Origin of the sequence: Agrobacterium sp. Ap1 (assembly GCF_017313375.1) — a bacterium.
In the GTDB taxonomy this organism is placed as follows: domain Bacteria; phylum Pseudomonadota; class Alphaproteobacteria; order Rhizobiales; family Rhizobiaceae; genus Neorhizobium; species Neorhizobium cellulosilyticum.
The window spans coordinates 112,043-168,423 of record NZ_JAFLMY010000003.1 but is presented as its reverse complement, the minus strand read 5'-3'; the positions used below and the strand labels follow the sequence as shown (position 1 = coordinate 168,423).

Annotated in this window: 56 protein-coding genes (2 of these 56 running past the window's edge); 37 read left to right on the top strand and 19 right to left on the bottom strand. The window is 59.0% G+C overall.

Features of this window, described 5'->3' with window-relative positions; translation table 11 throughout:
* Nucleotides 1-62, bottom strand: the beginning of a protein-coding gene (locus JZX87_RS07020) for a response regulator (RefSeq protein ID WP_246435986.1). The gene continues 340 nt to the left of window position 1, outside the view; the window shows 62 of its 402 coding nt (coding positions 1-62); the start codon lies at nt 60-62; the stop codon falls past the left edge of the window.
* Between the two features lie 271 nt (nt 63-333).
* On the opposite strand from JZX87_RS07020, the gene JZX87_RS07015 reads away from it, so the two are divergent.
* Nucleotides 334-732, top strand: coding sequence for a DUF1236 domain-containing protein (locus JZX87_RS07015; RefSeq protein ID WP_148146151.1), 399 nt, complete (start codon nt 334-336; stop codon nt 730-732).
* Nucleotides 733-796: 64 nt separating this feature from the next.
* On the opposite strand, the gene pncB is transcribed toward JZX87_RS07015, so the two are convergent.
* The 6 genes from pncB to JZX87_RS06985 all read right to left on the bottom strand — a co-directional run bounded on the left by pncB (nt 797) and on the right by JZX87_RS06985 (nt 9,053).
* Nucleotides 797-2,101, bottom strand: a complete 1,305-nt coding sequence (gene pncB, locus JZX87_RS07010; RefSeq protein WP_206824831.1) for a nicotinate phosphoribosyltransferase — start codon at nt 2,099-2,101, stop codon at nt 797-799.
* Between the two features lie 156 nt (nt 2,102-2,257).
* Entirely contained in the window at nt 2,258-3,208 is a 951-nt protein-coding gene (locus JZX87_RS07005) for a 2-hydroxyacid dehydrogenase (protein WP_206824829.1), read from the bottom strand.
* 17 nt (nt 3,209-3,225) lie between these two features.
* Entirely contained in the window at nt 3,226-4,854 is a 1,629-nt protein-coding gene (locus tag JZX87_RS07000) for an ABC transporter ATP-binding protein (RefSeq protein WP_206824826.1), read from the bottom strand.
* A gap of 4 nt (nt 4,855-4,858) precedes the next feature.
* On the bottom strand, nt 4,859-6,007 hold the full coding sequence (locus tag JZX87_RS06995) for an ABC transporter permease (protein ID WP_206824824.1): 1,149 nt from the start codon (nt 6,005-6,007) through the stop codon (nt 4,859-4,861).
* Entirely contained in the window at nt 6,007-7,089 is a 1,083-nt protein-coding gene (locus tag JZX87_RS06990; protein WP_206824822.1) for a microcin C ABC transporter permease YejB, read from the bottom strand. Before JZX87_RS06990 ends, JZX87_RS06995 begins: the two co-directional genes overlap by 1 nt.
* Before the next feature lie 128 nt (nt 7,090-7,217).
* Nucleotides 7,218-9,053: an extracellular solute-binding protein gene (locus JZX87_RS06985; RefSeq protein WP_206824820.1), complete on the bottom strand. Its 1,836-nt coding sequence runs from the start codon at nt 9,051-9,053 to the stop codon at nt 7,218-7,220.
* 177 nt (nt 9,054-9,230) lie between these two features.
* Here JZX87_RS06985 and mepA point away from each other — a divergent pair, with 177 nt between their 5' ends.
* From mepA to JZX87_RS06955, 6 genes are all read left to right on the top strand, one after another.
* Nucleotides 9,231-10,289: a penicillin-insensitive murein endopeptidase gene (gene mepA / locus JZX87_RS06980; RefSeq protein WP_206824818.1), complete on the top strand. Its 1,059-nt coding sequence runs from the start codon at nt 9,231-9,233 to the stop codon at nt 10,287-10,289.
* 117 nt (nt 10,290-10,406) lie between these two features.
* On the top strand, nt 10,407-10,784 hold the full coding sequence (locus JZX87_RS06975) for a methylglyoxal synthase (RefSeq protein ID WP_148146159.1): 378 nt from the start codon (nt 10,407-10,409) through the stop codon (nt 10,782-10,784).
* 19 nt (nt 10,785-10,803) lie between these two features.
* Nucleotides 10,804-11,826, top strand: coding sequence for a glucokinase (locus tag JZX87_RS06970; RefSeq protein WP_206824811.1), 1,023 nt, complete (start codon nt 10,804-10,806; stop codon nt 11,824-11,826).
* A 119-nt stretch (nt 11,827-11,945) separates the two neighbouring features.
* Nucleotides 11,946-13,727, top strand: a complete 1,782-nt coding sequence (locus JZX87_RS06965) for an ABC transporter ATP-binding protein (RefSeq protein ID WP_206824809.1) — start codon at nt 11,946-11,948, stop codon at nt 13,725-13,727.
* A 17-nt stretch (nt 13,728-13,744) separates the two neighbouring features.
* Nucleotides 13,745-14,569 carry a 4-hydroxy-tetrahydrodipicolinate reductase gene (gene dapB / locus JZX87_RS06960; RefSeq protein WP_206824807.1) on the top strand — a complete coding sequence of 275 codons (825 nt, stop codon included), beginning with the start codon at nt 13,745-13,747 and terminating at the stop codon, nt 14,567-14,569.
* An 18-nt stretch (nt 14,570-14,587) separates the two neighbouring features.
* Nucleotides 14,588-15,223, top strand: a complete 636-nt coding sequence (locus tag JZX87_RS06955; protein ID WP_206824805.1) for a 2,3-bisphosphoglycerate-dependent phosphoglycerate mutase — start codon at nt 14,588-14,590, stop codon at nt 15,221-15,223.
* A 73-nt stretch (nt 15,224-15,296) separates the two neighbouring features.
* Here JZX87_RS06955 and phnF read toward each other — a convergent pair whose 3' ends face one another.
* A complete protein-coding gene (gene phnF, locus JZX87_RS06950; RefSeq protein ID WP_206825112.1) occupies nt 15,297-16,031 on the bottom strand; it encodes a phosphonate metabolism transcriptional regulator PhnF in 735 nt (244 codons plus the stop codon).
* A gap of 89 nt (nt 16,032-16,120) precedes the next feature.
* Here phnF and phnG point away from each other — a divergent pair, with 89 nt between their 5' ends.
* The 15 genes from phnG to JZX87_RS06875 all read left to right on the top strand — a co-directional run bounded on the left by phnG (nt 16,121) and on the right by JZX87_RS06875 (nt 28,638).
* A complete protein-coding gene (phnG, locus tag JZX87_RS06945) occupies nt 16,121-16,591 on the top strand; it encodes a phosphonate C-P lyase system protein PhnG (RefSeq protein ID WP_206824803.1) in 471 nt (156 codons plus the stop codon).
* Nucleotides 16,591-17,190 carry a phosphonate C-P lyase system protein PhnH gene (gene phnH / locus JZX87_RS06940; protein WP_206824801.1) on the top strand — a complete coding sequence of 200 codons (600 nt, stop codon included), beginning with the start codon at nt 16,591-16,593 and terminating at the stop codon, nt 17,188-17,190. Before phnG ends, phnH begins: the two co-directional genes overlap by 1 nt.
* A 19-nt stretch (nt 17,191-17,209) precedes the next feature.
* Nucleotides 17,210-18,325, top strand: a complete 1,116-nt coding sequence (locus JZX87_RS06935; RefSeq protein ID WP_206824799.1) for a carbon-phosphorus lyase complex subunit — start codon at nt 17,210-17,212, stop codon at nt 18,323-18,325.
* The gene (locus JZX87_RS06930; protein ID WP_206824797.1) at nt 18,322-19,206 is read left to right on the top strand and encodes an alpha-D-ribose 1-methylphosphonate 5-phosphate C-P-lyase PhnJ; all 885 of its coding nucleotides are present in this window, start codon (nt 18,322-18,324) and stop codon (nt 19,204-19,206) included. Before JZX87_RS06935 ends, JZX87_RS06930 begins: the two co-directional genes overlap by 4 nt.
* Entirely contained in the window at nt 19,203-19,979 is a 777-nt protein-coding gene (gene phnK, locus JZX87_RS06925) for a phosphonate C-P lyase system protein PhnK (RefSeq protein WP_148146169.1), read from the top strand. Before JZX87_RS06930 ends, phnK begins: the two co-directional genes overlap by 4 nt.
* Nucleotides 19,980-19,988: 9 nt before the next feature.
* On the top strand, nt 19,989-20,699 hold the full coding sequence (gene phnL, locus JZX87_RS06920) for a phosphonate C-P lyase system protein PhnL (protein ID WP_148146170.1): 711 nt from the start codon (nt 19,989-19,991) through the stop codon (nt 20,697-20,699).
* Nucleotides 20,696-21,313: a DapH/DapD/GlmU-related protein gene (locus JZX87_RS06915; RefSeq protein WP_206824795.1), complete on the top strand. Its 618-nt coding sequence runs from the start codon at nt 20,696-20,698 to the stop codon at nt 21,311-21,313. Before phnL ends, JZX87_RS06915 begins: the two co-directional genes overlap by 4 nt.
* Nucleotides 21,314-21,428: 115 nt before the next feature.
* Nucleotides 21,429-22,283, top strand: a complete 855-nt coding sequence (gene phnC / locus JZX87_RS06910; protein ID WP_206824793.1) for a phosphonate ABC transporter ATP-binding protein — start codon at nt 21,429-21,431, stop codon at nt 22,281-22,283.
* Between the two features lie 87 nt (nt 22,284-22,370).
* Entirely contained in the window at nt 22,371-23,276 is a 906-nt protein-coding gene (gene phnD, locus JZX87_RS06905; RefSeq protein ID WP_148146173.1) for a phosphonate ABC transporter substrate-binding protein, read from the top strand.
* 119 nt (nt 23,277-23,395) lie between these two features.
* Nucleotides 23,396-24,322, top strand: a complete 927-nt coding sequence (phnE, locus tag JZX87_RS06900; protein ID WP_502711306.1) for a phosphonate ABC transporter, permease protein PhnE — start codon at nt 23,396-23,398, stop codon at nt 24,320-24,322.
* Nucleotides 24,322-25,677 carry a phosphonate ABC transporter, permease protein PhnE gene (gene phnE / locus JZX87_RS06895; protein ID WP_206824791.1) on the top strand — a complete coding sequence of 452 codons (1,356 nt, stop codon included), beginning with the start codon at nt 24,322-24,324 and terminating at the stop codon, nt 25,675-25,677. The genes phnE (JZX87_RS06900) and phnE (JZX87_RS06895) overlap by 1 nt, the downstream gene beginning before the upstream one ends.
* A gap of 115 nt (nt 25,678-25,792) precedes the next feature.
* The gene (locus tag JZX87_RS06890) at nt 25,793-26,506 is read left to right on the top strand and encodes a DUF1045 domain-containing protein (protein WP_206824789.1); all 714 of its coding nucleotides are present in this window, start codon (nt 25,793-25,795) and stop codon (nt 26,504-26,506) included.
* Entirely contained in the window at nt 26,503-27,639 is a 1,137-nt protein-coding gene (locus JZX87_RS06885; protein ID WP_206824787.1) for an alpha-D-ribose 1-methylphosphonate 5-triphosphate diphosphatase, read from the top strand. Before JZX87_RS06890 ends, JZX87_RS06885 begins: the two co-directional genes overlap by 4 nt.
* Nucleotides 27,639-28,247 (top strand): phosphonate metabolism protein/1,5-bisphosphokinase (PRPP-forming) PhnN, encoded by a 609-nt coding sequence (gene phnN / locus JZX87_RS06880; protein WP_246435988.1) that lies wholly within the window; start codon nt 27,639-27,641, stop codon nt 28,245-28,247. The genes JZX87_RS06885 and phnN overlap by 1 nt, the downstream gene beginning before the upstream one ends.
* A 130-nt stretch (nt 28,248-28,377) precedes the next feature.
* Nucleotides 28,378-28,638 carry a hypothetical protein gene (locus tag JZX87_RS06875; RefSeq protein ID WP_148146178.1) on the top strand — a complete coding sequence of 87 codons (261 nt, stop codon included), beginning with the start codon at nt 28,378-28,380 and terminating at the stop codon, nt 28,636-28,638.
* Between the two features lie 41 nt (nt 28,639-28,679).
* Here the strand turns inward: JZX87_RS06875 and polA are convergent, their stop codons facing one another.
* Nucleotides 28,680-31,664, bottom strand: a complete 2,985-nt coding sequence (gene polA / locus JZX87_RS06870; protein WP_183824158.1) for a DNA polymerase I — start codon at nt 31,662-31,664, stop codon at nt 28,680-28,682.
* Nucleotides 31,665-32,093: 429 nt separating this feature from the next.
* Here polA and JZX87_RS06865 point away from each other — a divergent pair, with 429 nt between their 5' ends.
* The gene (locus tag JZX87_RS06865; protein WP_206824786.1) at nt 32,094-32,525 is read left to right on the top strand and encodes a MarR family winged helix-turn-helix transcriptional regulator; all 432 of its coding nucleotides are present in this window, start codon (nt 32,094-32,096) and stop codon (nt 32,523-32,525) included.
* Between the two features lie 37 nt (nt 32,526-32,562).
* Here the strand turns inward: JZX87_RS06865 and JZX87_RS06860 are convergent, their stop codons facing one another.
* A complete protein-coding gene (locus JZX87_RS06860) occupies nt 32,563-34,230 on the bottom strand; it encodes an L-lactate permease (RefSeq protein WP_206824785.1) in 1,668 nt (555 codons plus the stop codon).
* 224 nt (nt 34,231-34,454) lie between these two features.
* Between JZX87_RS06860 and JZX87_RS06855 the strand changes: the two genes are divergently transcribed.
* The gene (locus JZX87_RS06855) at nt 34,455-35,846 is read left to right on the top strand and encodes a M20/M25/M40 family metallo-hydrolase (RefSeq protein ID WP_183823857.1); all 1,392 of its coding nucleotides are present in this window, start codon (nt 34,455-34,457) and stop codon (nt 35,844-35,846) included.
* A 182-nt stretch (nt 35,847-36,028) separates the two neighbouring features.
* Here JZX87_RS06855 and dnaJ read toward each other — a convergent pair whose 3' ends face one another.
* From dnaJ to JZX87_RS06840, 3 genes are all read right to left on the bottom strand, one after another.
* Complete coding sequence (gene dnaJ / locus JZX87_RS06850) at nt 36,029-37,156, bottom strand: molecular chaperone DnaJ (RefSeq protein WP_148146182.1); 1,128 nt, start codon at nt 37,154-37,156, stop codon at nt 36,029-36,031.
* 89 nt (nt 37,157-37,245) lie between these two features.
* On the bottom strand, nt 37,246-39,144 hold the full coding sequence (gene dnaK / locus JZX87_RS06845; RefSeq protein ID WP_183823859.1) for a molecular chaperone DnaK: 1,899 nt from the start codon (nt 39,142-39,144) through the stop codon (nt 37,246-37,248).
* A gap of 218 nt (nt 39,145-39,362) precedes the next feature.
* Nucleotides 39,363-41,933 carry a transglycosylase domain-containing protein gene (locus JZX87_RS06840; RefSeq protein ID WP_206824784.1) on the bottom strand — a complete coding sequence of 857 codons (2,571 nt, stop codon included), beginning with the start codon at nt 41,931-41,933 and terminating at the stop codon, nt 39,363-39,365.
* Nucleotides 41,934-42,224: 291 nt separating this feature from the next.
* Between JZX87_RS06840 and JZX87_RS06835 the strand changes: the two genes are divergently transcribed.
* The 5 genes from JZX87_RS06835 to JZX87_RS06815 all read left to right on the top strand — a co-directional run bounded on the left by JZX87_RS06835 (nt 42,225) and on the right by JZX87_RS06815 (nt 44,006).
* Entirely contained in the window at nt 42,225-42,407 is a 183-nt protein-coding gene (locus JZX87_RS06835; protein WP_148146185.1) for a hypothetical protein, read from the top strand.
* Nucleotides 42,408-42,521: 114 nt separating this feature from the next.
* Nucleotides 42,522-42,731, top strand: coding sequence for a hypothetical protein (locus JZX87_RS06830; protein WP_206824783.1), 210 nt, complete (start codon nt 42,522-42,524; stop codon nt 42,729-42,731).
* Between the two features lie 108 nt (nt 42,732-42,839).
* Nucleotides 42,840-43,037, top strand: a complete 198-nt coding sequence (locus tag JZX87_RS06825; RefSeq protein ID WP_206824782.1) for a hypothetical protein — start codon at nt 42,840-42,842, stop codon at nt 43,035-43,037.
* Nucleotides 43,038-43,320: 283 nt separating this feature from the next.
* Nucleotides 43,321-43,533 carry a hypothetical protein gene (locus tag JZX87_RS06820; RefSeq protein WP_148146188.1) on the top strand — a complete coding sequence of 71 codons (213 nt, stop codon included), beginning with the start codon at nt 43,321-43,323 and terminating at the stop codon, nt 43,531-43,533.
* Between the two features lie 104 nt (nt 43,534-43,637).
* A complete protein-coding gene (locus JZX87_RS06815) occupies nt 43,638-44,006 on the top strand; it encodes a hypothetical protein (RefSeq protein WP_183823868.1) in 369 nt (122 codons plus the stop codon).
* A gap of 6 nt (nt 44,007-44,012) precedes the next feature.
* Here the strand turns inward: JZX87_RS06815 and JZX87_RS06810 are convergent, their stop codons facing one another.
* Nucleotides 44,013-44,504: a YbaK/EbsC family protein gene (locus JZX87_RS06810; protein ID WP_206825110.1), complete on the bottom strand. Its 492-nt coding sequence runs from the start codon at nt 44,502-44,504 to the stop codon at nt 44,013-44,015.
* Nucleotides 44,505-45,061: 557 nt separating this feature from the next.
* On the opposite strand from JZX87_RS06810, the gene JZX87_RS06805 reads away from it, so the two are divergent.
* The gene (locus JZX87_RS06805) at nt 45,062-45,271 is read left to right on the top strand and encodes a cold-shock protein (RefSeq protein ID WP_112459391.1); all 210 of its coding nucleotides are present in this window, start codon (nt 45,062-45,064) and stop codon (nt 45,269-45,271) included.
* Nucleotides 45,272-45,727: 456 nt separating this feature from the next.
* Entirely contained in the window at nt 45,728-46,909 is a 1,182-nt protein-coding gene (locus JZX87_RS06800; protein WP_206824781.1) for a low temperature requirement protein A, read from the top strand.
* 99 nt (nt 46,910-47,008) lie between these two features.
* Here the strand turns inward: JZX87_RS06800 and JZX87_RS06795 are convergent, their stop codons facing one another.
* Together JZX87_RS06795 and JZX87_RS06790 are read right to left on the bottom strand one after the other, a co-directional pair.
* On the bottom strand, nt 47,009-47,215 hold the full coding sequence (locus tag JZX87_RS06795) for a SlyX family protein (RefSeq protein WP_183823872.1): 207 nt from the start codon (nt 47,213-47,215) through the stop codon (nt 47,009-47,011).
* 75 nt (nt 47,216-47,290) lie between these two features.
* A complete protein-coding gene (locus JZX87_RS06790; protein ID WP_206824780.1) occupies nt 47,291-48,790 on the bottom strand; it encodes a globin-coupled sensor protein in 1,500 nt (499 codons plus the stop codon).
* 261 nt (nt 48,791-49,051) lie between these two features.
* On the opposite strand from JZX87_RS06790, the gene recF reads away from it, so the two are divergent.
* The 3 genes from recF to JZX87_RS06775 are packed head-to-tail and all read left to right on the top strand — an operon-like array spanning nt 49,052 to nt 51,508.
* Nucleotides 49,052-50,185 carry a DNA replication/repair protein RecF gene (gene recF, locus JZX87_RS06785; RefSeq protein ID WP_206824778.1) on the top strand — a complete coding sequence of 378 codons (1,134 nt, stop codon included), beginning with the start codon at nt 49,052-49,054 and terminating at the stop codon, nt 50,183-50,185.
* A gap of 34 nt (nt 50,186-50,219) precedes the next feature.
* The gene (locus tag JZX87_RS06780) at nt 50,220-51,017 is read left to right on the top strand and encodes a molybdopterin-synthase adenylyltransferase MoeB (RefSeq protein WP_286194211.1); all 798 of its coding nucleotides are present in this window, start codon (nt 50,220-50,222) and stop codon (nt 51,015-51,017) included.
* A gap of 8 nt (nt 51,018-51,025) precedes the next feature.
* Entirely contained in the window at nt 51,026-51,508 is a 483-nt protein-coding gene (locus JZX87_RS06775) for a GNAT family N-acetyltransferase (RefSeq protein ID WP_206825108.1), read from the top strand.
* Nucleotides 51,509-51,510: 2 nt separating this feature from the next.
* Here JZX87_RS06775 and JZX87_RS06770 read toward each other — a convergent pair whose 3' ends face one another.
* Nucleotides 51,511-52,515, bottom strand: coding sequence for a 2-hydroxyacid dehydrogenase (locus tag JZX87_RS06770; protein WP_148146195.1), 1,005 nt, complete (start codon nt 52,513-52,515; stop codon nt 51,511-51,513).
* A 155-nt stretch (nt 52,516-52,670) separates the two neighbouring features.
* On the opposite strand from JZX87_RS06770, the gene JZX87_RS06765 reads away from it, so the two are divergent.
* Entirely contained in the window at nt 52,671-53,210 is a 540-nt protein-coding gene (locus tag JZX87_RS06765) for an SH3 domain-containing protein (RefSeq protein ID WP_148146196.1), read from the top strand.
* On the opposite strand, the gene JZX87_RS06760 is transcribed toward JZX87_RS06765, so the two are convergent.
* A complete protein-coding gene (locus JZX87_RS06760) occupies nt 53,203-54,195 on the bottom strand; it encodes an adenosine kinase (protein ID WP_206824777.1) in 993 nt (330 codons plus the stop codon). The two genes, JZX87_RS06765 and JZX87_RS06760, sit on opposite strands and share 8 nt — an antisense overlap.
* Nucleotides 54,196-54,512: 317 nt before the next feature.
* Between JZX87_RS06760 and JZX87_RS06755 the strand changes: the two genes are divergently transcribed.
* Nucleotides 54,513-55,457 carry an AEC family transporter gene (locus JZX87_RS06755; protein ID WP_206824775.1) on the top strand — a complete coding sequence of 315 codons (945 nt, stop codon included), beginning with the start codon at nt 54,513-54,515 and terminating at the stop codon, nt 55,455-55,457.
* A 66-nt stretch (nt 55,458-55,523) separates the two neighbouring features.
* Here JZX87_RS06755 and JZX87_RS06750 read toward each other — a convergent pair whose 3' ends face one another.
* Nucleotides 55,524-56,105, bottom strand: coding sequence for a c-type cytochrome (locus JZX87_RS06750; RefSeq protein WP_206824773.1), 582 nt, complete (start codon nt 56,103-56,105; stop codon nt 55,524-55,526).
* Nucleotides 56,106-56,274: 169 nt separating this feature from the next.
* Between JZX87_RS06750 and JZX87_RS06745 the strand changes: the two genes are divergently transcribed.
* On the top strand, nt 56,275-56,381 hold the start of the coding sequence (locus JZX87_RS06745) for a 3-deoxy-manno-octulosonate cytidylyltransferase (RefSeq protein ID WP_183823878.1). It continues 652 nt past the right edge of the window; 107 of the gene's 759 nt are visible here — the first part of the coding sequence; its start codon is at nt 56,275-56,277; its stop codon lies beyond the right edge, outside the window.

The following is a 56,381-nucleotide window of genomic DNA, read 5'->3' as shown; positions in this document are numbered from 1 at the left end:
TCTATGTCCATGGCGACTAGCAGGCTGTCTTCGACAATCAGAAAGCGATATTCCACGCGCATTCTCCTATCACTCAAGCGGCAAATAGTCGGCGCTTGCCGCTTGGCAATAGGTATCTTAGAGATCGCGGTCATTTTTAGGGGCGTGGTTAAGCCTTTGAACCTCGGCGTTTTTGCGCGTCAGGCCCATATGCGACGATCCCGCAAGGAGCCAGAAGACGGCAACTGAGTGATCGCCAAATATTTCAGAGTCGGGCGAAAGGTGAGGAAGCATCCGGAACCGTTTTATCGACAAGCGGGTTCTCTTGCCGGAAGTCAAAAGAGGAGAAGAACCATGAAAAATATCATTCTTGCTTCCTGCGCAATCTTCGCAGCAACCTTTGCAGGCCAGGCCTATGCACAACAGAGCACGGTGACCGGCGCAGCCGGTGGTGCCGTGACCGGAGCTGTGGTCGGTGGTCCCGTCGGTGCAGCCGTGGGCGGTGTTGTCGGTGCCATCGCCGGCACGGCAATCGATCCGCCGCCACGCGAAGTGGTTACCTATGTTGAACAGCAGCCCGCGCCAACCACGGCCGTGACCGTGGAACAGCCGATCGCCGTCGGCAAGCCGGTTCCCGAGACGGTTGTGCTAACCCCAGTTCCTAGCAACACCCGATATGCCTATACGGTGGTCAACAATCAGCGCGTGATCGTCGATCCGCAGACCCATACCGTGGTGCAGATTATCAAGTAACGCCCACAATGCGAAAGCCCCGCTTCATATGCGGGGCTTTTCAGTTAAACTGCCAAACGAGATCTCAGACCACCAGCGTCTGGCTAATCCTATCCTCTTCGCCGAACAGGCGGAGGTAGCGCTGCACTTCCTTCGCGTCGCCGGTCGCCTTCTGCGGATTGTCCGAAAGCTTAACGGCGGGGCGACCATTGGCTTCGCTGACCTTGCAGACGACCGAGATCGGTTTCAATCCGTTGATCTCGGTTGGCGCGCACCCGGCAAAGTCGTTGGTAAGGTTGGTGCCCCAGCCGAAGCTCATTCTCACCCGGCCCTCGAAATGCTTGTAGGTTTGAATGATTGCATCGACATCGAGGCCGTCTGAAAAGATAAGCAGCTTTTCCTTCGGATCTCGGCCTACCTTCTTCCACCAGTCGATGATCTTCTCGCCGCCTTCGATCGGCGGGGCACTGTCGGGGCGGAAGCCCGTCCAGTCGGCGACCCAGTCCGGCGCATCCCTCAGAAACGCGGCAGTACCGAAAGCATCCGGCAAAACGATCAGCAGATTGCCGTGATAAAGCCGGTTCCAGTCCTTCAGCACCTGATAGGGGGAGTTGCGCAGCTCTTCATCCGTCTGCGCCAAGGCGGCTGCGACCATCGGCAGCTCGTGTGCATTGGTGCCGACAGCTTCCAGATCGCTGTCCATAGCAAGCAATACGTTGCTGGTACCGGTAAATCCGCTGCCGATGCCTTCCTTCAAGGCCTCGACGCACCAGCGCTGCCACAGGAAGCTGTGGCGACGGCGGGTGCCGAAATCGGAAATCCGCAGGCCGGGCAATTCACGCAGGCGCTGCACCTTTTCCCACATCCTGGCCTTGGCACGAGCATAGATCACATCGAGCGTGAAGTAACCGAGCGAGCGCATGGCCGTGCGGGAACGCATCTCGTTGATGATTGCCAGCGCCGGAATTTCCCACATCGTGGTATCCATCCACTTGCCATGGAAATTCAGCTCGTATTGCCCATTGCGCTTGGACAATTCGTATTCCGGCAGCTTGTAGTTGGAAAGCCAGGTCAGGAATTCGGGTTCGAAGATCTGGTTGCGGCCATAGAATGTGTTACCTGCCAGCCAGATCATCTCCTTCTTGGAGAGACTGACCGTGCGGGCGTGATCGAGTTGCTCCCGCAGAGCACCTTCGTCGATCTCGTCCGCCAGCTTGACACTGGTGGTGCGGTTGATCACGGAGAATGTCGCATCGACGTCCGGATAAAGCTTCCAGATCATCTGCAACATCAGAAGTTTGTAAAAGTCGGTGTCGATCAGACTGCGGATGATCGGATCGAGCTTCCAGCTGTGATTATACACCCTGGTTGCGATATCGGTCTTGGTCATGCCTGCCCCTGTCCCGGTCGCCTGTGACCGGTCGGCCTCACTCGCTATAGAGGCAAGCTAACGATCCTACCTCCCGGCAGCTTTATCGGGAAAAAAATCGATTAAGTCCAGACGCAGTTCAACTGTCGCGGTACTGCCGAAAACAAACCGGAAGCTTCAGTAACCCGTCGTCCTGTCGACGACGTGCTGTAGCGGCTCTCCTCTTTCGAAACGCTCCATCTGAACTTCCGCATTGCGGAGCAAGGCCCGGATATCGGAGGCGGAGGCAGCATGCGGCGTGACGATGACATTATCCATGGACCAGAAAGGGCTGTCCGGCGACAGCGGTTCCTGCTCGAACACGTCGAGAGATGCGCCGCCCAGGATCTTGGCGTCAAGAGCCGCGATGACATCCTTCTCCACCTGGCTGCCACCACGCCCGGCATTGATGAAGACGGGCGCACCGAGCGCGCCGTTTTGGCGAAGTCTGGAAAAGAGCGAGGCGTTGAAGATGCCGCGCGTCTCGCCCGTCAGCGGCAAGAGCCCGACGAGGATGTCCGTGCGGGCCAGAAAGGCATCGAGTTGCGACGCATCGTAGGTGTCGATGCCCTCGATCGTCTTCTTCGTCCGCGACCAGCCGATGACGTTGAAACCCATGATCTTCAGCTTACGGACACTATCTTGGCCGAGCACACCTAACCCCATGACACCGACGGTCAGGTCCTTCGCTTCAGGCTGATGCAATTCCTTCCAGATGCGGGCGCGCTGCTGGACGAGATAGGCCGGGGCCTGACGCAGATGGCTGAGGCATTGAAGCACGACCCACTCGCTCATGCGGGTGGTGAGACTTTCATCGACGAAACGGACGATAGGGATATCCGGCAGGCCGGGTGTTGCGAGGATGGAATCGACGCCGGCACCGCCGGAAAACAGCACTTTCAGAGTGGGGGCGCGATGGAAAAGATCCAGATCCGGTTTCCAGAGAAAAGCATAGCTTGCATTGGAAAGATCCGCCGATTTGTCCGATGCGTGCAGGACTTGGCGTCCGGCGAGAGCGCCGACCAGAGCCTGATCCACATCACGGCGTTCGAATTTCAGGTCGATGACGACAGAACCTTTTTCAGACAAAGCTATTCCCACTTTTGTTACTGGCCAACGGCCCCGTTTTCGACCGCCTCGATATTGAACGCCGCGGCCATCAGCGCCTTGGTGTAATCTTCCTTCGGCGCGCGGAAGATCTGTTCGGACGGACCTTCCTCAACCACCTTTCCGGTGCGCATGACGATAACGTGGTTGGCGAGTGCCTTCACCACTTTCAGGTCATGGCTGATGAAGAGATAGGCGAGATCATGCTTGGCCTGCAGATCGCGCAGAAGGTCGACGACCTGCGCCTGGACCGTCATGTCGAGCGCCGAGGTCGGCTCGTCCAGCATGACGAAGCGGGGCTTCAGCACCATGGCACGGGCAATGGCGATACGCTGCCGCTGGCCGCCTGAGAACTCGTGCGGGTAACGCCAGCGGGTCTCGGGGTCGAGGCCGACTTCCTGCAGCGCCCAGGCAACACGCTGATCGCGCTCGTCTGCTGACAGCTGCCGCTCGTGGACCTTCAGGCCTTCGGCGATGATCTCTCCCACCGGCATACGGGGACTGAGCGAACCGAAGGGATCCTGAAACACCACCTGCAAGCGATTGCGATAGGGCAGCATCTGTTTGAAGGAATGGCCGTTGATCGCATCGCCGATGAAGACGATCCGCCCTTCCGAGGCGATCAGCCTTGCCAGCGCCAGACCGAGCGTCGTCTTGCCGGAGCCGGATTCGCCGACAATGCCGAGCGTTTCGCCGGCACGCAGCGTCAGATCCACGCCATCGACCGCCTTCACGTGATCCACCACTCTACGCATGAATCCGGCCTTGATCGGAAACCAGACACGCAGATCCTTGGCTTCCATGACGACCGGATGGCTCGGATCGGCTGCCGGTGGTTCGCCTCTCGGTTCAGAACTGAGAAGATGTTGGGTATAGGGGTGCTGCGGGCGCTCGAAGACATCGGCAACCGAGCCTTCCTCGACGATCTTGCCCTTGGTCATGACACAGACGCGATCGGCGAATTTGCGGACGATGCCGAGATCGTGGGTGATGAACAGCATGGACATGCCATGCTCGCCCTTCAGCTTGCGCAAAAGCTCTAGAATCTGTGCCTGAACCGTCACATCCAGAGCGGTTGTCGGCTCGTCGGCGATCAAAAGCTTCGGCCGGTTGGCGAGGGCCATGGCGATCATGACACGCTGGCGCTGGCCGCCGGAGAGTTCGTGCGGATAGGCGGTCAGGCGCTTTTCCGGCTCGCGGATGCCGACCTGGTTGAGCAGCTCCAGGATTCGGCTGCGGGCAGCGGTGCCTACCATCGCCTGGTGCATTTCCAGGATCTCACCGATCTGCTTCTCGATCGAGTGAAGCGGATTGAGCGAGGTCATCGGCTCCTGGAAAATCATCGTGATGTCGTTGCCGCGCACATGGCGCAGTTCCGCTTCGGATGCCTTCAGGAGATCCTTGCCCTGAAACAGGATTTCGCCCGAGGGGTGGCTTGCGGCCGGATAGGGCAGAAGTTTCAGGATGGAATTGGCCGAGACCGATTTGCCGGAGCCGGATTCTCCGACCAGCGCCAGAACCTCACCCGGCTTTATATCGAACGACACGTGATCGACGGCGAGCGTTTGCGTCTCACCCTGATGAAAGGCAACGGACAGATCACGAACGGAAAGGAGTGCGTCTGTCATCATATCACCGGAACGTCTTGCGGGGGTCGAAGGCATCACGCACGGCCTCGCCGATGAAGATCAGCAGCGACAACATGATCGACATGGTGAAGAAGGCCGTCAGGCCGAGCCATGGCGCCTGGAGGTTGTTCTTGCCCTGAGCGATCATTTCACCCAGCGACGGCGAGCCGGGCGGCATGCCGAAGCCGAGGAAGTCCAGCGACGTCAGCGTGGCGATCGAGCCAGACAAGATGAAGGGCAGGAAGGTAAGCGTCGCCACCATCGCGTTGGGCAGAAGGTGGCGATACATGATCGTCCAGTTGCCGACGCCGAGCGCACGGGCCGCTCTGACATATTCGAAGTTACGGGCGCGCAGGAACTCGGCCCTGACCACGCCGACAAGGCTGACCCAGGAGAAGAGCAGCAATATGCCGAGCAGGATGAAGAAGCCGGGCGGCAATATCGAGGCGATGATCAGCAGGATATAAAGGACCGGCATTGCCGACCAGATCTCGATGAAACGCTGCATCAGAAGATCGGTCCAGCCGCCGAAATAACCCTGCACGGCACCGGCTCCGACGCCGATGATGGCCGAGCAGATGGTGAGTGCCAGACCGAACAGGACGGAGATGCGGAAACCGTAGATCATCCGGGCCATGACATCACGCGCCTGATCGTCGGTGCCGAGCCAGTTCATGTTGCCGAGAATGCAGTTGGGGTCCTGATCGCCTTGCGGATAGGCCTTGCAGCGATCGGCCTTGGCCATCAGCCAGAAGGGTTCGGTCGGGGCGGAATGGGGGATCTGCGAATTGACCGTCTGATAGGAATAGCGGATCGGCGGCCAGATCATCCAGCCATTGGCATTGATCTCTTCCTGGATGAAGTCCGATCGATAGTCCGTCGTTGCAAGGAAGCCGCCGAACTTTTCCTCCGGGTAATCGACCAGAACCGGATAGAGGATCTCGCCCTTGTAAGAGGCGACGATCGGCCTGTCATTGGCGATAAATTCGGCAAACAGGCTGAGCGTGAAGAGGACCAGAAAAATCCAAAAGGACCAGAAGCCGCGCTTGTTTGCCTTGAAATTGGCGAGCCGGCGCTTGCTGGTCGGCGACAGGAAGGGGCGCTTGGCGGGCGCTGCAGCCGCGATCGGCGTGGTGGCGGAAGGTGCGTTCATCAGACGTCCCTCCGCTCGAAATCGATGCGTGGGTCGATCCAGGTATAGATCAGGTCGGAGATCAGGTTCACGACGAGGCCCATCAGCGAGAAGATGAAGAGCGTGCCGAAGACGATCGGATAATCACGATTGACGATCGAGAGATAACCGAGCCTTCCCAGTCCATCGAGCGAGAAAATGTTCTCGATCAAGAGAGAGCCGGTGAAGAATGCCGAGATGAAGGCGCCGGGAAAACCGGCAATGACGATCAGCATGGCGTTGCGGAAGACGTGGCCATAGAGCACCTGCCGCTCGTTCAGCCCCTTGGCCCGCGCCGTCGTGACATACTGTTTCTTGATCTCGTCGATGAAGGAATTCTTCGTCAGCAAGGTCGTTGTGGCAAAGGCCGAAAGCGACATGGCGATCAGCGGCAGGGTGAGGTGCCAGAAATAATCGCCGATCTTCTGATACCAGATGAGATCGTCGAAATTGTCGGAGACGAGACCGCGCAGCGGGAACCAGTCTAAGAAGGAACCGCCGGCGAAAAGGACGATCAGCAGGATGCCGAAGAGGAAGCTCGGCACCGCATAACCGACGATGATGACGCCGGAGGTCCAGATGTCGAAGCTCGACCCGTCCTTGACCGCCTTGCGGATGCCGAGCGGGATGGAAATCAGGTAGGAGACGATCAGGATCCAGAAGCCGAGCGAGATCGATACCGGCAGCTTGTCGATGATGAGATCGATCACCGGCGTATTGCGGAAGAAGCTCTCGCCGAAATCGAAACGGATATAGTTCCACATCATGTCGAGGAAACGCGTCAGCGGCGGCTTGTCGAAACCGAACTGCTGCTCGAGCTTCTTGATGAATTCCGGATCGAGCCCTTGGGCGCCGCGGTAATTCGATTCAGAGCTTATGCCCTGAGCCGACAGATCGTTGCTGGCTCCTGACAGGCGGTCACCTGAATCCTGCCCCTGGACCTGAGCGATGATCTGCTCGACCGGCCCGCCCGGCGCAAACTGCACGACAAGGAAGGAAATCGCCATGATGCCGACAATGGTCGGGATCATCAGCAGCAGGCGGCGTAGAATATAGGCGCCCATCAGAGCACCATGCCGAACGTTTCGGGCATATCACCGCGGGTCTGCGCAACGATCAAGCGGGCTTCCTTCATCTCTAGGCGAATCAATCCGGCCATTTGGAACAGTTGCCCCTTCAAGGTGCAAGCATCTTACTTACCGGGCTGTTTGGCAAACCATGCTTCGGGGAAAGCGGTGCCGTATTCCGGCAGCTTTTCCGGATGCGCGATCCGGTTCCAATAGGCGATCTTTTCCTCGCCGGAATAGAACATCGGCACGACATAGTGGTTGGCGAGCAGCACGCGGTCCATGGCCTTGATCGCCGCCACCTGTTCCTCGCGGCTTGGAGGGAAGACGATCTTGCGAATCAGGATGTCGACGGCAGGATCGGCGATCCCGGCATAGTTGCGCGATCCCTGACGATCGACTGATGCCGAGCCCCAATAGTCGTTCTGTTCGTTGCCGGGGTTCATCGTCTGCGCCCAGACACCGAAAATGATGTCGTAGTCGAAGCTGCGGACACGGTTGATATATTGTGAGGCGTCCACTGTGCGGATGCGTGCATCGATACCTATTCTCTTGAGACTGTTGATATAGGGAGTGACAGTACGCTCCTGACCGGCATTGCTCAGCAGGATTTCAAACCCCAGGGGCTGGCCGGTCTTGCTGTTGACCATGCGGTTGCCCTTCAACTCGTAGCCAGCCTGCTTAAGCAGACCAACTGCGGTGCGAAGGTTGTCGCGCACCTTGTTCGGATCGCCATTGACCGGGTTTGCGTAGGGTTTGGTGAAGACTTCCGGCGGGACCTTGTCCTTCAGTTCATTGAGGATTTCGAGCTCCTTGCCCTCAGGCAGGCCGGAGGACGCAAGCTCCGTGCCCCAGAAGAAACTGTCGACTCGTTTCAGGCCACCAAAGGCGAGGTTCTTGTTGAGGTCCTCGAAATCATAGGCGTAATTCAAGGCCTCACGGACCCGCGCATCCTTGAAGATGTCGCGGCGCATGTTCGGCACGAATGCCTGCATCACGCCGACAGCCCTGAATGGGTTCGTCAGCGCCTCCTTCGTCACCCGGCCGTCCTTGACTGCGTCGAAATCGTAGCGGGTCGCCCAGCGGCTGGAGCTGTTTTCCTGCCGGTAGTCGACATTGCCGGCCCGGAACGCCTCGAACTGCACGTCGGTGTCGGAGAAATAGGTGTAGCTGATGGTACGGAAATTATACTGGCCGCGGTTGATTGGCAGGTCCTTGCCCCAATAGTCGTCGCGCAGCTCATAGCGAATGGCCGATCCGGGCTGAACCGAAGCAACCTTGTAGGGGCCGGACGCCATCGGCACTTCCAGCGACGTGCGGGAGATATCGCGCTTCTTGCCCTGACCGTCCGTCCCTTCCCACCAATGTTTCGGCAGGATCGGGAAATCGCCTACGATCGAGGGTAGTTCCTTGTTGTTCTTCTCGTCGAAGCGGAAGGTCACTTCGCGATCACCGGTCTTTTCCGCTCCGGTCACATGCTGGTAATAACCGGAATAAAGGGCGCTGTGCTGTTTGAGCATATTCAGGCTGAAGACGACGTCTTCCGGGGTCACCGGCTGACCGTCAGCCCATTTGGCTTCCGGCCGCAGTCGGAAGGTCACGGACGACATGTCGTCAGGGTAGGCAACGGCTTCAGCCAATAAGCCGTAGGTGCCGAAGACCTCGTCTTCCGAACGCTTCATCAGCGTTTCATAGATCATCGTCACGCTGGAAGCGATGGCGCCCCTGTCAATTACCAGATTGAGGTTGTCGAACGTGCCCTCTTGGGCAAGCTTGAGTTCGCCTTGCTTGGGGGCGTTTACATCGACATAGGGAAGCGCCTGGAAATCTGCTGGCAATTGCGGCTCGCCGACCACGGCCATGCCGTAACGCCATTTCGGCGCATCGGCCATCGCCCATGGCGCCATGAACGAAGCTGCCAATGCGACAACAAGACCTTTGCGGAGCCGGGCCAAATCCATGCTTTTCCCTTTGTGGTTTTGATTTGTTGCAGCGAAGCATAGGGCAAAAGAGGGCGAAAAACAGGAGGCGCCGCTCACAAGCAATTTATCGCCCGCAGCCGCCGGGCGAGATCTCCATTTCACCAAAGTCTCATTCCAGACTAAACTGGCGATAAAAGTGATTTGCGGCGGAAGTTCATGAAATCGATTTCGAAGATGGTCCTCGGACTGGCGACAATGGCTCTGTTATGCGGTTCCATCGCGGATCCATCGATGGCGCAGGACGGTACGCCGGCCAAGCAGCTCTTCGGCGCGGTGAAATTGCCGAACGCTGCGTCGCCGGCACCTCTCGGCTTCTACGCCAAGGGCTGCATGTCCGGTGCAGTCGCACTACCGACGGACGGCCCGACATGGCAGGCCATGCGCCTTTCGCGCAATCGGCGCTGGGGCAACCCGGCAATGATCGATCTGCTCGAACAGTTTTCCCGCGATGCCGCAAGCCTCGGCTGGGGGACCGGCATTCTGGTCGGTGATATTTCCCAGCCTCGCGGCGGCCCGATGATCAATGGCCATGCCTCGCACCAGATCGGGCTCGATGCGGATGTCTGGTTCACACCGAAACCGGCCCAGCCGATGAGCGTGCAGCAGCGGGAAGACCTTCCGTTCACCTCGATGCTGGACAAAAGCAAGTTCCTTACGGTCGATTCGCGCAAGTGGACTAGCACGCATGCTCGCCTCGTGATGCAGGCCGCCAGCTATCCCCAAGTGCAGCGGGTGTTCGTCAACCCGGCGATCAAGAAGAAGCTTTGCCAGACCTGGACCGGCGATCGAAGCCTGCTCGGCAAGGTGCGGCCCGTCTACGGACATGACGAGCATTTTCATATCCGCATGAACTGCCCGCCGGGTGCAACAGGCTGCGAACGGCAGGCGGCAACGCCTGTCACCGACGATTGCGACAGCAAGGCGCTCGCATGGTGGTTCACCAAGGAACCATGGGCGCCGCCGAAGCCTGCCGACCCCGACAAGAAGCCGGTCAAGCCGCGCCAGGTCATGCTGTCGGACCTGCCAAAAGCCTGTTCTGCGGTGCTTGCCGGCCCGTCTCGCTCCGAAGCCGACGCGACCTTCGGGGGCCAGCCTGTCGCCTATTCGAGCCAGCCTTCCGTGCCTCAAGCCGTCGATCAGATGGATGCGATCAGCTCCAATCCGGCCAATGTTCCGGCAGACATACCGTTGCCACGCGAGCGGCCTTTCCGTTAAGCCCGTTTGGTATCCGTAAGCTGCAGCGACAACGCCGAGCCTTCCCTTATCGGCAACGGCACGATAGAAAGCCAAGGCAAATTAAGGTGGCCTGCAAAGGCCCGATGGAGGAATGCCTTGGAATCGGCCAAGCCGTGCATCGCGCTCATCGCGCATGATCTGAAAAAAGACGACATGGCGGATTTTGCCCGTCAACGCCAGACGGCATTATCGAAGTTTCGCATCGTCGCAACGGGAACGACCGGCGGCCGTGTGCAGGAAGCTGCTCCAGGTCTCGATGTTACGCGACTGAAAAGCGGGCCGCTGGGCGGCGATCAGCAGATCGGTGCGATGATCGCAACCGGCGAGGTCAGCATGCTGGTCTTTTTCATCGATCCGCTCTCTGCACTTCCGCACGATGTCGACGTCAAGGCGCTTACGCGGCTTGCAACCGTCTATGACATCCCGATGGCGCTCAATCGCGCCACTGCAGAACATCTCATCGACTTTCAGTAATCCGCGAGATCCGCTCCCCATGGCCAATGTTCATTCCGAGGCACTGCCCTTTCCTATCCTGATCGGAGATATCGGCGGCACCAATGCCCGCTTCTCCATTCTTGTCGATGCCGAAAGCAAGGCAACGGACTTCGTCCATGTGCAGACGGCGGATTACGAGACGATCGACGATGCGATCGTCGACAAGGTCTTCAACAATCCCGAGCTTGCCAAGCCGCGTTCGGCAATCCTTGCCATTGCCGGTCCGGTCGACGGCGACGAAATCGATCTGACCAATTGCGACTGGATCGTTCGGCCGAAGAAAATGATCGGCGAACTCGGCTTTGACGCGGTGCTCGTCCTCAACGACTTCGAGGCTCAGGCGCTCGCAGTTGCCAGCTTGACCGATAGCGACCGCGAGCAGATCGGCCCGAATGCGCCTGCCGTCGATGCAACACGGGTCGTACTTGGCCCCGGCACTGGTCTTGGCGTTGCTGGCCTGCTTCACGCCCAAGACACTTGGTTTCCCGTGCCGGGTGAAGGCGGCCATGTCGATATCGGCCCGCGCACGCCGCGCGATCTCGAGATCTTTCCGCATCTTGTCACCATCGAGGGGCGTGTCTCGGCCGAGGAAATCATTTCCGGACGCGGCCTCCTGCATATCTACAATGCGGTCTGCGCGGCTGACAGCGTTACACCGAGCGTCAGCCAGCCCAAGTATGTGACCGAAGAGGGTCTGAACGGGAAGAACGCCCAGGCTGCGGAGGCACTCGAACTGTTCGTGACCTATCTCGGCCGTCTCGCCGGTGATCTGGCCCTCATCTTCATGGCGCGCGGCGGCGTTTTCCTTGGTGGCGGGATTTCGCCAAAAATCCTGCCTGAGCTGAAGAAACCCGCCTTCCGGGCGGCTTTCGAGGACAAGGCACCGCATAAGGAACTGATGGAGACAATCCCGACTTTTGTCGTGACGCATCCGCAGGCAGCGCTCGCCGGCCTTGCCAGCTATGCCCGCACGCCGGCCTCTTATGGTATTGCTACCGAGGGGCGCTGCTGGCGTCGGTGAATGCCGGAAAGTCACACCATTAACGAATCCGGCAAGGTCGGCTGGCAAAACCAAGCCTAAGGGGTTAACAAGCCCCTTCTTGAGACTGCGCAGTGATACTGCCGAATTGGGACTTTCCATTGAAGGCTGAAAAAGAAAAAAAACGTCACGTTGATTCCAGCACCGTCGTCAGCGTGCTGAAGCGTATCATTTCGGAAAACGGCCGCGACCATATCCGTGGATATGTATTTGCGATCAGCTGTCTGATTGTCGTGGCGCTTTCAACCGCATTTACCGCCTGGATCATGGAGAAGGTTGTCAACGAGGCATTTGCCAATCGTCGCGCAGATATCGTCTGGCTGATATGCGGCTCTATCCTTGCTGCTTTCGTGCTGCGCGGTTTCGCCACCTATGGCCAAGCGGTTGCACTGTCGAAGATTAGCAACAATATCGTGGCGCGTTATCAGCGCCGGCTATACAGCCACATGATGTCGCTCTCGGTCGGCTTCTTCTCGGAAGCCCGTTCCGCGCATCTGGCGGCACAGATCAGCCAGAACATTTCGGGCATCCGCGATGTGATGAACCTGACGGTCACCTCGACAGCACGCGATCTCCTGACGCTCGTCTCGCTTGTCGGCGTTATGATTTCCAAGGACTGGGTTCTATCGCTGATCGTCTTTGCCGTCGCGCCGCCGCTCCTTTATGCGCTCCGTTATGTGTCTCGCCGACTTCGACTGGCGACCAGGGAGTCGATCGAGATCAACAGCCGCGTTCTTGGCGCCATGCAGGAAACGGTGCAGGGCATTGCGGTGGTGAAGGCCTTCACTATGGAGCAGGAGCTCGAGAAGAAGGTCAACAAGATCATCCAGACGGCTGAGGCCCGCTCCAACCGCATCGCGCGGCTTTCCGAGCGCACCTCGCCGCTGACGGAAACCTTTGCCGGTTTTTCCATCGCGAGCGTGCTGGCCTATGCCGCATTCCGTTCGATCTACGACAACGTGCCGCCAGGGGCTTTCTTCGCCTTCGTCACCGCCTTGCTGTTGGCCTATGATCCGGCACGCCGGCTTGCCAAGCTGCAGGTGCAGATGGACCGCGCCGTGGTCAACGCGCAGATGATCTATGCCCTTCTCGATCTGCAGCCCGCGCAACGCGAAAAGCCCGGCGCACCTGCCCTTGCGATCACCGAGGCCAAGGTCGAACTCAAGGATGTCGTTTTTTCCTATGCGACAGGTTCACCGATCCTTCGCGGAGTGAGCCTTGTCGCCGAAGGCGGCAAAACGACTGCGCTTGTCGGACCTTCAGGTGCCGGCAAATCGACCATTATCAACCTCATTCCGCGCTTCTACGATCCGGCGGAAGGCGAGATCCTGATCGACGGACAAAATATCGCCGACGTTACGAAATCCTCGCTTCGCCACCAGCTCGCTTATGTCTCGCAACAGCCCTACATGTTCGAAGGCTCGATCCGCGACAACATCCGATACGGACGTCCGGACGCAACCGACGAAGAGGTCGAGGAGGCAGCGAAGCTCGCGCACGCGCATGAATTCATCATTGCCCAGTCCGAAGGCTATGACACATCGGTCGGCGAAAACGGTGTGACGCTTTCCGGCGGCCAGCGGCAGAGGCTTTCGATCGCCCGCGCACTGGTACGCAACGCGCCGATCCTACTGCTCGACGAGGCGACATCGGCGCTCGACAACGAGTCGGAGGCCGCCGTGCAGAAGGCGCTCGACACGGCCATGCGCGGCCGCACCGTGATCGTCATTGCGCACCGACTGTCGACCGTCGTCAACGCCGACAAGATCGTGGTGATGCAGGAAGGCCGCGTCGTCGAGGAAGGCACGCATGAGGACCTTGCCCAGCGCAAGAACGGCCTCTACGCTCGGCTCAACAATCTGCAATCGCCGGAACATCATTAAGCAGGAACAGGCAGGACATGAGTGAAAACGAGATGAAGCTGGTCGTCGTGGGTGCCGGCGGTCGAATGGGCCAGACCCTGATCCGCGTGATCCACGAAACGCCCGGCGTCACTCTTCATGCAGCCATCGAGCGCGAAGGCTCTCCGTTCCTCGGCAAGGATGCAGGTGAATTGTCGGGTGTTGGACCGATCGGCGTTGCGGTAACCAGCGATCCGCTTCAGGCCTTTCTCAATGCCGAGGGCGTGGTCGATTTCACCGCGCCTGCTGCCAGCGTCACCTTTGCCGGGCTCGCTGCGCAGGCGCGTATCGTGCATGTGATCGGCACGACCGGCTGCTCCATCGACGACGAAGAGAAGTTCACCGCAGCAAGCCGTCATGCGCGGGTGGTGAAGTCGGGCAATATGAGCCTCGGCGTCAATCTTTTGAGTGTCCTTACCAAGCAGGCCGCGCATGCCTTGCCGGCAGAGGGCTGGGATATCGAAATCATCGAGATGCACCACAAGCACAAGGTCGATGCGCCGTCGGGCACCGCGCTGCTGCTCGGCGAAGCGGCTGCCGCAGGGCGCGGCATCGACCTTGCTTCCCAGTCCGTGCGCGTTCGTGATGGTCATACCGGCCCGCGCCCGGGCGGCACGATCGGCTTTGCAACGCTGCGCGGCGGCTCCGTCGTCGGCGATCATTCCGTCATTCTCGCCGGTGAAGGCGAGCTGGTTACATTGTCGCACAGTGCCCGGGACCGCTCTATTTTCGCACGCGGGGCAGTTGCAGCCGCACTCTGGGCGCGTAATAAGAAGCCCGGTCAATATTCGATGCTCGACGTGCTCGGGCTCTCAAATCAATAATATACGGAGGTCTTTCTCATGAGCGGTACCCTTGTCCTCGTTCGTCACGGCCAGAGCGACTGGAATCTCAAAAATCTGTTCACCGGCTGGAAGGACCCTGACCTGACCCCGCTCGGGATCCAGGAAGCCGAGACCGGCGGTCAGGCACTGGCCGAGACCGGCATCAAGTTCGACATCGCATTTACCTCCGACCTGCAGCGCGCGCAGAAGACGCTGAAGATCGTGCTCGACAAGGTCGGCCAGCCGGACCTTGAAACGATCAAGGACCAGGCGCTCAACGAACGCGACTACGGCGATCTCTCCGGCCTCAACAAGGATGATGCCCGCGCCAAGTGGGGCGAGGAGCAGGTTCACATCTGGCGCCGTTCCTATGACGTCCCGCCTCCGGGCGGCGAAAGCCTGCGTGATACCGGCGCCCGCGTCTGGCCCTATTACCTGACCGAAATCCTGCCCCGCGTCCTTCGCGGCGAAAAGGTTCTGGTTGCAGCACACGGCAATTCGCTGCGCTCGCTGGTCATGGTGCTCGACAAACTGACCAAGGAGCAGATCCTCGGCGTCAACCTCGCAACCGGCGTTCCGATGGTCTACAAGCTCAACGCCGACTCCACCGTCGCTTCCAAGGAAGTGCTCGGCGACATGTCCGGCGCGCATTAAGCGTTACTTCGGTCCAGACATTCAGACGCCAGCCGACAGGAAACTGCGGCTGGCGTTTTCTATTCCGGTCCGATCAATTCTCGATGGTGAACTGAACCGCGTCAGCCGGAAAGCGGCTGACGGCATATTGGACCGGTACGCCATCGGGATCGACATTCAGCGCTCGAGTGACAAGCACGATCGCTCCGGGCGACAGTTCCAGGGAGGCGAGATCATCATTTTCCGCGTGGACGGCGGTGATTTCCGTCGAGGCGCGGATATAGTCCGGCAAGCCGACAGCCGCAAAGGCTGCGGTGATGGAGCCGCTTTCGCGATAGGCATCGGCCATACCGACAAAGCGTTTTGCGGGAAACCAGGCCGTTGCGCGCGAGACGGGCCGGCGGTCGGCCTTTCTCAGTGTTTCGAGACGGATGAGCCTTGAGCCTAAAGGCAATTGCAGCCGAGCGGCGAGATCCACACTTGCTGCCTCTTCGGATGAGGCGAGCAAGATGCCCTCCTTCTCCCGCGCCTGATCGCCAATGCCCTGATTGAATCGCGTGCGCCGCGAGATCGGAAAGTTCAGCCTCTCCTTGCGAAGGATAAGTGTTCCCCGCCCCTGCACTGCCTGGACGATGCCTTCCTGTGCAAGTGCTGCGAGAGCGCTGCGCACGGTGTGGCGATTGACGCCGAACTGGGCTGCCAGCACCACTTCCGGCGGCACCTTGCCGGTGTCGTCATAGTCACCGCCGGCGATGGCCGTGCGTATCCTGTCGGCAATCTGCCGCCAGAGCGCTACCCCGTTTTGCCGGCGAACCGCCGCTTCCTGCATATCCATGTCACACGCTTGTTATATCGAAAAGTTATGGCTAAGTTACCTTGTATAGTTGTCTATATCAATAGACATTTTGGAGAGTCGCCATGAGTGTTGCAGAGCAGACCCTGCCGCCCGAACAGGCAGGCCGCAGGCGGTGCGCTTCCCTTCTCGCCAAAGCGACGGCGGATGAACTTCGCGCCGCGTGGGATGCATTAAAAGACAAGCCCGACACGAAACCCGTTCGTGGCCCGGAAACCGGACTGGTGATGGTCCGCGGCCGTATCGGCGGCGGCGGCAGTCCGTTTAATCTCGGCGAAGCAACCGTGACACGCGCAACTGTCGCACTCGCATCCGGCACTGTCGGCCACGCGCAAGCTCTCGGCACGGATAAGCAGAAGGCAAAGCTCGCGGCGATATTCGATGCGCTCTGGCAGGAGGATGCCACGAGAGACCACGTCGAAAACGTCTTGCTTGCCCCGATTGAACATCGGGTTACGGCGCAAAACCGGGCAAAGGCGGAAGAGACTGCCGCGACCCGCGTCGACTTCTTCACAATGGTTCGGGGAGAAGACTGATGTCTGCCAATACACAGGCCTTTACCGGTGGCTTTTCCGATCCGGTCTTCCAGTCCCAGAGCGTATTTCGCATGCTGATGGACGGCATGGCGCGGCCGGGATCCATCCGCACGATCGAGCATGATGTAGGTCAGCCCGATCCGCTTGGAGCAGCAGCCGGCGCAATCGCGTTGACGCTTTGCGACCATGACACGCCGGTATGGCTCAGCGCAGGTTTTGCCAAATCCGCAGTCGGCGAATGGATCGGCTTCCATTCCGGTGCCACGATAACCCGCGAAAAGGCAGAGGCCCGTTTTGCATTCGTGGAGCCGGGCGTGACGCCTTCTTCCTTTGGTCTCTTTTCGCTCGGCAGCCAGGAATATCCGGATCGTTCGACGACGCTCGTCATCGAAGTGGCGGGACTTGGTGAAGGCCAATCCTTCACGCTGTCGGGACCGGGCATCCTTCAGTCCAAGACCGTCGAGATCGCCGGATTGCCCGAGGCGTTCCTGCGTTTATGGGCCGACAACCGACCGCTGTTTCCACGCGGTGTCGATGTCATCCTGACGGCAGGACGCAGTTTTCTGTGCCTGCCCCGCACGACGAAGATCGTGGCTTAGCCCTCAAGGAGAGTAGACCATGTATGTTGCCGTCAAAGGTGGCGAGGCCGCCATCAGCAACGCTCACCGGCTTCTCGCCGACCGACGCCGGGGCAATCGTTCACTGCCCTCCGTCACGATCGACCAGATTGCCGAACAGCTCGGCCTTGCCGTCGACCGGGTGATGGCCGAGGCTTCGCTTTACGACCGTTCGCTTGCAGCGCTTGCCGTGCGCCAGTCTCGCGGCGACCTGATCGAGGCGATCTTCCTGCTGCGCGCCTATCGCACCACCCTGCCCCGCTTCGGCAATTCAGTGCCGCTCGACACTGCCGAGATGCAGGTCGAACGCCGCGTTTCGGCGACCTACAAGGATCTGCCGGGTGGACAGCTGCTCGGCCCGACCTTCGACTACACCCATCGCCTTCTCGACCCCTCGCTACTGTCGGACGAAGCAGTCGAAGAGCCTGCCCGCAGGGAGGCTGGTGGCGAGGAGATCATGCGCGTCTCCGACATTCTCGCGCATGAGGGCCTGATCGAGGCCGATGGGGAACTACCGCAGGATCATCAAGCGGGCGATCTGACGCGTGAGCCGATGGAGTTTCCGATGGGGCGTGACCTGCGCCTGCAGGCTCTGGCACGCGGCGATGAAGGTTTTCTTCTGGCACTCGGTTATTCGACCCAGCGCGGCTATGGCCGCAACCATCCGTTCGTCGGTGAAATCCGCATCGGCGAAGTCGAGGTAGAGATGGAGATACCGGAACTCGGCTTTGCCGTTTCGCTTGGCCATATCCGCGTGACCGAATGCCAGATGGTCAATCAGTTCAAGGGCTCATCCAAGGCGCCGCCGCAGTTTACCCGCGGTTACGGCCTCGTCTTCGGTCAGAGCGAGCGCAAGGCGATGTCGATGTCGCTGGTCGACCGCGCGCTTCGTGCAGAAGAACTCGGTGAGGACGTTACCGCACCGGCGCAGGACGAGGAATTCGTCATTTCTCATTCCGACAACGTGCAGGCGACCGGTTTCGTCGAGCACCTGAAACTGCCGCATTACGTGGACTTCCAGGCGGAGCTAGCCATGGTCCGCAAGATGCGCGCCGATATCGAAGCCGCACGCACTGCCGACCGGGGTGAAACCGAGATGAAGGATGCTGCCGAATGAGTGCCGATCTCGCCACCTACAATTTCGCCTATCTGGACGAACAGACGAAGCGGATGATCCGCCGCGCGATCCTGAAAGCCATATCGATACCCGGCTATCAAGTTCCCTTCGCGTCGCGCGAAATGCCGATGCCTTATGGCTGGGGCACCGGCGGCGTTCAGGTGGCCGCCTCGATCATCGGGCCGGAAGATGTGCTGAAAGTGATCGACCAGGGCGCCGACGACACGACCAACGCCGTCTCCATCCGCGCCTTCTTCCAGAAGGTCGCGAACGTGGCGGTTACGACGCATACAAAGGATGCAACGATCATCCAGACACGTCACCGCATTCCGGAACAGAAGCTCGGCGAAAATCAGGTTCTCGTCTATCAGGTGCCGATCCCCGAGCCGTTGCGCTTCCTCGAGCCGCGGGAGACCGAAACGCGAAAAATGCATGCGCTCGAAGAATACGGCCTCATGCATGTGAAGCTTTACGAAGACATCGCCATCAACGGCCGCATCTCGAAGACCTATGCCTATCCGGTGAAGGTCGATGGCCGTTATGTGATGGACCCGTCGCCGACGCCGAAATTCGACAATCCGAAAATGCACATGTCCGACGCGCTGCAGCTTTTCGGCGCCGGCCGCGAGAAGCGCATCTATGCGGTGCCGCCCTATACGGAGGTCGTCAGCCTCGATTTCGAGGACTATCCATTCGAGATCCAGACATTTGAGCAGGACTGCGCGCTTTGCGGTGCGCATGGCGTCTATCTCGACGAAGTCGTGCTCGACGACAAGGGCGGGCGAATGTTCGTCTGCTCCGACACCGACCATTGCGAGGACCGCCGCGAGCACGGACATGTTGGAGTGATGCTGGCAACTGCAAAGGAGGCTGCGGAATGACCGATACCCCTCTTCTCAAAGTCAGCGGCGTGTCGAAATTCTATGGCAGCCGGATCGGCTGCAAGGATGTCAATTTCGAGCTTTGGCCCGGTGAGGTTCTGGCGATCGTCGGTGAATCCGGCTCGGGCAAGACGACGCTTCTGAACTGCATCTCCACTCGTCTTCTGCCCACCGCCGGCAGCGTCGAATATCGAATGCGCGACGGCAATTTCCGCGATCTCTATCACATGAGCGAGGCCGATCGCCGGTTCCTGATGCGCACCGACTGGGGTTTCGTTCACCAGAACCCGGCGGACGGATTGCGCATGGCGGTTTCTGCCGGTGCCAATGTCGGCGAGCGGCTAATGGCAGTCGGCGATCGGCATTACGGCAAAATCCGCGAGACGGCGACGGACTGGCTCGGTCGGGTGGAAATTTCCGCCGACCGCATCGACGACCAGCCGCGCGCCTTTTCCGGCGGGATGCGACAGCGTCTACAGATTGCCCGCAATCTCGTCACCGGCCCGCGGCTCGTCTTCATGGATGAGCCGACCGGCGGTCTCGATGTGTCGGTTCAGGCACGCCTGCTCGATCTCGTCCGCGGCCTCGTCAACGATCTTGGTCTCGCGGCGATCGTCGTCACCCATGACCTTGCCGTCGCCCGACTACTGTCGCACCGGATGATGGTGATGAAGGATGGTCACGTGATCGAACACGGACTGACAGACCGCGTGCTCGACGATCCACGCGAGCCCTACACTCAGCTTCTCGTTTCCTCGATCCTGCAAGTATAGGAGATCCAGATGGCCACTCCCCTCGTCGTCTCGGAAGTCTTCAAGAGCTTCACCATGCATCTGCGCGACGGTATCAAGCTGCCGGTCGTCAACGACGTGAACTTTTCCGTCGCCGCCGGCGAATGCGTCGTGCTCGGCGGCCCGTCCGGCATCGGCAAAAGTTCGATCCTGAAAATGCTCTACGGCAATTATGCGGTAGATGCGGGCCAGATCCTCGTCGATCACAAAGACAAGATCGTCGATATCGCCAATGCCGACCCGCGCACGATCATCGACGTGCGCCGTCACACGATGGGTTATGTCAGCCAGTTCCTGCGCACCGTGCCGCGCGTCGCAGCAATAGATGTCGTTGCCGAACCACTCGTCATACGCGGCGTCGAGGCATCGGTTGCCAAAGAGAATGCGGCCGAGCTGCTTTCCCGGCTCAACCTGCCGCGCGAATTGTGGTCGCTGCCGCCATCTACCTTCTCCGGCGGCGAGCAGCAGCGCGTCAATATCGCTCGCGGTTTCATCACCAGCCATCGCATCCTGCTTCTCGACGAGCCGACCGCCTCGCTAGATGCCACCAACCGGCGCGTCGTGGTCGAGATGATCGCAGCGAAGAAGGAAGAGGGCGTCGCCATGCTTGGTATCTTCCATGACGAGGAAGTACGCGAGGCAGTCGCAGACCGTATTCTCGACGTCAGTGCCTTTTCTCCACGGAAGGCCATTGCGGCATGAGCAGGAAACTGACCGAGGCGCCGAATATCCACGAAACGGCAAGCGTGACGAACGCGACGCTCGGACGCTACACGGAAGTGGCCGAGCGCTGCCGCCTGGATGAAGTGGAATTCGGTGACTATTCCTATATCGAGCGCGATGGCTCGATCTGGTGCGCCACTATCGGCAAGTTCGTCAACATTGCCGCCGCAGTGCGTATCAACGCCACCAACCATCCCATGCAGCGCGCAACGCTTCATCACTTCACCTATCGCGCCGCCTATTATTGGGATGATGCGGATATGGAAAAGGAGTTCTTCGACTGGCGTCGGGAACACCGGATCACGATCGGTCATGACGTCTGGATCGGCCACGGCGCCACCCTCCTGCCGGGTGTGAATGTCGGAAATGGCGCGGTGATCGGCGCCGGCGCCGTCGTCTCCAAGAATGTCGCGCCTTACACCATCGTCGGCGGTGTGCCGGCCAAACTGATCCGCGAGCGCTTTACCAAGAAAATCGGAGAAGAAATGGACCGGCTCGCCTGGTGGGATTGGGATCATAAGAAGTTGCGCAGCGCACTCGAAGATTTCAGGACACTTTCAGCAGAGGATTTTCTTGCGCGCCATGCGTTGTAACGAAAGCGTTACAGAAGCGTCACGCTTGTAATCAAACTGACATCGAATCGACATTCAGACTTCATCAACCAAGTCTAATCCGATCCCCACCAGGGGATTGGACAGGCATTAGAACATGAACTTTGAACTGAGGAATATCGCTCGACGTTTTGGCGATCGTATCGCGGTCAATGCCGTCAATGTAGAGATTCCCCAGGGACAGATGGTCGGCATTATCGGCCGGTCCGGTGCTGGCAAGTCCACCCTTCTGCGGATGATCAACCGCCTGCAGGAGCCGAGCTCCGGCTCTATCCATTTCGGCAGCGTCGAAGTGTCCTCGCTGAAAGGCGCCGGATTGCGCAACTGGCAGCGTGACTGCGCGATGATCTTCCAGCAGTTCAATCTCGTGCCGCGCCTCGACGTGCTGACCAATGTCATGCTCGGCCGCCTGAACCATCGCTCGACGGTCTTGAGCCTGCTCAACATCTTTTCCGACGACGAGCGGCTGGCGGCTATCGCCGCGCTCGAGCGGCTCGGCATCGAGCAGACCGCGATGCAGCGCGCGGGCACGCTTTCGGGCGGCCAGCAACAGCGTGTGGCGATTGCCCGTGCGCTGATGCAGGCGCCGAAGATGCTGCTTGCCGACGAGCCGATCGCTTCGCTCGATCCGCTCAACGCCAAGATCGTGATGGATGCGCTACGCGACATCAACGAACGCGAAGGCATTACCGTCATTACCAACCTGCACACGCTCGATACCGCCCGCAGCTATTGCGAGCGGATCATCGGCATGGCTCATGGCAGCGTTGTCTTCGACGGCACTCCAGCTGAACTCACGGCGGCTGCCGTGCAGGAAATCTACGGCTCCGACAAGGATGGCGCCGGCATCGACGAAACGATGACCTCGACCAGCATCAACATTCCCGCAGCCCAGGCTGGCCGGGAACAGCAATCGGGCGGGATCGGTTCGCTGGCGAGCGCCAGCGCCTGATACCCGCACCCAGATCGACAGCCCGCGTAAAGGGCAAACCATTCATTCATGACCCAACTCCGGATGATCCGGAAACAGGAGATCACCATGCTGAAGAAAACTCTTCTCGCTGCCGTTGCACTCAGCGTGCTCGCCGGCTCCGCAATGGCACAGGACGTCAAGGTTCTGCGCATCGGTCTCGACGGCTCGGAAAACGAAGCCGACCAGATCCGCAACACCCAGTGTGTTGCCGATGGCCTCAAGGCTGCGACCGGCGTTCCGGAAGTCCAGATCTTCCCGTCGCCGGACTATAACGGCGTCATCCAGGGCCTGCTCGGCGGCACGATCGACATCGCTTCGATGGGCGCCTCCTCCTATGCCGCCATCGCCATCAAGGATCCGAAGGCTGTCGACCCGATCCTGACCTACACCCAGTCGGACGGTTCCAGCGGTTACTACTCGATCATGGTCGCCCGCAAGGATTCGGGCATCAAGACGCTCGCCGACCTGAAGGGAAAGAAGCTCGGCTTCGCCGACCCGGACTCGACCTCCGGCTATCTCGTCCCGAACGTCGCCCTGCCGAAGGAAATCGGCGCACCGGTGAAGGAATACTTCTCTGAAACCGGCTTCGGCGGCGGTCACGAGAACCTCGTTCTTGCCGTTCTCGACAAGAAGTTCGATGCCGGCACGACCTTCGGTTCGGGCGTTGGCAAGTGGGAAGACGGTTACACCGGCGGCAACCTGCACCAGATGGTCAACAAGGGTAACCTGGACATGGACGATATCGTCGAAGTCTGGAAGTCGCCGCTGATCCCGAACGGCCCGCTGATGGTCAATAACAAACTGCCGGAAGCCATGCGCGCCAAGGTCGAAGCCTATTTCATGGACCTTCCGAAGAAAGACCACGATTGCTTCAAGTCCTACACCCAGGGCGACAACAAGGAATACATCAAGGTCGATCCGTCCTTCTACCAGACGATCGTCGACGCTCGTAAGTCCGTCATCGGCGGCTGATCCTTCTTCCCATCCTCTGACGGCGGCACTCCATGAGTGCCGCCGTTCGTCAAACGAGAGCGCGGATCATGGCGACCATCAGCGAAAATACCTCTGGCGGGCTCGGCCCTGCCGCATCCATGGTGATGCAGCATTACCGGCAGCAGCTTCGGACACGCCGGATCTACACCGCGATCTCGATCGGCGTTTTTCTCATCGCCCTCTTCTACTCGCTGCAATTCGCCAATAACGCGAATGCCGGCAAGTTCTTCGAACGCTTGCCCTATTTCTTCGATTTCATCCGCAGCTTCGTGCCGGACAGCCCGATGGAAATTTTCCGGGCGATGTTCGACCTGCCGTCGCCCTATGCCGACGGATCGCTGAAATACGACTATACGGCCGACCGGGTCTACATTACCGACACGCTCTACATCCCGAACTTCTTCTATCAGCTGATCATCACGATCAACATCGCGCTTGTCTCGACAATCATCGGTGCGGCAATTGCCTTCCTGCTCTGCTTCTTCGCCTCGACCAATCTGGTCGGCGCCGGTGCGACACGCTTTGTCGTGCGCCGTATCATGGAAGTGATGCGCGCCTTTCCGGAAATCGTCATTGCCGGCCTTTTGACCGCCATCCTGTCGATCGGGCCGATTGCGGCAATCATCGCGATCACCGTCCATACGATCGGTGCGCTTGGAAAGCTGTTCTTCGAAGTTGTCGAAAATTCCGACATGAGGCCGGATGAAGGCCTGCGTGCCGCCGGTGCTTCATGGGTCGAGCGCGTGCGCTTCGCCATCGTTCCCCAGGTGCTGCCGAATTTCGTTTCCTACACGCTGCTGCGCGCCGAGATCAACGTGCGCGCCTCGACAATCATCGGGGCTGTCGGGGGCGGCGGCATCGGCGAAGTGTTTCGTCTGGCGATCGGCCGCGACCATGCCGCCAAGACCTATGCGATCATCATCCTGCTGCTTGTCAGCGTGATCGCGATCGATCAGTTCTCGAGCTGGCTTCGCCGCCGGCTGATCGGCCAACAATCCTTCGAATTCGGCAGAGGAGCAGCCTGATGACATCTTCGGTCCCCAGCATCAACGCTTCCGATCGCGAACGGCTGCGCTCGGCCCATCCGGAGGTCTTTCACCGCTCGGTCATGAAGCGCTACGGGCTGGTCATCGGTTCAGGCATCGTATTCGCCTATCTCGTGATCTGCTTCTTCGCCTTCAATGTTGGCCCCGCCTTCAATAACGGCCAGTGGGACCGTGCGTCTTCCTATATCCAGGACTGGTATTCGTGGCGCGCACAGCCGCGCCTGCGTTTCCAGGATGATGGCACTGTGCGGGCTCAATGGTCGAGCCGCGGGCAATATGCCGAGGGCGCCGACATATTCTGGCTGCAGCCGACCCAGGGTGGCGGCTATACGGTCACCTACGGCAGCGACAACGACAGGCTGGAAGTTTCGTCAAGCCGCGTCGATGTCTATGTCAACGGTACTGCTTACCCCCTCACGATCACCGAGGATGCAGCAACAGCACCGGCAGGCGCGCCGGCTGCGATCATCCAGGACGGAGCCAAGGTCATCGTTGACTACGGCTTCGAGGGACAGGCTGAAATCCGGACCTCCCAGGTCTATATCCAGCGCCGTTTCCTCGGCTGGGCAAACTTCCTGTTCGACACCAAGTCGGATTTCTGGGGCAAGAGCTGGGGCGAACTGGTCAGCCTTGCAACGGTCGGCGAGCGCCTCGATCCGGCGCGCTCCAACGTTTCGCACATGGTCGCCGACTTTCTCGGCAACAATGTCTGGCAGCATGCCGACATCCTTTCGAAGCTGATGCAGACATTGGTGATGGCCTTCGTTGGCACGCTGCTCGGCACGCTCTTTGCCTTCCCGCTCGCGTTCATCGCTGCGCGCAACATCACGCGAAGCCGCGTCGCCAACTGGGGCATGAAGCGTCTGTTCGACTTCCTGCGCTCGGTCGACATGCTGATCTGGGCGCTGTTCTTCACCCGCTCCTTCGGCCCCGGGCCGATCCCCGGCATTGCGGCGATCTTCTTTACCGATGCCGGCGCGCTTGGAAAGGTTTATGCGGAAGCGGTCGAGAACGTGGACGACAAGCAGCGCGAGGGCGTGAAATCGGTCGGGGCCTCGCCAATCATCGTCAACCGCTTCGGCGTAGTGCCGCAGGTCCTGCCGGTGTTTATCTCCCAGTCGCTGTACTTCTGGGAATCGAATACCCGCTCGGCCACCGTCATCGGTGCCGTCGGCGCAGGCGGTATTGGCCTCAAGCTCCTCGAAGCGATGGGCACCAATGCCGACTGGGACAAGGTCGCCTATATGGTTCTCCTCATCCTCTTCGTGGTCTTCCTGTTCGACAACGTGTCTAATGCGATCCGCTCGCGACTGATCGGCGGCCCGACGCATTAAAGCGCGCCCGCATCATCATTCTGTCATGGAAATCTTTTAGGCGCTGGGCCTGTCTTCGGATACGACGGATGTCTAGACTTCCGTCTCTGCCCCTTCCTGATTCCGGAATGATGCCTTGCGTTACGCCCTCTACTTTTCCCCCGCTGCGGACCATCCGCTGACGACGACCGCATCCCGTTGGCTCGGCCGTGATGCCTATACCGGCGAGGCCTTTCCCACGTCCGAGGTCAACGGCCTTTCCGTGGACGAGGTTCATGCGCTTACCGCCGATCCTCGCCGCTACGCCTTTCACGCAACACTGAAGGCTCCGTTCGAACTCGCAAACGGCAAGACGGAAGCGGAACTGATCGAAGCTTTCAAAGAGTTTGCCGCGACGACTGAGGCATTCGATATACCCAACCTGATTGTCGGTCAGCTCGGACGGTTCTTCGCGCTGGTGCCGGATCGGGTCTATCCCGAGCTGCAGGACTATGCTGCCCGCATCGTTGAGGATTTCGAGCCATTCCGGGCGCCGCTGTCGGATGCCGATATTGCCCGTCGCAAGCCGGAAACGCTGTCGCCGCAGCATCGCGACAACCTGATGCGCTGGGGTTATCCCCATGTGATGGGAGAATTTCGCTTTCACATGACGCTGTCCGGCCAGGTTCCGCCCGAACAGGCGCCTGCCATGCGCGCCGCTCTCGAGCTCCGTTTTGCGGAATTCATCAACAGGCCGCTCTCCATTAACGGCATAGCGCTCTTCGTCGAGCCTGCCCGCGGCGCAGATTTTATTGCCCATCGCTGGCTGCCCCTGAAGCCCGCTTCCGAGATCAGAAAGACCGCCTCATGACCGAGACCGTATTCAAGAATGCCCGCATCGTGCTGGAAGACAGCGTTATTTCCGGCTCCGTACAGATCCGTGACGGCAAGATCGCTGACTTTTCCGAAGGCAGCGTTCACACGGGCGAGGATTTCGAGGGCGACTATCTGATCCCGGGTCTGGTGGAGCTGCATACCGACCATCTGGAACAGCATTATTCTCCGCGTCCCGGCGTGCGCTGGAATGCGACGGCGGCGATCCAGGCACATGACGCCCAGATCGCCTCTTCCGGCATCACGACCGTCTTCGATTGCCTGAGAATGGGATCGGACGAGGACGGTGGCTTCGAGCATGGCGAGATGCGGGCCATGGCCGATGCGATCCAGGCGGCCGAACGCGAAGGGCGGCTGCGCTCGGAGCACCTGATCCACCTCCGCTGCGAGGTTTCGGCCGATAACGTGCTGGAGCATTTTGCCGATTTCGAGAATGACAGCCATGTGCGGCTCGTCTCGCTGATGGACCACGCTCCCGGTCAGCGTCAGTTCCAGACAATGGATCAGTATATCTTCTACTATCAGAAGAAGCGCGGCCTGACCGACGAAGCCTTTAAGATCTTTGTCGACAAGCGCGTGGCGGAATCGCAGCGCAATTCGACGCCGCATCGTATCGCGATTGCCAAGCATTGCGCCGAGCACGGTATCACCGTTGCAAGCCATGACGATGCGACGCTTGCCCATGTCGACGAGGCGATCGAAAACGGCGTCAAGCTTGCCGAATTCCCAACCAGTTTCGAAGCCGCCGCCGCCTCGCATAGGGCTGGCATGAGCGTGCTGATGGGCGCGCCGAACGTCGTGCGCGGCAAGTCGCATTCCGGCAATATTGCCGCCCGCGATCTTGCTGCCGGAGACGTTCTCGATGTCCTCTCCTCGGACTACGTGCCTCTCAGCCTGCTTTACGCGCCATTCATTCTTGCAGACGATGTCGAGGGGATCTCTTTGCCAAAGGCGATCTCCATGGTGACGTCCACCCCAGCCCGAACAGCTGGCCTAGCCGATCGCGGCCGGATCGCGACCGGCCTGCGTGCTGACCTCGTCCGGGTTCACCGCGAGGCAGGCGTGCCGGTATCGCGCGCCGTCTGGCGGCAAGGACGCCGGGTGGCCTAATGCACGGATCATCCGAACCCCGCAGAAAAGCCGGTGAAGGCTGCATGGTCGCGGTCGTCGGCCCCAGTGGGGCCGGCAAGGACACATTGATGGCCTACGCCGCCCGCGCCCTCTCGGGCAACCCCGATGTGGTGTTTGCCCGTCGCGTGATAACCCGCGATGCTGCTGCCGGCGGCGAGAATCATGATGGCGTCTGCGAAGCTGAGTTCGAAAAGCTCAAAGCCGATGGCCGCTTTGCCGTTTCATGGGAAGCTCACGGATTGCATTACGGCATACCCGTCGAGACGAAGAATGCCGTGGCGAGCGGCGCGGTCGTTGTCGCAAACGGATCGCGCTCGGCGCTCGGCCTGTTCGGGCAAGCCTATCCGAACCTCGTCGTCATCAACGTAACAGCACGCCCGGAAGTGCTGGCACTGCGGCTTGAAGCGCGCGGACGAGAGAGCAGAGAAGACATTCTGCGCCGGCTGAAACGGAGTTCTCTTGGCGTGATCGGCGACTATAAGGTCATCACGATCGATAATAGCGATGAAATAGAAATTTCGGGCAAAGCGATTGTCGACGCCGTTTCGACTTTATTATCCCAGTCTTTCATTCCGAGAGAAAAATAAAACCTGGCACGCTTTAAAGTTCCAATAGGTCCCCTACCTGCTTTATTCGGCATGCCTAATGGAGGCTAGGCCAATTGGAGCTGGGGCGGTGATAGAAACACGAGCAAGGGATGGAGCGGACCCTGACAGTGTGGCAAGCAATGATCTGGAAGCGCGAATAGTCGTGCTGGAGATTGTCGCCATGACCGCATTGGCGTTGACGCTCGACACCTCCGAGAACGGCAATGCTGATCAGGCCCGCGGTATAGCAGCCCTGATCCAAGACACGGTGCGACAACGATCGCGCGAGGTCGGTCTAACCAAAGGTGCGCAGGAAACGGCAGATACCTATGCCGAGGAACTGCTTTCCACGGCACTGGCTTCGCTTTATCCGGAAACCGGGTCAGCCTGATCTGCGCATTGATCGCCAGATCAGAAAACATCAGCGGCCTTTCAGTGCGCCTCGTCCCAGTTGGAAGCGGCGCGCGCATCAACCTTGAGCGGCACTTTCATCGAAATCGCCGGCATTGCCGCCTGTTCCATGGTCGAGACGATGATCGGCATGGCCTTTTCGACGTCCGCATCCTCGACTTCGAAAATTAGTTCATCGTGGACCTGAAGCAGCATGCGCACACGTTCGCCAAGCCCGGCTTCAGCCAGTACCGGCTCCATCTTCACCATGGCACGACGAATGATATCTGCCGCAGATCCCTGGATCGGTGCGTTGATCGCCGCACGCTCGTTAAACGCGCGCATCGAAGGGTTGGACGACTTGATTTCCGGGTAATGGGCGCGGCGACCGAAGATCGTTTCCACATAGCCGTGCTCGCGGGCAAAGGCCTTGGTTGAATCCATATAGTCGCGGATACCTGGGAAACGCTCGAAATACTTCTTGATGTAATCGCTCGCTTCAGAGCGCTCGATCGACAGCTGGTTGGCAAGACCGAAGGCGGAGATGCCGTAAATGATGCCGAAATTGATCGCCTTGGCACGGCGGCGGATTTCGCTCGGCATGCCTTCCACCGGGACACCGAACATTTCGGATGCGGTCATGGCGTGGATATCTATCCCGTCGGCAAAGGCCTGGCGCAGCTGCGGAATGTCGGCCACATGGGCGAGTACGCGCAGTTCGATCTGGCTGTAATCCGCAGACAGAAGCTTGTGGCCCGGCGACGCAATGAAAGCGGTGCGGATCTTGCGGCCTTCCGCCGTCCTTACCGGAATATTCTGCAGGTTCGGTTCGGACGATGACAGGCGCCCCGTCGTGGTGGAAGCCAGCGAATAGGAGGTGTGGACTCGCTTCGTTTCAGGGTGCACATAACCGGGAAGCGCATCCGTGTAGGTAGATTTCAGCTTGGTCAGCTGACGCCAGTCAACGATCTTGCGTGGCAGCTCCGCGCCTTCGGCTGCGAGATCTTCCAGAACCTGCGCTGAGGTCGACCACTGGCCGGTTTTGGTCTTGGAACCGCCCGGAAGCCCCATTTTACCGAACAGGATATCACCGAGCTGTTTGGGCGAGCCGATGGTGAACTTTTCGCCGGCGAGTTCGTAGATCTCGTGCTCGAAGGCAGCTGCCTTCTGGGCCAATTCGCCAGAAAGGCGCGACAGGATCTGCCGGTCGATGGAAATACCACGCTCTTCCATGCGCGCCAGAACTTCGACGAGAGGACGTTCCAGCCGCTCATAGATGCGGGTAAGGCCCATCGCCGCCAGTTGCGGCTTCAGCACCATCCAGAGCCTCAGCGTCACATCGGCATCTTCTGCAGCGTAAGTCGTCGCGCGGTCGATATCGACGAAATCGAAGGTGACGCCGCTCTTGCCCGAACCGGCAACATCCTTGAACGCGATCGGCTTATGGTTCAGCCAGCGTTCGGACAATGTGTCCATGCCGTGCGTGGTCTTGCCGGCGTCCAGCACATAGGACATCAACATCGTATCGTCATAACCCTGCACGGTGATGCCGTGGCGCTTCATGACGAGGTAGTCGAATTTCAGGTTCTGGGCGACCTTCAGGACCGACGGGTCTTCCAGCAGCGGCTTGAGGCGATCCAGCGCATCGCGGGTGGAAAGCTGGTTTTCGGCCATTCCGCCGCCAAGGAGATCGCCGACACCGGTCTTGTGGGTCAGTGGCACATAGGCGGCACGGACATCGAGCCCCGATGGATTATCGGTATTGTCGGCAATGGCGAGCGAAAAACCGACCAGCTCCGTCTGCATCGGATCGAGCGAATTGGTCTCGGTATCGAAACCGACAAGACCGGTCTCGCGCGCGGCCTTGATCCAGTCGTCGAGAACGGCAGCGTCTCGGATCGTGACATATTTCGTCGTGTCGATTTTCGCAGTGGAAAAAGCGGCGATACGCGTATCCGCAAGCTCGCTCGGCGTTGCTCCATCGGCGCCCTTGGCAACAGCCGCCTTGGCGGGATTTGCAGGTGCCTGGGCTGCGGCATCGCCGGTATTGATGGAAGTTCCGGCATCAAGATCCGGCCCTCTTGCCTCGGCGCCCCATTCCACCTCGATCGTGGCCGGCTCTATGGTATTGGCATCGCAATCGCAGGTCGTGGCCACTCGGCGGGTCAGCGTGCCGAATTCCATCGCCTTCAGGAATGCGACCAGCTTTGGCCCATCTTGTGGCTCGAGGAACAGCGCGTCGAGATCAAGATCCAAAGGCACATCGGTACGCAACTCCACCAACTGGCGGGACAGGCGGGCCATATCCGCATTGGCAATGATGTTTTCGCGACGTTTGACCTGCTTGATTTCGCCCGCGCGTGTCAGCAGCGTATCGAGATCGCCGAACTCTTCCAGAAGCTGGGCCGCCGTCTTCGGTCCGATACCGGGAATACCCGGAACGTTGTCGACCGAGTCACCCACCAGCGCCTGAAGATCGATCATCTTTTCCGGCGGCACACCCCATTTTTCGACGACTTCCGGAATGCCGATCTGCTTGTCCTTCATGCTGTCATACATGTGGACCATCGGCGTCACGAGCTGCATCAGGTCCTTGTCGGAAGACACGATGGTAACGTCTGCACCGGTGGCTTCTGCCTGACGGGCATAAGTCGCGATGATGTCGTCCGCCTCGAAACCTTCGGTCTCAATGCAGGGCAGGTTGAAGGCACGGGTCGCCTGGCGGATCAGGCCGAACTGCGGGACCAGTTCTTCCGGCGGGGCCGAGCGGTTCGCCTTGTAGGCGTCGTAGAGATCCTTGCGGAACGTTTTCGACGAATAATCGAAGATGACGGCGAAATGGGTGGGCGTCACGCCGACCGACGTATCACGCGCATCGGTCAGCAGTTTCCAGAGCATGTTGCAGAAGCCTGAGACCGCGCCGACCGGCAAGCCATCGGTTTTTCGGGTCAGCGGTGGCAGCGCGTGAAACGCGCGAAAGATGAAGCCGGAACCGTCGACTAGGAAGAGGTGATCGCCTTTTTTCATGGGCATGGCATAGCGTGGCACAGGATCGGCGTCCACGAAAACTTCTTCGGAACCACACCGGCAAGCTTTGCTCTACCTTACCGAATTGTAATCCAGCTTTCCCTTGAAAAGCCGCAATCCGCCTATCGTCTCAGGGTTACCGGCGATCGTAACGCCGCAGTCTGGCAGAAGGCCCGTCCCCCGCCTCACCAGACCGGACAAAGGCCTATTCCCATCTCCGGGTCTTTGTCCTTCTATAAGAAACGCCACGGCTGCCCCCTCCCAGCCGTGGCGTTTTTGTTTGCGTTACCTCCGACATCGGCAGCCGAATTATCAGTGCCCATCTTGCCAACACCGCACCTGTGCCCCAATCTCCATAAAAGCATTGCCTGATATCGATTATCGTCTGCCAGCCAAGCTGGCTCCCCCGGGAAAGTAGTGGCGGAGGCCATGGGATTCGATCGCTCGCAGTCGGCTACCTATCTGGCCGGTCAGCTCGCCAGGGTTTTTTCACGATCGCTGCAGAAGCGCGCGTCAACACTCGGCTTTTCGCCCGGGCAGTTTCCGGTTCTGCTCGAACTTTGGCAGGAAGACGGGCTGACGCAAAAACAGCTTCTGGACAAGCTTGAAGTGGAGCAGGCAACGCTCGCCAATACGCTTGCCAGAATGGAGCGCGACGGGCTGATTGTGCGCACACCACATCCAACCGACAAACGCGCCCAGATTATCACCCTGACGGAACTCGGACGATCGCTTGAAACGAGTGCTGTCGATGCCGCCGCCGAGGCGGACAGCGCGCTGTTTTCCGGTTTCCGCTCATTCGAGCGGGAGCTGATGATGGAATATATGCGCCTTATCATCGGTAACAGCCGAAAAGCCTGAGGCACCGCCCAAAACGAGCGATGCCTCTTCAAATCCATCAGGGTTGAACGACGACCATAGCCGTGAATGGCCAGACATAGGCCTGCAACGTCACCAGCACACCGACAAGGCAGGCAAGCACGATCGAGTGCCAGAAGACGAAGCGCAGAATACTGCCTTCGTGCCCGAACCAGCCGGTCGCGGTGGATGCGACGACGATTGACTGTGCGTCGATCATCTTTCCCATCACGCCACCGGACGAGTTTGCCGCTCCCATCAGGATCGGCGACAGGCCGAGTTGTTCGGACGTCACCTTCTGCAGGTTGCCGAAGAGAATGTTCGACGCCGTGTCGGAGCCGGTCAATGCCACGCCGAGCCAGCCGAGCAGCGTGCCGAAGAACGGATAGAAGACGCCGGTCGCGGCAAAGGCAAGGCCGAGCGTGGAGTCGATGCCCGACAGTCTCGTCAGCGTACCGAGCGCCAGCATCGCGGCGATCGTAATCAGCGAATAGGCGCAGAGTTTTATTGTCCTGGCGTAGGTTTTCAGCATCGCCAACGGAGTGAAGCCCATGGCAAAGCCGGAAAGTACGGCTGCGATAAACATGCCGGTGCCCGTGTATGACAGCCAGGTGAAGGAGAAGGTCGCGGCTTCCGGCGTTGGCCCGGGCGCTACGGGCGGCATCTTGGCGATCATCTTGTCGAGGCCCGGGACGGGATAGTTCCACACCGCCCATGAATTGACCGCCGACTTGAAGAAACCGGTGCCCCAGATCAAAAGGATCACGCAGACGATTACCCAGGGTGTCAGTGCTGCACGGATCTCGGCCCGCGACGGGCGCACGATCGGTTTTGCTTCCTTCAATGTGCCGTCATCGGAAATATCGTGGCCGCGCAGCTTGGGTGAAGTCCAGACCTCCTTGGGCTGCCAGACCTGCAGGAAGCCAATGAGGCATGCCATGGAGATCAGTGAGGCGCCGATATCGACGATCCATGGATTTATGTAGTTGGAGATGGCGAACTGCGAAATGGCAAAGGACGCGCCGGTCACCAGGATAGCCGGCCAGATCTGCATCATGCCCTTGCGTCCGGCAAAAACCCAGATCAGCCAGAAGGGCACAAGCACCGAGAAGAATGGCAGCTGCCTGCCGACCATGGCACCAAGCAGGTAGGGATCGATGCCTGTGACCTGAGACAGGCCCTGGATCGGCGTGCCGAGCGCGCCATAGGCGACCGGCGCGGTATTGGCGATAAGAGACAGGCCGGAAGCGGCGAGCGGCGAAAAGCCAAGGCCAATCAGGATCGCGCCAGTAACCGCTACCGGCGTACCGAAGCCGGATGCGCCCTCGAAAAAAGCCCCAAAGGCAAAGGCGATGAGCAGTAATTGTATGCGGCGGTCGTCCGTCACGCTGCCGATCGTCTGTTGAAGCTTCTCGAACTGCCCTTTCTCCACCGTCAGCCGGTAGAGGAAGATGACATTGAGGACGATCCAGCCGATCGGGAAAAAGCCGGTGATCGATCCCAGAATAGTGGCACGGATCGACATCGCTGCCGGCATGGTGAAGATGAAGATTGCGATCAGATTGGCAATGATGAGCGCGATGATGGCTGCGATATGTGCCTTCACCACATTGGTTGCGATAAGGCCGAGAAGAATGAGAACGGGAATTGCGGCGAGTATGGTGGACAGAACAGCGCTGCCCGTGGGGTCATAAACTTGATTCCACATTGAAGCACCTCCCAAGGCCGGACGAAACGATGTCCGAATTTGAGCATATATCTCCACTTTGCCGACAGTCCAGAGTTGTACTCCTTCGACCAAAGTTGCATTGCCCGTGCATTCGGCAAACCGGCAGCGGCTTTTGCCATTGTGCCGCCCTGCCCTTGCTTGCTAACAGTTCAGGGCAAGCTGGCCGCCCGCGTGTGCGACCGCTCCAAGACAAGGTGATTTCAATGACCGATATTTCCGCCGTTCTCGATCGCGCCGACCAGAACCTTCAAGACAGCATCGACCGCCTCTTTTCGCTCGTCCGCATCCAGTCCATCTCCACGGACCCGGCCTACAAGGCCGAGTGCCGCAAGGCAGCCGAATGGCTGGTTGTCGAACTGAAGGGTATCGGCTTTGACGCCTCCGTGCGCGACACGGCCGGGCACCCGATGGTTGTCGCCCATCACGAGGGCGCGACGGCCGATGCCCCACATGTGCTTTTCTACGGCCATTACGACGTACAACCGGTCGATCCGATCGAGCTCTGGGAGGACAGTCCGTTTGAGCCGAAGATCAAGGAAATCTCGCCCGGCCGTAAAGTGTTGACCGGCCGCGGCACCGCTGATGACAAGGGCCAGTTGATGACCTTCGTCGAAGCCTGCCGCGCCTACAAGGAAATCAACGGTTCGCTGCCGATCCGCGTCACCATCCTGTTTGAAGGCGAAGAAGAGTCCGGTTCGCCGTCGCTGAAGCCCTTCCTCGACGCCAATGCCGCAGAACTCAAGGCCGAGTTTGCGCTGGTTTGCGATACCGGCATGTGGGACGGCGATACGCCGGCAATCGCAGCTGCATTGCGTGGCCTAGTCGGCGAAGAGATCGTCATCAAGGCTGCCGATCGCGACCTGCATTCCGGCCTGTTCGGCGGAGCTGCCGCCAACCCGATCCACATCCTCACCGGCATTCTCGCCGGCCTGCATGACGAGACCGGTCGCGTGACACTGGACGGCTTTTACGAGGGCGTCGAAGAGACGCCGACCAATATCAAGGAAGGCTGGGAAACGCTCGGTCGCAGCTCCGAGAGCTTTCTTGGCGGCGTCGGTCTTTCGATCCCGTCCGGCGAAAAAGGCCGCTCCGTGCTGGAACTGACCTGGGCACGCCCAACTGCAGAAGTGAACGGCATTACCGGCGGCTATACCGGCGAAGGTTTCAAGACGGTAATCGCGGCCCAGGCCTCGGCCAAGGTTTCCTTCCGCCTCGTCGGAGATCAGAACCCGGCAAAGGTTCGCGAAGCCTTCCGCGCCTATGTGCGCTCGAAAATCCCAGGCGATTGCTCGGTGGAATTCCATGAACATGGCGCATCACCTGCCATCCAGCTTTCCTATGATTCGCCGGAGTTGACCAAGGCAAAAGCTGCCCTTTCGGAAGAGTGGAAGAACCCGGCCGTCATCATTGGTATGGGCGGCTCGATCCCAATCGTCGGCGATTTCCAGAAGCAGCTCGGCATGGATTCGCTGCTGGTCGGCTTCGGTCTCGTGGATGACCGTATCCATTCGCCGAACGAAAAATATGATCTCAAGTCCTACCACAAGGGCATCCGCTCCTGGGCACGGATCATGACGGCGTTGGCTCAGAAGTAATTTTTCTCGACGTCATCCTCGGGCTTGTCCCGAGGGTCCATTCACGTTGAGGTTGGGTTGAACGACAATAGATGCTCGGGACGAGCCCGAGCATGGCGACCGGAACGAAGCCCTGCAACTTTACCACAAACGCAAAACGCCGGCTCTTCAGCCGGCGTTTTCAATTTCTGGATCGTCTTCGATCAGTTGTCGAAGAATTCTTTCATCCGGGCGAAGAAGCCGGTCGATTCCGGATTGTTCTCCTTGGACGAGATTTCCTCGAATTCCTGCAGCAGTTCGCGCTGACGCTTGGTCAGCTTCTGCGGCGTCTCGATGCCGATCTGAATATAGAGGTCGCCCGTCTGCGACGAGCGCAGAACCGGCATGCCCTTGCCCTTCAAACGAAACTGCTTGCCGGCTTGGGTGCCTTCCGGCACCGACACACGCGACTTCGAGCCGTCCAGCGTGCCGACATCGAACGTGCCGCCCAGCGCTGCCGTGGTCATCGAGATCGGAACGGCGCAATAAAGGTCGGCGCCATCGCGCTGGAAGAATTCATGCGGCGTAACCGACAGGAAGATATAGAGATCGCCCGCCGGGCCGCCACGGGCACCGGCTTCGCCCTCGCCCTGAAGGCGGATACGGGTACCGTCCTCGATGCCGGCCGGGATGTTGACCGAGAGCGAACGCTCTTCGGTCACACGGCCCTGGCCGTGGCACTTGGTGCAGGGATCAGTGATCGTCTGGCCACGGCCATGACAGGTCGGGCAGGTGCGCTCAACAGAGAAGAAGCCCTGGGAAGCGCGAACGCGACCCGAACCCTGACAGGTGCCGCAGGTCTTGGGCTGCGTGCCGGGCTTGGCGCCAGAACCGGTGCAGACGTCGCAGGTGATCGAGGTCGGAACCCGGATCTGCGCCGTCTTACCGGAAAACGCTTCTTCCAGCGAAATTTCCATGTTGTAGCGAAGATCGGCGCCGCGTTCGCGGCCACCGGAAGAACGGCGCGCACGACCGCCGCCCATCATCTCGCCAAAGATGTCTTCGAAAATATCAGAGAAGCCACCGGCACCACCGCCGAAACCGCCGCCACCGCCCATGCCGCCCTGTTCGAAGGCTGCATGACCGTAACGATCATAGGCTGCGCGCTTCTGCGGGTCCTTTAGGGTTTCGTAGGCCTCATTCAGTTCCTTGAACTTCTTTTCGGCCTCCGCGTCACCTGGATTCTTGTCCGGGTGGTATTTCATGGCCATCTTGCGGAAGGCGCTCTTCAGCTCCTTCTCGTCCGCCGATTTGGCGACGCCCAGGATTTCGTAAAAGTCTGCTTTGGCCATTCAGGTATCCGGCTCCGGAAACGTAGTCCGGCTGCACAAGGCAGCCGGAACTTTTAGTCGACTATATTGAGGCTTCCGTCAACGGAGCCTTAGGCCGACTTCTTGTCGTCCTTGATTTCCTCGTAGTCGGCATCAACGACACCGTCGTCCTTGCCGCCTTCAGCTCCACCTTCAGCCTGCTGGGCCTCGTAGATGGCCTGGCCGAGCTTCATGGAAGCTTCCATGAGGGTCTGCGTCTTTGCCTGGATGTCATCGGCATCCGGCTCGGAAGCTTCGACCGAGGTCTTCAGCGCAGCAATCGCATCTTCGATCGCCTTGCGGTCGGCTTCGGTGACCTTGTCGCCATATTCAGCCAGCGACTTCTCGCTGGAGTGAATGAGGCTTTCGGCCTGGTTCCTGGCTTCAACGCCTGCACGACGCTTCTTGTCGGCTTCGGCATTGGCTTCAGCATCCTTGACCATCTTTTCGATGTCGGCGTCAGAGAGACCGCCGGAAGCCTGGATGCGGATCTGCTGTTCCTTGCCGGTACCCTTGTCCTTGGCCGAAACCTGGACGATGCCGTTGGCGTCGATGTCGAAGGTGACTTCGATCTGCGGCATGCCGCGCGGTGCCGGCGGCAGGCCGACGAGGTCGAATTGGCCGAGCAGTTTGTTGTCTGCCGCCATTTCGCGCTCACCCTGGGAAACGCGGATCGTCACGGCCTGCTGGTTGTCGTCAGCGGTCGAGAAGGTTTGGCTCTTCTTGGTCGGGATCGTGGTGTTACGGTCGATCAGACGGGTGAAGACGCCACCGAGCGTTTCGATGCCGAGCGACAGCGGGGTCACGTCGAGAAGCAGAACGTCCTTGACGTCGCCCTGGAGAACGCCGCCCTGGATGGCAGCACCGAGGGCTACGACTTCATCCGGGTTGACGCCCTTGTGCGGCTCCTTGCCGAACAGCTGCTTGACGATTTCCTGCACCTTCGGCATGCGGCTCATGCCGCCGACAAGAACGACTTCATCGATCTCGGCTGCAGTAACGCCGGCATCCTTCAGCGCTGCCTTGCACGGTGCGACAGTGCGCTGAACCAGATCATCGACCAGGCTTTCGAACTTGGCGCGGGTCAGCTTCAGCGTCAGGTGCTTCGGACCGGACGCGTCCGCCGTGATGAACGGCAGGTTGATTTCGGTCTGCTGCGAGGACGACAGTTCGATCTTGGCCTTTTCGGCAGCTTCCTTGAGGCGCTGCAGGGCAAGCTTGTCGTTCTTCAGGTCAATGCCCTGATCCTTCTTAAACTCGGCTGCAAGATATTCGACCAGACGCATGTCGAAGTCTTCACCGCCGAGGAAGGTGTCGCCGTTGGTCGACTTCACTTCGAAGACGCCGTCGCCGATTTCCAGAACCGAGATATCGAAGGTACCGCCACCCAAGTCGTAAACGGCGATCGTCTTGCCGTCCTTCTTGTCCATGCCGTAGGCAAGGGCCGCAGCAGTCGGCTCGTTGATGATGCGGAGGACTTCGAGACCCGCGATGCGGCCGGCATCCTTGGTTGCCTGGCGCTGCGCGTCGTTGAAGTATGCCGGAACGGTGATGACGGCCTTTTCGACCTTTTCACCGAGGTAGGATTCAGCGGTTTCCTTCATCTTCTGAAGGATCATCGCGGAAACCTGAGCCGGGGAATAGTTCTTGTCGTGTGCCTTGACCCATGCGTCGCCGTTATCGCCCTTGACGATATCGAACGGAACAAGGCCCTTGTCCTTCTCGACCGTCGGGTCTTCGAAGCGGCGGCCGATCAGGCGCTTGACTGCAAACAGGGTGTTGGTCGGGTTAGTCACCGCCTGGCGCTTGGCCGGCTGGCCGACGAGACGTTCGCCGTCTTCGGTGAATGCGACCATGGAGGGCGTGGTGCGCGCGCCTTCGGCGTTCTCGATGACCTTCGCATCCTTGCCATCCATGATGGCAACGCAGGAGTTGGTGGTACCGAGGTCGATGCCAATTACTTTAGCCATATCTTCTCTCTCCTTTAAGCGAACCGTCGGGACCCCGAAAGGCATTCCACTGACAGTTCCTCGACTGGGATGGTCTTTTGAATTCCTTGGCAGCCAGTGCTGCCGTCATGCGGCGTATATAAGGACGGGTTTTTCCGACTGCAAGGCAGGAAATCGCCAGCCTTCCGGCAAAAAGCGCGATTCGTCTGCTGACGCATGCAAGCATGCCGCCGGAGACATTACTGGCCCATGATTACGTCAAGCAATGTGGTCCTGCGAGCTTGCTGCGGCTGGTAGACATGGCCGCCGTCAGCGCCGACATCTCCGGGAGGCACAGGGCCGCCGCCAACGCTTCCGGGCGGTAAGGGAGCCTGCGAATCATACGGGCCTTTATACTGGCGATAATCGCGGTAGCCGCCGGCCTGTTCGGCGTCGGTATTGCCGCGATATTGGCGCTGCTGCCGATTGTCGTAAACCGTGCCACCATTGCCGTTGTTGCAAATGGCGTTATCGCCATAAGCGCAGGGAATAGCGCCCGGAGGCTGCGGTGAAGCCGACCGATCGAAGTTTCGGGCCGGTGGCAAGGCAGCCTCTGCCTGCGGCTGCACCGGCGGCAGCGGGCGTGAGCGAACGATATCCGAGCCGGCAGGTGCCGGTGGCGCCGGCGGAAAACTGTCAGAGCCCGAATATTCCGGCTGCTCCTGAGAGGCTCCGGGCAGGATACCGGAAATGATGTCGCCGATTGAGGTCGAAGGCGACTGCGGCTGATCGGTTGCGGGCGGCAGCTGAGCGCCGTTGCCGAAACCAAACAAGGGCGTCGGCGTGTATCCCTTCATCGCCACAGTCATATATTCCTTCCAGGCCTTGGCAGGCAACGTGCCGCCGGTAACCCTCTTCATGTAGCTGCCGTCGTCATTGCCGAACCACACACCGGTCGTCAGAATGCTGGTAAAGCCGACAAAAAGCGCATCTCGGGAATTCTGCGTCGTCCCCGATTTTCCGGCCGCCTGCCAGCCGTCAAGCCGTGCCGCCCTGCCGGTACCCTCGCGAATGACACCGGACATCATGCCGTTCATCGTGGCGGCGATGGGCTCGCTCAAGACACGCGGCGGATTGCTGTAATCGGCCTCGTACAGAACCTTGCCATCCGGATCGGTGATGCGTTTGACGATGTGCGGCGTCGCCTTGTAGCCGCCGTTCATGAAAGCTGCGTAAGATGACGTCAGCTCCACCAGCGAAACTTCCGAAGTACCAAGTGCAATCGAGGCATTTGGCTGGATATCGGAATCAACGCCGAGTCGATGCGCCATCGAGACCACTTTTTCCGGTCCCACGGCCATGACCAGCTGTGCCGCAACCGTGTTCAGCGAATGTGTCAGGGCATAAGAGAGCGGAACCGGACCTTTATATTCCTTCTCATAGTTTTCCGGCGTCCAGTTACCGATCTTCACCGGCGCGTCGTTGACGATCGTGTCGGGACCGTAACCGGCTTCGAGTGCGGAGGCATAAACAAACGGCTTGAATGCCGATCCCGGCTGACGCTTGGCCTTGAAGGCACGATTGAACTGGCTCTGGACATAATCACGCCCGCCGACAACGGCGCGGATCGCTCCCGTCGCGTCAACCGAAACCAGCGCAGCCTGGGAGGCGTTCAGCTTGCCTCCTTCCTTTTTCAGGATGTCGTTCAGCGATTTGTCGGCCGCTTCTTCAAGCTTGAGGTCGATCGTCGTTTCAACGGTGACATCAACCTTCGGCTCGCCGATCAGGCTTTTAACCTCGTCCACGACCATATCGGCGGCATAATGCTGCGGGCCGGACCAGTAGCTCTTTGCATTGGAAGGCGGCTGCGCCATCGCCTTGTTGAAATCGCTGTCGGTTATGTAGCCTTCTTCGCGCATCGTACCGAGGACGACCTGAGCACGCTCTTCGGCCGCTTTCGGATCGCGGGCCGGAGAGAGCCTTGAAGGTGCCTTCAGAAGGCCGGCGAGCGTCGCCGCTTCACCGAGGTTCACATCGCGGGCAGACTTGTTGAAATAACGCCTTGATGCCGCCTCGACGCCATAGGCACCAGAACCGAAGAAAACCCGGTTAAGGTACATGGCGAGGATCTGGTCCTTGGTGAACTTGTGCTCCAGCCAGAAAGACAGAAGCACTTCCTGGATTTTTCGCTCGAAAGTGCGATCCGGGGAGAGAAACAGGTTCTTTGCCAGCTGCTGGGTAATCGTCGAGCCACCCTGGATCGGTTGACCGGTCAGGTTATTGACGAAGGCACGCGCAAGACCCAACGGGTCAATGCCGAAATGTGAATAGAAACGCCGATCCTCGATCGAAATCACCGCCTGAGGCAGGTAGGGCGACATCTCTTCCAGCGCCAAGGCCTCGCCGCCGGTTGCGCCGCGATTGGCAATGACGGAACCGTCGATCGCAGTGATCTTCATGTTCGGCGGACGATCGGGAATCGACCAGCTGCTGGCCGCAGGCATTTGCGCGCCGTAATAAAGCACAAGGCCACCTATGCCGATTGCACTCCAGATACCGAGAACGACACACCAGTAGATCAGCCTGCGCAACGGAGCGAATAATCCGCCACCGGCAGAACCGCTGCCGCGGCGAGATCCAGATTTTGCGGCTCCCCGTTTTTGGCGACGGGCGGTGTCGACCTTCGCATCAGACTTGGGCGCACGTTTAGACGCCTTGCGATGACCGACAATGCGATCGTCAGCCTCAAGGCGAAATTCGTCCTGATCTTCGTCGTGCGATGCTTCGAAGGAAGGTTCGACGCGCTTGTCTGATTTGCCTCTGGCTACCATGCGAGCCGGCGGTCTCCCGTCTTATGCCTGCGAAAAACAGCAGGCCTTTTGCCATCAGGTTTCCGCTGGACTCTAAATGCGGCGATTTAAGGAGGGGTAAAAGGCAAACAGAACCTGAAGAAGATAGCTAGATGTTCAGCCAACTGTTTCGAGACGTGGCTTTCTACCTTGAAAACCACGGCTTTCCAGAGAATTCCGGATTTGGTAATATCAGGGGCTACTGAAGTTATGCGTCAGGCAGATAAAGGGAAGAATTCCGGACTGCCGCGTTCAGCGCTCGGGGAGGGAGCCATGAACAAAATCTTCGAGGCCGTCGTTCGGAACGGCGACCAGCGAGTGCCAGTAGCACTCGTCAATCTCAAACAGGCCTTGGAAATGTCCGAGAAACTCGTCTTCGAGTTCAGCCATCCTGAACACGAAGCGGGCAAGACGGATATCTTTGTCGGCCGAGAGGTCTTGCAGAAGCTGATGTGACTGTGTCCTACGACGTTGCGTGTCGATTACACAAGGCTTACGCGTATTCGTGATTTGGGCAGCTGGAGATTACTTGTTATCCTCCTCAGCGCAACAAGCGAAAGGAGAATGGACATGAAGACATTTCTCGTCGTCGCTGCCGTCATGGGCCTCACGTCATCCGCAGCACTTGCGGATTGTGCCGGTCATAAAGTGACGGCTTCCAATGCGGTGGACAAGGAAATCACCACCGCAAGCATTGCTTCCACTGCAGTGCAGCAGGAGATGAAGCAGGCGGGGCAACCAAGCGACCCTGCCGCTGATAGCCAGAAAGCCACTCAATAACCGATGCCCTGCGCCGGGCATTTGTCCGGCGCAGCAAGCCGCAATAGAGCTGGAACCTAGTCAGCCGATCTCCGTTGGGTTCTATGAAATCCAGAAAAGGAGGTTGTGATGCCGAACAGAGATCCGATCCCCAATCCGACGGCAGATACGCCACGGGGGCCAACACCTACCGGGGGAGTGCCGGACAGGATCCAGGAAAAGCCACCCCTGACACCTGCGCAGGACAAGGGCGACAACAAGAACCCCCAGGATCCTGTGCTTGATCCGGCTCTGTTGCCGACAGGTGATCCGGCTGGCATGGCCTAAATTGGTTTCAGGCCTTTCGGGCGGCAGCGCTGTATTGCGCCGCCCGAACCCGATTACATATCGCGATAGAAAACAGGCAGCGTTTTCTAGCCCCCAAATCGTACCCGCGCTAACTTGTTGTTGCCATTTTATCAACCGGATATCAGATTGCCGCCCGGGTAAGGACATTTCGCTGACACAGGCTTGCAATTCGCAGGGCTGTGCTCGTGCTTTTTGACCTGCCCAGGCAAAGTCGGGAACTGACTTGTCTGCCATTGGGTCCCAACCGCGACGCGAGGGTTTGATGCCGACTCAGTTGATCCGAAATCCGGTTAATCCGGAACAGCTCACCCTTGTACAGCAAGTCTTTGATGAAACATGCGCTGAGCATGGCATCGACAAGGCGAGCGCTGATGGTGAAGCACTCGCACTGATTCTGGTGAACTCGCTTCAGAAAGGTTCCGCTGAAAAAGAGCAGTTGGAAGCTCTGGCCGGCGCGTTGATACAAACGCGCTGATTGCAGTCTGTCCCAATTCTTGCGCGGTATTTTGACGGACCACGGAACCTAATCGTCGCGTCGAAAGTTGAACGGTCTCCAAGATCAAGATGATGGAGGCCGGAATGGCAGAGTCAGTCAAAAGCTTTACCCGCGAAAACGCTATCGCTTCATTCGATCATCAGCCGAGCGACAGCGCAATCGCCGAAGAGATTCAGGGCCTGCGTTCCGAGATATCCAGGTTGCGTGCCCTTATGTCGGAAAAGACTGGCGAGGTTTACGAGCGCGTTGCAGATCGTGCCAGCAGTGCGGCAAATTATGTCTCTTCGGAAGCCAACTCGGTAGCAGGTACGATCAAAGAACACCCAGCGGCGACTACAACGCTATTCACCCTTATCGGTGCGGTAGGATTTGCAATCGGTTATGCCGTCGCTTCGGCCTCTGCGGAAAGCAAGCAGGCATGGTACCAGCGCTATCTGGGCGACCGCTTCTGATTGCCTTCACAGCGATGATATTTCACTAGCCGCAACGACATCTTGGGCGACGTCGATCCAGACGGCGCCCGTCAACTCGACCATTTGGACGGGATCGATCCGAACTGCCGAATTGGTAGCACCGGCAGCTGGCACGACTTCGTCGAAGCGCTTGAGAGAGATGTCGCAATACACCGATAGCGGCGAAGCCAATCCGAAGGGGCACACACCGCCGACCGGGTGGCCGGTAATTTCAACAACCTCTTCCCCACCGAGCATGCGTGGCTTGGTACCGAAGCGGGAACGGAACTTCTTGTTGTCCAAGCGAGCAGTGCCAGCCATTACTACGATCATGGTTTCCTCGCCAGCGCGCAAACATATGCTTTTGGCAATCTGATCCGGCTCTACCCCGTGTGCGGCAGCAGCCAGAGGAACCGTCGCGGAACTGGCTTCGGTAACGATTACTTTGATGTTTGGCGCGCGCTCGGCGAGAAAGGCTTGGACCGACAGGAGACTCATGTCGCGAACATTGCGCATGAATCGTTCTTAGGCAAGCCGTATGCAGCCATGCACGACGCGCAATACTGCGGTGCGTAATCATGACTGTTTTTTAGGCTCGCCTCCTGTATAGTCAAATCATCGACGGACGCACTCCTCCTCCCAGTGTCCTCGATGGGACCAGCAACACCTCCTCCTCCCGGTTGTTGGTCAGTTTCAGAAACCCGGCGCACCTCCTCCCGCGCCGGGTTTTCTGTATTTAATGCCTTTATCACAGCGATCTAGAGCACGACCTAGCACTTTCAATGCTGGTTTCTAGCCATCAAGCCGTTGATATATATAGACCTTTGCAATTACCCTTAAAGATTGCAGTATCGACCCGATACGTACCCGCAGCATCGCATCAATCTTGACGAACATTGGGGCAAGCCCTAAGTGCGTATGATCGAAATTTGTCTGATGGCCAGCACCGGGCTACTGCCACGCTTGCGACGTTCTACTCTGCAAAGTTCGAAGTTCAATCTGTTCCTTCCGGTTTCCGGGAGGGGCTGTCGGTCATTGCAAAGAAAGGCATCGATATGGCGACGGGTACAGTTAAGTGGTTCAATGCGACCAAGGGTTACGGCTTCATTTCTCCTGATGATGGCGGTGCGGACGTTTTCGTTCACATTTCCGCTGTTGAGCGTGCAGGCCTCGGCCAGCTTCAGGACGGCCAGAAGCTCTCCTTCGAGCTGGTAACGGACCGCCGTTCCGGCAAGGTTGCAGCTGACCAGCTGCAGGCTGCCTAATAAAGCTTTGCTCGCGGCGACCCGGTCGCCGCGAGCTTCCAGATCACCGTCACTTATCGGTCCCGGCGACGTCTTGAAACGACCTGAGCGCCATCCCATTTAAAATCCAACAGCATTTCCGACAAATACTGGAGCGAATGCGGTCAACCGTGCCATTTCGAAACGGGCAATGGATTTACTTAACGATCGATTAACCTGTTTCAGAGATGATGAGTGCCACAGAGCTGCGCGGTCATAACGATCAGAAACGCAGCCGAGACGGAATGCTTGACCCGTTTGACGTGACCACGGATGTACTGGCGCAATGAACGGGATTGGAAAGGTCGGGCTTGCCCGGCCTTTTTGTTTTCCTATCCCCGTTAGCCTAGCAAATATTCCCGATCATCCTCTCCACTTATGATTCGCCGCCCTAAATCCATCCTTCGGCTTGCCATGCAATGAAGGATAAAAACGAGAATGGCTGAAGGCAAACATCACTGGCTGCGCAAGGACGACGCCGAATCGACCAAGGCGAGCTTTCCCGAACTGTTTTTCGACCTTGTTTTTGTCTTCGCGCTGATCCAGCTGTCACAGACGCTGGCATCGGATTTCTCCTTTGGGATTGCATTCGATGCCCTGATCTTCATTTTCGCACTCTGGTGGGTGTGGATCCACACGACATGGGTGACCAACCTGCTCGATGCCGAAGTCGTGCCGGTGAGATTGCTTCTGTTTTGGCTGATGTTTCTCGGTATCGTACTGGCGATTGCCCTTCCCAAAGCCTTTGGTGAGGCGGGGCTGGTCTTCGCACTGGCCTATGCGGCGATGCAGCTCAGCCGTTCGTTGTTCGCGCTCTATGCATTCAAAGGGACCGACGCCAGGTCGTTCATGACATTCGCGCGCATCACGATGTGGCTGCTCGTCTCCAGCGCTTTCTGGGTCGCTGGCGGTCTCGTCAGTCCGGAAAGCCGCGCCGTGTTCTGGATCGCAGCACTGGCAATCGAATATTCGGCACCCCTCGTTCGCTACTGGACGCCGGGGATCGGCGCCTCGCCTGCCGAAACACTTGATGTAAACGGCGAACACCTCGCCGAACGATGCGCCCTTTTTGTCATTATCGCACTCGGCGAAACGATCATCACCACCGGCAAGACCGCCTCTGACCACGCCGATGAGGGCAGCATCATCTTTTTGGTTCTCGTCCTGGCATTCCTGACAACCGTTTTGATGTGGTGGATTTATTTCCACGACGGACAGGAACGCGCCGCCGACACGGCGGAAGATGCGACCGAGCCGCAAAACACAGCCGACCATCTTTTCACCTACGGGCACCTACCGATCGTAGCAGGCATTATCCTGACCGCGGTGGGAGAGGATTTCACGCTCACGCATCCTCACAACCAGAGTGATCAGGCCAACGCGCTGGCAATTCTCGGCGGCCCGCTGCTGTTTCTTGCCGGCACTCTATGGATGAAGACGGTATCGTCCCGCAGCGTGCCGTGGTCACATTGCACCGGGATCTCAGCCATTCTCGCGGGGTTCATTTTTGTTCCCTACGCAGAAAATTTCCTGCTGCAGCTTATGGCGGCCGCCATTCTTCTTGCTGTAGCCCTCTGGGAATATATAGCGCTTAGGCGATTTCGCCGTGCGTCTGCTTAAAGTTTTCCGCCTTTCGTCGAAATACGAAACCAATCCGTCTATTTGTTTGCAAGCGGTTGGGGACGCAGGGCCGGTCCGCGTTTGCCGGAGTTGCTCTGATCAGTAATGCGGAGGCCTCGTTACTGGTGCCGCCTCGCGGGTCGATTCCTCCAGTGTCAGAAATCGTTCGGTCAACCGATCGAGTTTGGCACGGGTCTGCTCAACCACTTTCCATTGCTCGGCAAGTTGGTCGGACAGTTCATCGATCACCTTGGCCTGATGGGCAGCGAGTTCTTCCAGCTGCACCAGTCTCGTCTCGTCGCTCACGGCGGCAATCCTCTCATCTTCCAACCTGTCTAGTCGGGGATGTAGAGGATGCCTGTGACGCGGTCCAGCCTTCGATCAGGCACGGAGCCTGGGACGCTCCTGATAAACACTTGCCGAACCGCTCGTTCTGAAACGCGTCACCAGCGCCGCAAGACTGCCGCTGATGCCGACAAGGCTCTGGGCTGCGGCATTCGTTTCTTCCATCAGCGCAGCATTCTGCTGGGTGATCTGGTCCATGCTGCGGACGGACGCATTGATCTGATCGATGCCGGATGCCTGCTCCTGTGCCGAATGGGCGATCAGGGTTATATGTTCGTCGATCGCCTTCACCCGCGTGCCGATGCCGGTCAGCGCTTCACCGGCCCGGTTGACGAGACCGACGCCGCGCTGCACGTCGCCGGCGGAGCGATCGATCAGTTCCTTGATTTCCTTTGCGGCCGCTGCCGATCTTTGTGCCAGTTCACGCACTTCCTGGGCAACGACAGCAAAGCCCTTGCCCTGCTCACCTGCACGCGCCGCTTCGACACCAGCATTCAGCGCCAGCAGGTTCGTCTGGAATGCGATCTCGTCAATTGCACCGATGATCTGGGTCATTTTCTGGGATGATTCCGCGATATCGTCCATGGCGGAGATCGCCTGATGGACAACCTCTCCGTTTCTCTGCGTCTCTACGGCCGATTCGCGGATGATGGACTGCACCTCCTGCGTTCGCTTGGCCGCCTGACCGGACAGTGCTGTAATCTGCTCAAGCGCTGCTGCGGTCTCCTCGAGCGACGCAGCCTGCTGTTCGGTGCGCTTTGCCATGTTGTCCGCCGCAGTTGAGATATCGCCAACTTCTGCACGAACCTGACCGACAGACTGATTGATTTCTCCCATAGCCGCATCCAGTGCAGCAACTGAGGAATTGTAATTCGCCTTGAGGGTATGGAAATTCGGCGCGAGTTCCTGATCAAGCTCTGCCGTGAGATCACCACCGGCAAGACCCTTCAGCGCCTGCCCCAACGCCTCGAGAGCGCCATCTTGCTCCTGCTTGGCCGCAACGCGTTCGGCCTCCACCTTGCGCCGACCGTCTTCCAGCGCTTCCAGATAGACCGAGATCGCATAGTCCATGTCGACCATCGCCGCCTTGACCACTGCCGAAAGGTGATCTGCCAGGACACCGGCCTTCTTGTCGAGGAAGAACCCCTTCATCTCCTTGGCAATAACGGCACGGATGATGCCGTCGAGAATGAGTGCATAACCACCGATATACCAGCGCGGCTCAAGGCCAAGCCGGGCATGCGTCTTGCCGATAGCGGAAACCGCATCGACATAATCGCCATCATACCGGCCGGACGAGATGACGTCCCAATGGCTCGCCTGGCGTTCTTTCGCATGCGCGATGTGAGCGTCGCTGGAAAAGAATTTCGCGGTATGCGGATGCGCCTTGGCTTTCTGATAGAAAGCGTCAAGAGCCGGGCCAACGGCGCTTGTGACTACCGGTTGGACATTCGCGAGGTGGCGGCGCTCAATCTCTCCGAGCCCGACGAAATTCAGGCGCTCTGCAAGAACGGCCTTCTGGTCTTGATTTCTCATTTTGCCCCCGGTCCCATGTTGAGCCGTTTTGCGGATTGCACGCGGCATCACTCTAAAATGAAGTCTACCCGCGAAAGTTTAATTCACTATTATCCAATCACCCTAAGCTTTTATTAATCATAACTTGTTGCCGATATACTAACGGACGACGAATTGAGACTTCAGTCACGCAGGGCGGTTCACTGGCTCGATCAACCCAATCGCTTGCGTTCTGCCGTGCAAATCCTTAGCTCCTGTGCAACAGGCAAACCGCGATTCTCCATGGCGCAAAAGACTTCGATCTCACGACTCAAGCTTACCGACTTCCGCAATTACGCGGCGGCTTCGCTTGTGCTCGACAACAGGCATGTGGTGCTGACGGGAGAAAACGGTGCCGGCAAGACCAACCTGATGGAGGCAATATCCTTCCTTTCACCGGGGCGAGGTTTCAGGCGCGCCGTACTGACCGACGTGACGCGGGTGGGTGCCGAGGGCGGCTTTGCGATATTCGTCGATCTCGACGGAATGCAGGGCGAGGTTGCAATCGGCACGGGAACCGAGCCCGGCGACGGCGAGAGTGTCAGCCGCAAGCTCAGGATCAACAGCACGCCGGCTAAATCCACCGAGGAGCTTTCCGACCATCTGAACGTGTTGTGGCTGACGCCGTCGATGGATGGGCTGTTTACCGGCTCGTCATCGGACCGGCGGCGCTTTCTCGACCGGCTTGTGCTTTCACTCGATCCCACTCACGCTCGAAGGGCAAGCGACTTCGAGCGTGCCATGCGCAGCCGTAACAGGCTTCTCTCAGAGGGCCGCTTCGATCCCGCATGGCTGACGGCAATCGAAACGCAGATGGCCGAACTCGGGATAGCCATGGCTGCCGCACGGCATGAAATGTTGGGTCTGCTCCAGTCTCTCTCGGTCAATTCCGCCGAGACACCGTTTCCGACACCGGCACTGGCACTCGAAGGTTTCATGGATGGCGGCATGGATCGCCCGGCGGCCGATCTGGAAGAGGATTATCTTATCGCCCTGCGCAACGGACGCGGGCGTGACGCGGCCGCGGGCCGTACACTCGAAGGCCCGCACCGCGTCGATCTTCTTGTGCGCCATCAGGAGAAGAATATCGAGGCTTCGCGATGCTCGACCGGAGAGCAGAAGGCATTGCTGATCGGGCTCATTCTAGCCCATGCCCGATTAACTGCGGATATGACCGGTTTCGCACCGATACTGTTGCTCGACGAAATCGCCGCGCATCTCGACGAGGGGCGGCGTGCGACATTGTTCGATCTGGTAGACGGGCTCGGCGGCCAGGCCTTCATGACCGGCACCGACCACTCGATGTTTGCAGCGCTCGGAGACCGCGCACAGTTCTTTACGGTGAGCCATGGAAGCGTGACGCCGGGAAAAGCCTGACGATAGATGCTTAACCGGAAGAGATGGTGGTGATATGAAATCGATCATGGAAAACCAGGCTTCGCAACCGCCGGAGACGGCACTCACCCCGGACGAGATCGAGCGGTACAAACGCCATATCCTGCTGCCGGAAATCGGCGGAACCGGCCAACAGAAGCTGAAAGCCGGCCGTGTTCTGGTGATCGGGGCCGGCGGACTTGGCGCCCCCGTGCTGGAATATCTCGCCGCAGCCGGTATCGGCACGATCGGCATCGCCGATGACGACCGGGTGTCGCTTTCCAATCTGCAACGCCAGGTGATCCATGATTCCGGCACGATCGGCGAGATGAAGACCAAGAGCGCGCGCGACAAGATAGCCCGCCTCAATCCGCATGTCCGGGTCGTCGATTTCGAGGAACGGTTTTCGCTTGAATGGGCGAGGCTGCATCTGCCGCGCTTCGATCTTCTTGTCGATGGCTCCGACAATTTCGATACGCGCTATGCTGCGGCAGATGCGGCAGAGATGGCGAAGATCCCGCTGGTCACCGGCGCCGTCGGACGCTTCGACGGTTCCGTCACGGCGCTCAAGCCCTATGAGAGCAATGCAGACGGCTTGCTCAACCCGAGCTATCGCGACCTGTTTCCTGAAAAGCCGCCGGAGGGCCTGATCCCGGCCTGCGCCGAGACCGGCGTCGTTGGTGCCCTGACCGGCGTCATCGGTACGCTGATGGCGATGGAGGTCATCAAGCTGATCACTGGCATCGGCGAACCGCTGATCGGCCGACTGATGCTCTACGATGCGCTTTCGGCGCGGTTCGACACGATCAGATACAAACGCAGAAAGAGGTCGTAGGCAGAATGATCGCCATTACCAGAATCGACAACGGCTTTGGCCGCTGGGACGAATTGCTCGCGCTTATTCTCTCGTCCTTTTCCTATATGGACGAGATCATCGATCCGCCTTCCTCGGCACACCGGCTGACACTTGCCTCACTCGCGCAAAAGGCCACGAGCGAGATTGCTTTCGCCGCACTGGAGGAAGACCGTCTGGTCGGTTGCGTGTTCCTGAAACCCGAAACCGATTGCCTTTATGTCGGGAAACTCGCGGTCGCGCCGGGCCAGCAAGGCAAGGGTGTCGGCCGCCGGCTGCTGAAGGTTGCGCACGATACTGCGCATGAGCTGAATCTGCCGGCGCTCAGGCTGGAAACGCGCATCGAGCTTGTCGGCAACCACACGACCTTCGGCCGCTGGGGATTTCAGAAAACGGCCGAGAAATCCCATCCGGGCTTTGACCGGATCACCTTCATCGAAATGCGCAAGCAGCTCGAGCCGGCCCCCGCCTGAATTCAATTCCGGCCGGGCAGAACACGGTTCGGCGGACGGTGGCCGTCGAAAAAGGCTCGGATATTGATGATGACCTTATCGCCCATGTCGATCCGGCCCTCGATCGTGGCCGAACCCATATGGGGCAACAGAACGACCTTGCCTTCATTCGCAAGCTTGACGAGTTTCGGGTTGATCGCCGGCTCGTTCTGATAGACGTCGAGACCGGCACCGGCGATCTTGCCTTCACGCAGAAGCTTGATCATCGCCATCTCGTCGATGATGTCGCCACGCGCCGTGTTGACGATGATCGCCGTCGGCTGCATCAGCGCCAGACGCCGGGCTGACACAAGATGAAAGGTTCCGGGCGTCGATGGGCAATTCACCGAAACGATATCGACGCGGGCCAGCATCTGATCGAGGCTGTCCCAATAGGTCGCCTCCAGTTCGCTCTCGGTCGCCTGATTGACCGGCTTGCGGTTGTGATAGTGGATGGAAAGACCGAAAGCCTTGGCGCGTCTTGCGACCGCAGTGCCAATCCGACCCATCCCTATAATACCGATCCGTTTGCCCCAGATCCGGCGTCCGAGCATCCAGGTCGGACTCCAGCCGGCCCAATCGCCGGGATTGTCGGTCAGAATACGCGAGCCTTCAGCAAGGCGACGGTTGACGGCGAGGATGAGCGCCATCGTCATGTCCGCCGTGTCCTCTGTCAGGACGTTCGGCGTGTTGGTGACGGTAATGCCCTTCTCAGCCGCCGCATCGACATCGATGTGATCCGTACCGTTGGAAAAACCGGCAATAAGCTTCAGTTGCGGGCCTGCTGAGGCCAGAAGCTCGGCATCGATCTTGTCCGCGATTGTCGGTACAAGTACGTCGACACTCGCCATCGCAGCCGCAAGTTCTTCGCGTGAACGCGGCCGGTCATCGATGTTGAGCTCGGCGTCGAAGAGTTCGCGCATGCGCGTCTCGACGGCGTCCGGCAGCTTGCGCGTGATATAAACCCTGGGTCTTTTCTTCGCAGTCATCGCTCCGCCACCGCAATTTTAGCAGGTCATTAACCAAGTCGCGCGATAGTCGATCCTATCCTTGGGCGTTCTAGCAGACCCACCGGCGAAGACAAACAAAACCTCGCAAACGGGCCATGAAGCACATCCGCGGATCGTCAGTCAGGATCCACACAATGCGCCGCCTCATTATCATCATCGTAGCCATCTGCTTTCCCCTGATCGCAACGCTTTCCGCCATCGTCCCAGTCTATGCACAGGGTGCTGCGAAAGGTGCGAGCGGCCTGCCGCTACCGCGTTTTGCCAGCCTGAAATCAAAGAAAGTCAATATCCGTATCGGGCCGAGCACCGACTATGCGGTTTCATGGATGTACATGAAGGCAGGTACGCCCATGGAAATCATCCAGGAATACGACAACTGGCGGCGCGTGCGTGACGCCGAGGGAACCGAGGGCTGGGTGAACCAGGCGCTGCTTTCGGGCGAGCGTACGGCCGTCGCGGCTCCATGGATGCGCGGCAAGGGCCAAGACATCTATGTCAACATGCGCCGCGACCCGCAAAGCTCGGCCGCAATCACCGCCAAGCTTCAGCCGGGCGTTCAGCTTACCATCAAGGAATGCAACGGTGACTGGTGCCAGGCGGAAACCGGTGGTGCCGAGGGCTGGGTAGCCCAGGGCGAAGTCTGGGGCGTTTACCCGGGCGAAGCCTTTAAATAAGGCCTGCCTCGGCTGCCGCTTGTTTCAGCGATACCAGCGGACGTGGGCCGATCTGCTGGATAACTTCGGCTGCAGCGAGGCAACCGAGCTTGCCGCAATCTTCCAGCGAACGACCCTGCGTGTAGCCATAAAGGAAGCCGGAGGCGAAGAGATCACCGGCGCCAGTCGTATCGACCAGTTCGTCGATTGCATAGGCATCGATGTTTACCCGCTCACTACCGCGAACGATGACGGCGCCCTCTTCGCTGAGCGTGACCGCGGCCAGCTTGCAGTCTGCGGCGATCTTGCCGAGAGCCAGTTCGAAGTCTTCCGTCTCGTAGAGCGACAGCAGTTCGTGCTTGTTGGCAAAGACGATATCGACTGTGCCGGACGTCATCAAATCGAGGAATTCCGAGCGGTAGCGCCCAACACAGAAGGGGTCGGAGAGCGTCATGGACACTTCACGGCCATGCGCGTGGGCAATGCGAGCTGCCTCGCGAATAGCATCCTTGGCACGCGGCGGATCCCAGAGATAACCCTCGAAATAGGTGACCTTGGCTTCGGCGACGACTTCTTCCTCTACATGCTCTGGCCCAAGTTCGACGCAGGCGCCGAGATAGGTGTTCATCGAACGCTCGCCATCGGGCGTGACGAAGATCATCGAACGAGCCGTGGGGGGATGAAGACCATCCGGCTTTGTCTGGTAATGAACGCCCTGCGCGCGGATGTCGTGCTGGAAAATCTGGCCCAGCTGATCCTCGGCAACTTTGCCGAAATAGGCGGCCTTGCCCCCGAAACCGGCAATGCCGGCAGCAGTATTGCCGGCCGAACCACCGGATGCCTCTACCGCAGGTCCCATCTTTGAATAAAGAAATTCGGCACGCTCGGCATCGATAAGGTTCATGGCGCCCTTGATGATCGCATTGTCTTCAAGAAACGAATCCTCGCAACGGGCGAGGATATCGACGATGGCGTTGCCGATGGTCAGCACGTCGAACTTTGGCATTCACTCTTCATCCTTTTGCGTTCAAGCTGCGCCATGGGTAGTGGCCTTTTCCGGCCAAGGGAAGAACAAATGTTCTTGCATCCATTCCATCCGTGCATCGAGTTGGTTCAGGTTTATCATCTGTCATCTGGCCGTCACGGTTTTCGCATATGTTGATCCCGTCCGGTAAGGTTGGCTGCCACGGATGTACTGGCGGCTGACTGCCGGATTTTTCATTCCATTATAGATCTGGATCGGAGCACGGTTGCATATATGCATTTGTTGCTCGGAAGCTTATGCGCTAGACGCATAGGATCGGAATATTCCAAGGTCCTACCGTGTCGCTCGTCCTCGCCAATGTCTTCCCGGTCTTCATTCTCATTCTGCTCGGCTGGCTGATCGCCAAATCCGGCCTTCTCAAAGCGGAGACCGGCGATGCGCTGGGCGAATTTGTCTTCAAGATCGCCGTTCCCATGCTGATCTTCCGCACGCTAGCAACCGCGCATTTCGAAGGCGTTTCTCCCTTCAGACTGTGGACCGCCTATTTTATAGGTGTCGCGATCACCTGGACCATCGGGGCTTTTATGGCAAAACGCGCCTTCGGGCGGGACGCCAAAGTTGCCGTGATTGCAGGCATGTCGGCAAGCTTCGCCAATAATGTCTTCATCGGCCTTCCGTTGGTCGATCATATCGTCGGACAGGATGGGCTTGTTGCCATCTCCATCCTTCTCGCAATCCATCTGCCGATCATGATGATTGTCGGTACGGTGCTTATGGAAAGCGCCTCAGCCAAGGTAGATGGCACGGCTGCCCGCGGTATTGTCGCCGTACTCAAGCAGGTAGGGACAAACCTTGCGCGCAATCCGCTCGTCATCGCCTTGACACTCGGACTTGCCTTCAATCTTTCCGGCCTGTCAATGAACGCACCAGTTGCCCTGGTCGTCGACCAGATTGCCGGCTCTGCCAGCCCGGCCGCACTGATTTCGATCGGGATGGCGCTGACGCGTTATCCGATCAAGGGCGATCTGGGGCTCTCTTCTACCGCGGCCGTGCTCAAGCTATTCCTGATGCCGGCGTCCGTATTTGCGGCCTGCCAGCTACTGAACCTACGGCCGGACTGGACCGCTGCGCTGGTTCTGACCTCTTCCGTTCCGACAGGCATCAATGCCTGGCTGATTGCACAGCGTTTCCGCTCCAGCCAGAGCCTTGCCGCTTCCGTCATCAGCATCACAACCGCTTTCGGTGTCATCTCCGTCAGCATGTGGGCCTGGCTGCTTTCCTGACCGGAGGCAGAATGCAAAACGCCCGGCTGAGCCGGGCGTTATCTCTTAGGAACTCAAGAAGTAAAATCAGTTCGTAGCTGGTTCCGGTGCGTTCGGATCCGGCAGCGGCGCCGGGCTGTCGGACTGCTCGCGTATATAGGCGAGCAGATTGGCGCGCTCCTTGTCATTCTTGATACCGGCAAAGCCCATGGCCGTGCCCTTTACATAAGCCTTCGGGCCGGCAAGGAAGTGGTTGAGATGATCGAAGGTCCAGGTTTCCTGGCCACCCTTGGAAAAATCCTTCATCCCAGCAGAATAAGAAAAACCCTCGTGCGTGGCGACCGGACGGTTCACAAGACCCCAGAGGTCAGGGCCAACCTTGTTCGGCCCTCCCTTCTCGATGGAGTGACAGCTCTGACACTTCTTGAAAACGGCGGCGCCGGCGGTGGCATCTGCGCTCGCCATGAGCTGGCCAACAGGCACGGCAGCGGGTGCGGCTTCTGCGCCGGCTTTTTCGCCGCCCGATGCTTCCTCCGCTGCGGCAATCGCGAAACCTTCCTTTTCAGGAACGGGAGAGTGAAAAATCCCCTCCGAAGCGATCGAAACCGACATCATCACGAAAACAGTGGCAAGCAACGCACCAACCGACATATTCACGTAGGGGTTCATCCAGAGCTCCTTCCCATCTCGTTGACTACCCTCTGGACCAACTTGCGGTACAAACGGCCATCTTGCAATCGCGCGGAAGCTATGTCTTTTGCCAAATCGTTGCAATTGGAAACAAAACGCGCCGCATGAGACTATTTGACACTCTTGACGCGAGAATAGAAGGCCTTCGATGACACAACCGGCAGCAGAAAAAACACTGGTCCTGATCCCGGCCCGAATGGCCTCGACCCGACTGCCGAACAAGCCGCTCGCCGACATCGCCGGCCTGCCGATGAT

Excerpts from the sequence above, each read along its gene's own strand:
- JZX87_RS07015 (WP_148146151.1), top strand. The coding sequence starts at position 334 with ATGAAAAATATCATTCTTGCTTCCTGCGCAATCTTCGCAGCAACCTTT.
- pncB (WP_206824831.1), bottom strand. The coding sequence starts at position 2,101 with ATGACCAAGACCGATATCGCAACCAGGGTGTATAATCACAGCTGGAAG.
- JZX87_RS07000 (WP_206824826.1), bottom strand. The coding sequence starts at position 4,854 with ATGACAGACGCACTCCTTTCCGTTCGTGATCTGTCCGTTGCCTTTCAT.
- JZX87_RS06995 (WP_206824824.1), bottom strand. The coding sequence starts at position 6,007 with ATGAACGCACCTTCCGCCACCACGCCGATCGCGGCTGCAGCGCCCGCC.
- JZX87_RS06990 (WP_206824822.1), bottom strand. The coding sequence starts at position 7,089 with ATGGGCGCCTATATTCTACGCCGCCTGCTGCTGATGATCCCGACCATT.
- JZX87_RS06985 (WP_206824820.1), bottom strand. The coding sequence starts at position 9,053 with ATGGATTTGGCCCGGCTCCGCAAAGGTCTTGTTGTCGCATTGGCAGCT.
- mepA (WP_206824818.1), top strand. The coding sequence starts at position 9,231 with ATGAAATCGATTTCGAAGATGGTCCTCGGACTGGCGACAATGGCTCTG.
- JZX87_RS06970 (WP_206824811.1), top strand. The coding sequence starts at position 10,804 with ATGGCCAATGTTCATTCCGAGGCACTGCCCTTTCCTATCCTGATCGGA.
- dapB (WP_206824807.1), top strand. The coding sequence starts at position 13,745 with ATGAGTGAAAACGAGATGAAGCTGGTCGTCGTGGGTGCCGGCGGTCGA.
- JZX87_RS06955 (WP_206824805.1), top strand. The coding sequence starts at position 14,588 with ATGAGCGGTACCCTTGTCCTCGTTCGTCACGGCCAGAGCGACTGGAAT.
- phnF (WP_206825112.1), bottom strand. The coding sequence starts at position 16,031 with ATGCAGGAAGCGGCGGTTCGCCGGCAAAACGGGGTAGCGCTCTGGCGG.
- phnG (WP_206824803.1), top strand. The coding sequence starts at position 16,121 with ATGAGTGTTGCAGAGCAGACCCTGCCGCCCGAACAGGCAGGCCGCAGG.
- phnH (WP_206824801.1), top strand. The coding sequence starts at position 16,591 with ATGTCTGCCAATACACAGGCCTTTACCGGTGGCTTTTCCGATCCGGTC.
- JZX87_RS06935 (WP_206824799.1), top strand. The coding sequence starts at position 17,210 with ATGTATGTTGCCGTCAAAGGTGGCGAGGCCGCCATCAGCAACGCTCAC.
- JZX87_RS06930 (WP_206824797.1), top strand. The coding sequence starts at position 18,322 with ATGAGTGCCGATCTCGCCACCTACAATTTCGCCTATCTGGACGAACAG.
- phnK (WP_148146169.1), top strand. The coding sequence starts at position 19,203 with ATGACCGATACCCCTCTTCTCAAAGTCAGCGGCGTGTCGAAATTCTAT.
- phnL (WP_148146170.1), top strand. The coding sequence starts at position 19,989 with ATGGCCACTCCCCTCGTCGTCTCGGAAGTCTTCAAGAGCTTCACCATG.
- JZX87_RS06915 (WP_206824795.1), top strand. The coding sequence starts at position 20,696 with ATGAGCAGGAAACTGACCGAGGCGCCGAATATCCACGAAACGGCAAGC.
- phnC (WP_206824793.1), top strand. The coding sequence starts at position 21,429 with ATGAACTTTGAACTGAGGAATATCGCTCGACGTTTTGGCGATCGTATC.
- phnD (WP_148146173.1), top strand. The coding sequence starts at position 22,371 with ATGCTGAAGAAAACTCTTCTCGCTGCCGTTGCACTCAGCGTGCTCGCC.
- phnE (WP_502711306.1), top strand. The coding sequence starts at position 23,396 with ATGGTGATGCAGCATTACCGGCAGCAGCTTCGGACACGCCGGATCTAC.
- phnE (WP_206824791.1), top strand. The coding sequence starts at position 24,322 with ATGACATCTTCGGTCCCCAGCATCAACGCTTCCGATCGCGAACGGCTG.
- JZX87_RS06885 (WP_206824787.1), top strand. The coding sequence starts at position 26,503 with ATGACCGAGACCGTATTCAAGAATGCCCGCATCGTGCTGGAAGACAGC.
- phnN (WP_246435988.1), top strand. The coding sequence starts at position 27,639 with ATGCACGGATCATCCGAACCCCGCAGAAAAGCCGGTGAAGGCTGCATG.
- polA (WP_183824158.1), bottom strand. The coding sequence starts at position 31,664 with ATGAAAAAAGGCGATCACCTCTTCCTAGTCGACGGTTCCGGCTTCATC.
- JZX87_RS06865 (WP_206824786.1), top strand. The coding sequence starts at position 32,094 with ATGGGATTCGATCGCTCGCAGTCGGCTACCTATCTGGCCGGTCAGCTC.
- JZX87_RS06860 (WP_206824785.1), bottom strand. The coding sequence starts at position 34,230 with ATGTGGAATCAAGTTTATGACCCCACGGGCAGCGCTGTTCTGTCCACC.
- JZX87_RS06855 (WP_183823857.1), top strand. The coding sequence starts at position 34,455 with ATGACCGATATTTCCGCCGTTCTCGATCGCGCCGACCAGAACCTTCAA.
- dnaJ (WP_148146182.1), bottom strand. The coding sequence starts at position 37,156 with ATGGCCAAAGCAGACTTTTACGAAATCCTGGGCGTCGCCAAATCGGCG.
- dnaK (WP_183823859.1), bottom strand. The coding sequence starts at position 39,144 with ATGGCTAAAGTAATTGGCATCGACCTCGGTACCACCAACTCCTGCGTT.
- JZX87_RS06840 (WP_206824784.1), bottom strand. The coding sequence starts at position 41,933 with ATGGTAGCCAGAGGCAAATCAGACAAGCGCGTCGAACCTTCCTTCGAA.
- JZX87_RS06835 (WP_148146185.1), top strand. The coding sequence starts at position 42,225 with ATGAACAAAATCTTCGAGGCCGTCGTTCGGAACGGCGACCAGCGAGTG.
- JZX87_RS06830 (WP_206824783.1), top strand. The coding sequence starts at position 42,522 with ATGAAGACATTTCTCGTCGTCGCTGCCGTCATGGGCCTCACGTCATCC.
- JZX87_RS06825 (WP_206824782.1), top strand. The coding sequence starts at position 42,840 with ATGCCGAACAGAGATCCGATCCCCAATCCGACGGCAGATACGCCACGG.
- JZX87_RS06820 (WP_148146188.1), top strand. The coding sequence starts at position 43,321 with ATGCCGACTCAGTTGATCCGAAATCCGGTTAATCCGGAACAGCTCACC.
- JZX87_RS06815 (WP_183823868.1), top strand. The coding sequence starts at position 43,638 with ATGGCAGAGTCAGTCAAAAGCTTTACCCGCGAAAACGCTATCGCTTCA.
- JZX87_RS06810 (WP_206825110.1), bottom strand. The coding sequence starts at position 44,504 with ATGAGTCTCCTGTCGGTCCAAGCCTTTCTCGCCGAGCGCGCGCCAAAC.
- JZX87_RS06805 (WP_112459391.1), top strand. The coding sequence starts at position 45,062 with ATGGCGACGGGTACAGTTAAGTGGTTCAATGCGACCAAGGGTTACGGC.
- JZX87_RS06800 (WP_206824781.1), top strand. The coding sequence starts at position 45,728 with ATGGCTGAAGGCAAACATCACTGGCTGCGCAAGGACGACGCCGAATCG.
- JZX87_RS06790 (WP_206824780.1), bottom strand. The coding sequence starts at position 48,790 with ATGAGAAATCAAGACCAGAAGGCCGTTCTTGCAGAGCGCCTGAATTTC.
- recF (WP_206824778.1), top strand. The coding sequence starts at position 49,052 with ATGGCGCAAAAGACTTCGATCTCACGACTCAAGCTTACCGACTTCCGC.
- JZX87_RS06780 (WP_286194211.1), top strand. The coding sequence starts at position 50,220 with ATGAAATCGATCATGGAAAACCAGGCTTCGCAACCGCCGGAGACGGCA.
- JZX87_RS06770 (WP_148146195.1), bottom strand. The coding sequence starts at position 52,515 with ATGACTGCGAAGAAAAGACCCAGGGTTTATATCACGCGCAAGCTGCCG.
- JZX87_RS06765 (WP_148146196.1), top strand. The coding sequence starts at position 52,671 with ATGCGCCGCCTCATTATCATCATCGTAGCCATCTGCTTTCCCCTGATC.
- JZX87_RS06760 (WP_206824777.1), bottom strand. The coding sequence starts at position 54,195 with ATGCCAAAGTTCGACGTGCTGACCATCGGCAACGCCATCGTCGATATC.
- JZX87_RS06750 (WP_206824773.1), bottom strand. The coding sequence starts at position 56,105 with ATGAACCCCTACGTGAATATGTCGGTTGGTGCGTTGCTTGCCACTGTT.